Annotated in this window: 47 protein-coding genes and 2 pseudogenes; 33 read left to right on the top strand and 16 right to left on the bottom strand. The window is 48.3% G+C overall.

Translation table 11 applies throughout. The features are described from left to right. Nucleotides 1-40: 40 nt before the first annotated feature. From BTA35_RS07460 to BTA35_RS07425, 8 genes are all read right to left on the bottom strand, one after another. Nucleotides 41-1,636, bottom strand: coding sequence for an isocitrate lyase (locus tag BTA35_RS07460; protein ID WP_078319179.1), 1,596 nt, complete (start codon nt 1,634-1,636; stop codon nt 41-43). Between the two features lie 646 nt (nt 1,637-2,282). Continuing rightward, nucleotides 2,283-3,452 carry a cupin domain-containing protein gene (locus BTA35_RS07455; protein WP_078319178.1) on the bottom strand — a complete coding sequence of 390 codons (1,170 nt, stop codon included), beginning with the start codon at nt 3,450-3,452 and terminating at the stop codon, nt 2,283-2,285. Nucleotides 3,453-3,629: 177 nt separating this feature from the next. After that, nucleotides 3,630-4,997: an adenylosuccinate lyase gene (gene purB / locus BTA35_RS07450; protein WP_078319177.1), complete on the bottom strand. Its 1,368-nt coding sequence runs from the start codon at nt 4,995-4,997 to the stop codon at nt 3,630-3,632. Between the two features lie 178 nt (nt 4,998-5,175). Next, a complete protein-coding gene (locus BTA35_RS07445; protein ID WP_202931207.1) occupies nt 5,176-6,120 on the bottom strand; it encodes an Abi family protein in 945 nt (314 codons plus the stop codon). Nucleotides 6,121-6,266: 146 nt separating this feature from the next. Further along, complete coding sequence (hflD, locus tag BTA35_RS07440; protein WP_078319176.1) at nt 6,267-6,893, bottom strand: high frequency lysogenization protein HflD; 627 nt, start codon at nt 6,891-6,893, stop codon at nt 6,267-6,269. Between the two features lie 56 nt (nt 6,894-6,949). Next, nucleotides 6,950-8,107 carry a tRNA 2-thiouridine(34) synthase MnmA gene (gene mnmA / locus BTA35_RS07435; RefSeq protein ID WP_078319175.1) on the bottom strand — a complete coding sequence of 386 codons (1,158 nt, stop codon included), beginning with the start codon at nt 8,105-8,107 and terminating at the stop codon, nt 6,950-6,952. Nucleotides 8,108-8,282: 175 nt separating this feature from the next. Then, nucleotides 8,283-8,768 carry an NUDIX hydrolase gene (locus tag BTA35_RS07430; RefSeq protein WP_078319174.1) on the bottom strand — a complete coding sequence of 162 codons (486 nt, stop codon included), beginning with the start codon at nt 8,766-8,768 and terminating at the stop codon, nt 8,283-8,285. A 50-nt stretch (nt 8,769-8,818) separates the two neighbouring features. Beyond that, nucleotides 8,819-9,514, bottom strand: a complete 696-nt coding sequence (locus BTA35_RS07425; protein ID WP_078319173.1) for a pseudouridine synthase — start codon at nt 9,512-9,514, stop codon at nt 8,819-8,821. Nucleotides 9,515-10,003: 489 nt separating this feature from the next. On the opposite strand from BTA35_RS07425, the gene clpS reads away from it, so the two are divergent. Together clpS and clpA are read left to right on the top strand one after the other, a co-directional pair. Further along, entirely contained in the window at nt 10,004-10,366 is a 363-nt protein-coding gene (gene clpS, locus BTA35_RS07420) for an ATP-dependent Clp protease adapter ClpS (protein WP_078319172.1), read from the top strand. Nucleotides 10,367-10,444: 78 nt separating this feature from the next. Continuing rightward, entirely contained in the window at nt 10,445-12,721 is a 2,277-nt protein-coding gene (clpA, locus tag BTA35_RS07415) for an ATP-dependent Clp protease ATP-binding subunit ClpA (protein ID WP_078319171.1), read from the top strand. Between the two features lie 189 nt (nt 12,722-12,910). On the opposite strand, the gene infA is transcribed toward clpA, so the two are convergent. From infA to aat, 3 genes are all read right to left on the bottom strand, one after another. Continuing rightward, nucleotides 12,911-13,129: a translation initiation factor IF-1 gene (infA, locus tag BTA35_RS07410; RefSeq protein WP_078319170.1), complete on the bottom strand. Its 219-nt coding sequence runs from the start codon at nt 13,127-13,129 to the stop codon at nt 12,911-12,913. A gap of 319 nt (nt 13,130-13,448) precedes the next feature. Then, on the bottom strand, nt 13,449-14,231 hold the full coding sequence (locus BTA35_RS07405) for an arginyltransferase (protein ID WP_078319169.1): 783 nt from the start codon (nt 14,229-14,231) through the stop codon (nt 13,449-13,451). Beyond that, nucleotides 14,228-14,947, bottom strand: coding sequence for a leucyl/phenylalanyl-tRNA--protein transferase (gene aat, locus BTA35_RS07400; RefSeq protein WP_103989712.1), 720 nt, complete (start codon nt 14,945-14,947; stop codon nt 14,228-14,230). Before aat ends, BTA35_RS07405 begins: the two co-directional genes overlap by 4 nt. A gap of 165 nt (nt 14,948-15,112) precedes the next feature. On the opposite strand from aat, the pseudogene BTA35_RS18920 reads away from it, so the two are divergent. From BTA35_RS18920 to serS, 7 genes and pseudogenes are all read left to right on the top strand, one after another. Next, nucleotides 15,113-15,709 (top strand): annotated as a pseudogene (locus BTA35_RS18920) (DNA translocase FtsK 4TM domain-containing protein); the annotation flags it as partial. Nucleotides 15,710-16,654: 945 nt separating this feature from the next. Further along, nucleotides 16,655-18,091 (top strand): annotated as a pseudogene (locus BTA35_RS18915) (DNA translocase FtsK); the annotation flags it as partial. Nucleotides 18,092-18,132: 41 nt separating this feature from the next. After that, entirely contained in the window at nt 18,133-18,777 is a 645-nt protein-coding gene (lolA, locus tag BTA35_RS07390; protein WP_078319167.1) for an outer membrane lipoprotein periplasmic chaperone LolA, read from the top strand. A 9-nt stretch (nt 18,778-18,786) separates the two neighbouring features. Beyond that, on the top strand, nt 18,787-20,124 hold the full coding sequence (locus BTA35_RS07385) for a replication-associated recombination protein A (RefSeq protein ID WP_078319166.1): 1,338 nt from the start codon (nt 18,787-18,789) through the stop codon (nt 20,122-20,124). A gap of 276 nt (nt 20,125-20,400) precedes the next feature. Then, nucleotides 20,401-20,955, top strand: a complete 555-nt coding sequence (locus tag BTA35_RS07380) for a hemerythrin domain-containing protein (protein WP_078319165.1) — start codon at nt 20,401-20,403, stop codon at nt 20,953-20,955. A gap of 245 nt (nt 20,956-21,200) precedes the next feature. Further along, nucleotides 21,201-21,578, top strand: a complete 378-nt coding sequence (gene crcB, locus BTA35_RS07375; protein WP_078319164.1) for a fluoride efflux transporter CrcB — start codon at nt 21,201-21,203, stop codon at nt 21,576-21,578. A 34-nt stretch (nt 21,579-21,612) separates the two neighbouring features. Next, the gene (gene serS, locus BTA35_RS07370) at nt 21,613-22,887 is read left to right on the top strand and encodes a serine--tRNA ligase (protein WP_078319163.1); all 1,275 of its coding nucleotides are present in this window, start codon (nt 21,613-21,615) and stop codon (nt 22,885-22,887) included. A gap of 62 nt (nt 22,888-22,949) precedes the next feature. On the opposite strand, the gene BTA35_RS07365 is transcribed toward serS, so the two are convergent. Then, nucleotides 22,950-23,897, bottom strand: coding sequence for a LysR family transcriptional regulator (locus BTA35_RS07365; RefSeq protein ID WP_078319162.1), 948 nt, complete (start codon nt 23,895-23,897; stop codon nt 22,950-22,952). Between the two features lie 114 nt (nt 23,898-24,011). On the opposite strand from BTA35_RS07365, the gene BTA35_RS07360 reads away from it, so the two are divergent. The 9 genes from BTA35_RS07360 to BTA35_RS07320 all read left to right on the top strand — a co-directional run bounded on the left by BTA35_RS07360 (nt 24,012) and on the right by BTA35_RS07320 (nt 38,439). Further along, nucleotides 24,012-24,779 carry a class II aldolase/adducin family protein gene (locus BTA35_RS07360; RefSeq protein WP_078319161.1) on the top strand — a complete coding sequence of 256 codons (768 nt, stop codon included), beginning with the start codon at nt 24,012-24,014 and terminating at the stop codon, nt 24,777-24,779. 14 nt (nt 24,780-24,793) lie between these two features. Beyond that, on the top strand, nt 24,794-25,753 hold the full coding sequence (locus BTA35_RS07355; protein WP_078319160.1) for a ketopantoate reductase family protein: 960 nt from the start codon (nt 24,794-24,796) through the stop codon (nt 25,751-25,753). Nucleotides 25,754-25,838: 85 nt separating this feature from the next. Then, nucleotides 25,839-26,846: a TRAP transporter substrate-binding protein gene (locus BTA35_RS07350; protein WP_078319159.1), complete on the top strand. Its 1,008-nt coding sequence runs from the start codon at nt 25,839-25,841 to the stop codon at nt 26,844-26,846. A 260-nt stretch (nt 26,847-27,106) separates the two neighbouring features. Beyond that, nucleotides 27,107-28,555 (top strand): siroheme synthase CysG, encoded by a 1,449-nt coding sequence (gene cysG / locus BTA35_RS07345; RefSeq protein ID WP_078319158.1) that lies wholly within the window; start codon nt 27,107-27,109, stop codon nt 28,553-28,555. Between the two features lie 92 nt (nt 28,556-28,647). Further along, the gene (msrB, locus tag BTA35_RS07340) at nt 28,648-29,133 is read left to right on the top strand and encodes a peptide-methionine (R)-S-oxide reductase MsrB (protein WP_078319157.1); all 486 of its coding nucleotides are present in this window, start codon (nt 28,648-28,650) and stop codon (nt 29,131-29,133) included. A 299-nt stretch (nt 29,134-29,432) separates the two neighbouring features. Further along, on the top strand, nt 29,433-31,103 hold the full coding sequence (locus tag BTA35_RS07335; RefSeq protein ID WP_078319156.1) for a methyl-accepting chemotaxis protein: 1,671 nt from the start codon (nt 29,433-29,435) through the stop codon (nt 31,101-31,103). A 260-nt stretch (nt 31,104-31,363) separates the two neighbouring features. Then, complete coding sequence (locus BTA35_RS07330; protein WP_160055116.1) at nt 31,364-34,243, top strand: PAS domain-containing protein; 2,880 nt, start codon at nt 31,364-31,366, stop codon at nt 34,241-34,243. A 3-nt stretch (nt 34,244-34,246) separates the two neighbouring features. Continuing rightward, the gene (locus tag BTA35_RS07325) at nt 34,247-34,843 is read left to right on the top strand and encodes an Hpt domain-containing protein (RefSeq protein WP_078319154.1); all 597 of its coding nucleotides are present in this window, start codon (nt 34,247-34,249) and stop codon (nt 34,841-34,843) included. Between the two features lie 134 nt (nt 34,844-34,977). Beyond that, entirely contained in the window at nt 34,978-38,439 is a 3,462-nt protein-coding gene (locus tag BTA35_RS07320; RefSeq protein WP_139363636.1) for a response regulator, read from the top strand. 65 nt (nt 38,440-38,504) lie between these two features. Here the strand turns inward: BTA35_RS07320 and BTA35_RS07315 are convergent, their stop codons facing one another. Next, nucleotides 38,505-39,194, bottom strand: coding sequence for a response regulator (locus tag BTA35_RS07315; protein WP_078319301.1), 690 nt, complete (start codon nt 39,192-39,194; stop codon nt 38,505-38,507). A 346-nt stretch (nt 39,195-39,540) separates the two neighbouring features. Next, nucleotides 39,541-40,119, bottom strand: coding sequence for a glutathione S-transferase family protein (locus BTA35_RS07310; RefSeq protein ID WP_078319152.1), 579 nt, complete (start codon nt 40,117-40,119; stop codon nt 39,541-39,543). A gap of 401 nt (nt 40,120-40,520) precedes the next feature. Between BTA35_RS07310 and exaC the strand changes: the two genes are divergently transcribed. Continuing rightward, nucleotides 40,521-42,038, top strand: a complete 1,518-nt coding sequence (gene exaC, locus BTA35_RS07305) for an acetaldehyde dehydrogenase ExaC (protein ID WP_078319151.1) — start codon at nt 40,521-40,523, stop codon at nt 42,036-42,038. A gap of 99 nt (nt 42,039-42,137) precedes the next feature. Here exaC and BTA35_RS07300 read toward each other — a convergent pair whose 3' ends face one another. After that, complete coding sequence (locus tag BTA35_RS07300; RefSeq protein ID WP_078319150.1) at nt 42,138-42,758, bottom strand: TetR/AcrR family transcriptional regulator; 621 nt, start codon at nt 42,756-42,758, stop codon at nt 42,138-42,140. Between the two features lie 266 nt (nt 42,759-43,024). Between BTA35_RS07300 and BTA35_RS07295 the strand changes: the two genes are divergently transcribed. The 12 genes from BTA35_RS07295 (at nt 43,025) to BTA35_RS07245 (ending at nt 54,894) form a co-directional block, all read left to right on the top strand. Beyond that, entirely contained in the window at nt 43,025-44,713 is a 1,689-nt protein-coding gene (locus tag BTA35_RS07295; RefSeq protein WP_238377518.1) for an ABC transporter ATP-binding protein, read from the top strand. Next, nucleotides 44,707-46,476: an ABC transporter ATP-binding protein gene (locus BTA35_RS07290; protein WP_078319149.1), complete on the top strand. Its 1,770-nt coding sequence runs from the start codon at nt 44,707-44,709 to the stop codon at nt 46,474-46,476. Before BTA35_RS07295 ends, BTA35_RS07290 begins: the two co-directional genes overlap by 7 nt. Next, nucleotides 46,476-47,417, top strand: coding sequence for an ABC transporter permease (locus tag BTA35_RS07285; protein WP_078319148.1), 942 nt, complete (start codon nt 46,476-46,478; stop codon nt 47,415-47,417). The genes BTA35_RS07290 and BTA35_RS07285 overlap by 1 nt, the downstream gene beginning before the upstream one ends. Beyond that, on the top strand, nt 47,414-48,376 hold the full coding sequence (locus tag BTA35_RS07280; RefSeq protein WP_078319147.1) for an iron chelate uptake ABC transporter family permease subunit: 963 nt from the start codon (nt 47,414-47,416) through the stop codon (nt 48,374-48,376). The genes BTA35_RS07285 and BTA35_RS07280 overlap by 4 nt, the downstream gene beginning before the upstream one ends. After that, nucleotides 48,373-49,149 (top strand): iron ABC transporter ATP-binding protein, encoded by a 777-nt coding sequence (locus BTA35_RS07275; RefSeq protein ID WP_078319146.1) that lies wholly within the window; start codon nt 48,373-48,375, stop codon nt 49,147-49,149. Before BTA35_RS07280 ends, BTA35_RS07275 begins: the two co-directional genes overlap by 4 nt. Beyond that, nucleotides 49,146-50,150 (top strand): siderophore ABC transporter substrate-binding protein, encoded by a 1,005-nt coding sequence (locus BTA35_RS07270; RefSeq protein ID WP_078319145.1) that lies wholly within the window; start codon nt 49,146-49,148, stop codon nt 50,148-50,150. Before BTA35_RS07275 ends, BTA35_RS07270 begins: the two co-directional genes overlap by 4 nt. Before the next feature lie 123 nt (nt 50,151-50,273). Beyond that, on the top strand, nt 50,274-50,927 hold the full coding sequence (locus BTA35_RS18280; RefSeq protein ID WP_202931206.1) for a TonB-dependent receptor plug domain-containing protein: 654 nt from the start codon (nt 50,274-50,276) through the stop codon (nt 50,925-50,927). A 28-nt stretch (nt 50,928-50,955) separates the two neighbouring features. After that, nucleotides 50,956-52,539 carry a TonB-dependent receptor gene (locus BTA35_RS07265; RefSeq protein WP_238377517.1) on the top strand — a complete coding sequence of 528 codons (1,584 nt, stop codon included), beginning with the start codon at nt 50,956-50,958 and terminating at the stop codon, nt 52,537-52,539. A gap of 149 nt (nt 52,540-52,688) precedes the next feature. Further along, nucleotides 52,689-52,859: a DUF2496 domain-containing protein gene (locus BTA35_RS07260; protein ID WP_078319144.1), complete on the top strand. Its 171-nt coding sequence runs from the start codon at nt 52,689-52,691 to the stop codon at nt 52,857-52,859. Nucleotides 52,860-52,952: 93 nt separating this feature from the next. Continuing rightward, nucleotides 52,953-53,846, top strand: a complete 894-nt coding sequence (locus BTA35_RS07255) for a GGDEF domain-containing protein (RefSeq protein WP_078319143.1) — start codon at nt 52,953-52,955, stop codon at nt 53,844-53,846. Next, nucleotides 53,833-54,105: a nucleotidyl cyclase domain-containing protein gene (locus BTA35_RS07250; RefSeq protein WP_078319142.1), complete on the top strand. Its 273-nt coding sequence runs from the start codon at nt 53,833-53,835 to the stop codon at nt 54,103-54,105. Before BTA35_RS07255 ends, BTA35_RS07250 begins: the two co-directional genes overlap by 14 nt. A gap of 105 nt (nt 54,106-54,210) precedes the next feature. Further along, the gene (locus BTA35_RS07245) at nt 54,211-54,894 is read left to right on the top strand and encodes a YoaK family protein (RefSeq protein ID WP_078319141.1); all 684 of its coding nucleotides are present in this window, start codon (nt 54,211-54,213) and stop codon (nt 54,892-54,894) included. Nucleotides 54,895-54,952: 58 nt separating this feature from the next. Here the strand turns inward: BTA35_RS07245 and BTA35_RS07240 are convergent, their stop codons facing one another. Next, nucleotides 54,953-55,429 (bottom strand): 1-acyl-sn-glycerol-3-phosphate acyltransferase, encoded by a 477-nt coding sequence (locus BTA35_RS07240; RefSeq protein ID WP_202931204.1) that lies wholly within the window; start codon nt 55,427-55,429, stop codon nt 54,953-54,955. 391 nt (nt 55,430-55,820) lie between these two features. Here BTA35_RS07240 and BTA35_RS07235 point away from each other — a divergent pair, with 391 nt between their 5' ends. Both BTA35_RS07235 and BTA35_RS07230 read left to right on the top strand, forming a co-directional pair. Next, a complete protein-coding gene (locus BTA35_RS07235) occupies nt 55,821-57,110 on the top strand; it encodes an NAD(P)/FAD-dependent oxidoreductase (protein ID WP_078319139.1) in 1,290 nt (429 codons plus the stop codon). A 156-nt stretch (nt 57,111-57,266) separates the two neighbouring features. Further along, complete coding sequence (locus tag BTA35_RS07230; protein ID WP_078319138.1) at nt 57,267-57,617, top strand: hypothetical protein; 351 nt, start codon at nt 57,267-57,269, stop codon at nt 57,615-57,617. The last annotated feature ends 54 nt before the right edge of the window (nt 57,618-57,671 follow it).

Genomic DNA, 57,671 nt, shown 5'->3' with positions numbered 1-57,671 from the left:
CTATAACCGGTTAGCTTGAGCTGTTCACTCAAAGCCGGTCTTAGCTGAACTGGTTAGAGGTGTTTTTCGCACCGCCAGCTTTCAGTGCAGCTTCACCTGCGTAGTATTCTTTGTGATCGTCACCAATATCAGACCCTGACATGTTCTGGTGTTTCACACAAGCGATACCCTGACGGATCTCTTTACGCTGTACGCCTTCAACGTAGCCCAGCATACCTGCGTCACCGAAGTACTCTTTAGCCAGGTTGTCTACTGACAGAGCAGTGGTGTGGTATGTCGGCAGTGTGATCAGGTGGTGGAATACGTTTGCTTCACGTGAGCAATCTGCCTGGAAGGTACGAACACGGGCGTCAGCTTCAGCAGACAGCTCAGAGTCATCGTACTTGGCGTTCATCAGATCGGCACGGTCGTAGGCAGAAACATCTTTACCCGCTTCAACCCATGCGTCGTATGCCTGTTGACGGAAGTTCAGTGTCCAGTTGAAAGATGGTGAGTTGTTGTAAACCAGCTTCGCATCCGGGTGTACTTTACGTGCATCGTCCATCATATCTTTGATTTCGTGTACGGTTGGTACTGCAGTTTCAATCCACAGGAGGTCAGCGCCAGCATTAATCGCTTCAATACAGTCAAATACGCAACGCTCGTGCCCTGTGCCCTGACGGAACTGGTACAGACCGGAAGCCAGGCGCTTAGGACGAACCAGCTTACCGTTACGGCTGATCAGTACATCACCTTCAGCGGTGTCTTCCGGAGCAACTTCTTCAACATCCAGGAAGGAGTTGTAAATATCGCCCTGATCACCCGGCTCACGTACAACTGCGATCTCTTTGGTCAGGCCAGCACCTTCGGAGTCAGTACGGGCAACGATAACACCGTCATCTACACCCAGTTCGAGGAAGGCGTAGCGCAGTGCACGGATTTTCGCGTGGAAGTCAGCGTGAGGTACCGTTACTTTACCGTCCTGGTGGCCACACTGCTTCTCATCTGCTACCTGGTTTTCGATCTGCAGTGCACAGGCACCCGCTTCGATCATCTTTTTAGCCAGCAGGTAGGTTGCTTCTGCGTTGCCGAAGCCTGCATCGATATCCGCAATAATTGGGACAACGTGAGTTTCGTGATTGTCGATCTTGCTCTGGATTTCAGCTTCCAGTTTGCTGTCACCAGCTTCACGTGCTTTGTCCAGCTCGCGGAACAGGCCACCCAGTTCACGGGCATCCGCCTGACGCAGGAAGGTGTACAGCTCTTCAACCAGATCTGCTACAACAGTCTTCTCGTGCATAGACTGGTCAGGCAGAGGGCCAAAGTCAGAGCGCAGAGCCGCAACCATCCAGCCGGACAGGTACAGGTATTTACGCTCAGTGGAACCAAAGTGCTTTTTGATAGAGATCAGTTTCTGTTGACCAACAAAACCGTGCCAGCAACCCAGAGACTGAGTGTATTTGGTTTTGTCTTTGTCAAACTCAGCCATGTCGCGACGCATAATGCCAGCAGTGTACTTAGCGATATCCAGACCGGTTTTGAATTTGTTCTGAGCGCGCATACGTGCTGCAGATTCAGGGTTGATGGCATCCCAAGGAGAACCGTTGGTTTCTTTCAGTTTTGCTACTGCATCGATGTCTTGTGTGTAAGTTGACATGCTTTTTCCTCTACAGAGTGTGCCTGTTAGGTTATTCCCCGGAACCTGCCTGTTGATCCGTATTATTGGGGTATCAACGTTGTGCTGCAGGCTTAGGGTATCCTTCCGTTCCGCTTTGATGTGCCGTCAAAGCAGATCATTTTGTGTGCCTGTGATTTTAAGAAACAGTGAAATGTTTCGCTGCTCTATCACCTTTGGCAAGTTCGTTCTTAAGTGCCGGAATTAATTTATCCAGCGCTTAAAACGAGTGTTTGTCGTTTTGTGTGTTTTTACTATGCCCTAAGCAGTGAACCCTTTGCAAACGCTACTTTGGGCTATATAACTTGTTGTAACTACACTACAAATTGTTTCCTGTAGTCTGACTACCGTTTGAATGAATTTTCCTTGTTGCAGCGCAATAGTGTTGTAGTTTTACTTTCAGAAGTGACTGCACCATAGGGAGGCTTTTCGCTCAATCTCTGGTAGATTGTCGACAATCTTGTGTGGGCGGCGATAGCTGTTGCTGGCTTTCAGGCGCTTAAAAGAGGCCCTTCGCTGAGCGGGGCTAATGATGAGGTGTAGCGAGAGGTTATAAAGAGCAGTGACATTAAAAGAGGGCTCAGGATGCAGACAGCCATGGTGATAAACCGTGACTGTCTACAATGGTTTAGTCACTAAGATAGAGAGTGCCGCGATTTACCAGATCCAATACTATTGCTTTAAAATCTTCAGAAGATGAGGATAATTCATGATCGGTCAGATGTTTCTGCTCCGTAAGAAAGAGTACTACCTCACGATCTGCTGCAGAAACTTCAAAGCCATCGCCATCGGCAAAGAGTAAAAGACCATTTTCGGCTTCTGAAAAGGCCATTCGGCTACCTTCACTCAGGCAGATTGCCATCCCTTGTGTGATTTCCTGCTCCATTTTTGCCTGTGTCAGGGCTGTTTCAGCCGGAATTAGCTGGTCGAGATACTTGGGCTGGGTCATATAGCGGCCAAACCAGGCTTTGATGGTCGCTTTATCTGCCAGTTTCTCCTGAATGATCGCCTGTACGCGGTTGATCGCATCAGCACCGATTTCGCTGGTATGGCTTTGTAGTTCCAGATCAGGGTCCTGGTAGCGGTCATCTTCGCAGAGGGATTCTCCAATAAAGTCGGCAAGAGAGGTTACAATCTCATCGGCAGAGGGAGCCCGGAAGCCTACAGACCAGGTCATGCAGTCATCAGATTGCGAAACTCCGTAGTGGGCAAGTTGTGGCGGCAGGTAGAGGAGGTCGCCGGGTTCGCAGATGAAGGTCTCTGTGGCATCGAATTCCTGCAGAATACGCAGCTGTACATCCGGAATAAACGGCGTTTTATCATCAGCGAAACCGCCGATCTGCCAACGACGTGAGCCCTGGGTTTGCAGTAGGAAGACATCGTAGTAATCCAGGTGAGGACCAACACTACCTTCTTTGGGGGCGTAGCTGATCATGATGTCATCGACCCGCCAGCTGGGGATGAAATCGAAGGCTTCTATCAGGGCTGCGACTTCAGGAACGTAGTGATCGACAGCCTGAACGAGCAGTGTCCAATGGCTCTCTGGTAGCTCATTGAAGCGCTCCGCTTTAAAAGGGCCATTTTCAAGATGCCATTTTTCACCCTTAGGGCCGGTTTCCATAACAAGTCGTGACTCGACCTGCTCTTCAAGGGCCAGGCCCGCCAGCTCATGTTCATCAATGGGGGATTCAAAGTCGGGAATCGCATTTTTGATAAACAGGGGTTTCTTCTGCCAGTAATCCCGCAGAAACTCTTCGTAGCTGATATGACCCAGCAGGCTTTCAGGGAGTTGTAACATAGTTTTTTCCAGTCTTTTTCAGAAATCTGTTGGTCTTATGCAGATCGTTTATTTTTCAGATAGAAAACATAAGCCAAAGAAAAAGGCCCTGACAAATATCAGAGCCTTCTTGGGTAGGTAAAACGTTGAGCATGAATGTTCTTAGCACAGATGAGGGCTAGGAACAGTTGTCATGGCTCAGATCGCTTTAGCCTGATCGATAGCGTTGCCGATGTAGTTATGCGGCGTTAGCTGCATCAGCTCATCTTTCGCTTCCTGAGGCATGTCCAGTGTCTGAACAAATTCCTGCAGAGTTTCTTTTGTGATCGCTTTACCTCGGGTCAGCTCTTTCAGCTTCTCGTATGGCTTTTCGATGTTGTAGCGACGCATAACGGTCTGGATCGGTTCAGCTAACACTTCCCAGCTGTTTTCCAGATCTGCATTCAGGCGTTCTGCGTTGGTTTGCAGCTTGCTGATGCCTTTCAGGGACGCCTGATATGCAATCAGAGACTGCCCAAAGCCCACGCCCAGATTACGCAGAACAGTGGAGTCGGTCAGGTCACGCTGCCAGCGGGAGATCGGCAATTTCGCGGCCAGGTGCTGCATGATAGCGTTGGCGATACCCAGGTTACCTTCGGAGTTTTCGAAGTCGATTGGGTTAACCTTGTGCGGCATAGTGGATGAACCCACTTCACCGGCGATGGTGCGCTGCTTGAAATAACCCAGGGAGATATAACCCCAAACGTCACGGTCAAAGTCGATCAGGATGGTGTTGAAGCGGGCAATAGCATCAAACAGCTCAGCGATATAATCGTGTGGCTCAATCTGAGTTGTGTACGGGTTAAAGGTCAGGCCCAGGCTTTCAACGAAAACTTTTGCGTTCTCAGCCCAGTCGATGCTTGGGTAGGCGGACAGGTGTGCGTTGTAGTTACCAACGGCACCATTGATTTTACCCAGCAGCTCAACCGCTTCAACCTGCTTCACCTGGCGCTGCAGGCGAGCCGCAACATTGGCCATCTCTTTTCCCAGTGTCGTAGGAGATGCGGTCTGACCATGGGTGCGGGACAGCATAGGCTGCTCGGCGTTGTTAATTGCCAGCTGACGAATCGCCTCTACCACTTCTTTCATGGTTGGCAGAACGACACTGTCCAGTGCGCCTTTCAGCATCAGGGCGTGAGACAGGTTATTGATATCTTCAGAGGTGCAGGCGAAGTGAACAAACTCAGTAACAGCCTGCAGTTCGCTGTTGCCTTCGATACGCTCTTTGATGAAGTACTCAACCGCTTTTACATCGTGATTGGTGGTACGTTCGATCTCTTTGATGCGCTGGGCATCATCTTCGCTGAAGTTGGCGACCAGTTGATCAAGAACCTGATTGGCTTCTGCGCTCAGGGCAGGAACTTCAGTAATTTGATCGTGATCGGCCAGGCGCTGTAACCAGCGGATTTCAACTTCTACGCGGGCACGGATCAGACCAAATTCACTCACCCAAGGGCGCAGGTCAGCGGTCTTAGAGCCATAACGGCCATCAACGGGGGATATTGCGGTAAGGCTGGAAAGCTGCATTTTGTTACTGCTCTCTATAAGCTGATTATATGAAAGGGCGCATCATACCTGAATTTAGGCTGGGATTACACATGACCACGACTATAAGGGGGCAGTACAATAATTTAGAATAAAACCTGTGTAAAAGCGCTGCCGTAGCAGATCTTCTATCAGGTCGATGAGTATGGTTGTGATGATGCTAAGTAGGTTGCTTTTGTTGCCAAATCAGCCGCATTTTCCAGTCAGCCGGAAAGCCCATGCGGTCGATGTCGATTTTATGGCTATCGATCAGTTGGATGAGTCGTTGCTTCCAATGGTGCTCACCGCTGATCAGATCCATGATATAACCCAGCATCACCAAGGTGTTATAAATTTTTCGTAACCGCCGGTCGCTATCGGGCAAGTGTTGTAAGCTTCGAATCAGTGCCGGGTCGCCATGGCGTGGCAGTACGGTTGTTTTGGTAAAGTCACGGTTCCACAGTCTGGCATGATGCGCACTTAAATTGCGCACTAGCGACAAATGCTCACAAAATGAGGAAAGGGTTTTTTCATCTAGGCCGTAGTTTTTGCTTATGATTTGGCGGTCGGCACGCAGCTTGATATTGCTATACCAGCGGGAAAGCTGGCCCATGGTTAACAGCTCAACACAAGCCCAAATAGGCGGTAGTGGCTCCTGGTATTTTTGCGTGAGATGTTTAATAAACTCCTCGCGACTGCGCTTCACTTCGCCTGTAAGCTTGCCAAGGCTGTTGGCGTACTCTAATAAATCACCAAATAATTCTGGTTTTAAATGAGGATGTGCCGTTTGGTATTTTTGGCTCAACTGATAAGCAATTTGCGTGCGTAATGACACTTCAAAGCGTTCTATGGCATCTAGCACCAATAAGCGTAATTCTCGGTCGAACACATATAGATTTAGGATTTGCTCAAACTGCGTGCCAGCAATAAAGGTATGACTCACATGATCTTGCTCGTAGGGCAAACAATAGGCGGCAAAGCGATAGTAGTTTAGCTGTCTTAGATAGAACTCGGCATTTGTGATATCACGAATCACTAAGCCTCGTTGTTGGAGTAGACGTATTTGCTCAGCAAAGCTTGCAGAGGGTTTGGTAAAAGCGATTTTGGGAGGTGATTTGCGGCTCATTTGGCTTCCAATGCTGTAGAGAGTCTTTACCAGCCCCAGAAACGAGTAACCCCTCACAGGGCGCTGATCTTACGGGTAGCGGGAGGGGTGTTGTTGCGGTAATCATAGCTTCAAACTAAAAAAAGTCAATGATGGCCGTCTTGGTTTTATGGCTGGGACAGGTCATCCAGGGCACGAAGTATCTTCTTGCGCCCCAAAAGCAGCCTCCAACGACGACCACCTAACTGATGCCAAAGAATGGCCGAGCGAATACCGGCAAAGAGCAGGGCTCGTACTTTTTCGGCGTTGTTGGCCTGGCGCAGAATATTGGGTTCGCCCTGCACCTGAATCCGGAAAGAAAAGGTGCTGATGGTGTCCTGGTAGAGACTGGCAATATTGGCGATCACATTTTCGTGGGTGTTCGAGAAGTGATGGCTCTGCATTTTTACCTGTTCAAGACGCTGCCCGATGGCCTGAAGCATTTGATCATCTTTGCGCAGGCGTTTTTCCAGATAGAGAATGGACATTGCATAACGTAAGACATGGGCTGAGGTATCTGCGTCTTTGTTAATAAAGCCACGCAGCGTTTTAACCCCTAACGCCAGGCCCTGAGGTGACCCACCGTAGACTGCCAGGGTGTTTACCGGGTCTGTTTCCAGAATGCTGCTGATGCTGGTTTCAAAGCTATCCTGTGCCACCATGCCTTTATTGGCCAGTTGGTGCACTAGGGCTGCGGCCTGAAATACACCTGCAAGAGCCAAAGCCTGTTCCTGATCTTGTCGGTTTGAACTCATAATTGTCCCTGTATTCCTGTCGTCAGATGGTTCGGGTGTTACGTCGGGGGGTTAGTTCAGTCGTTATCGCGCCAGGTTTTCTCAATGACGGCACCACCCAGGCAGATGTCATCAAGATAGAAGACCACGGATTGACCCGGTGTAACCGCGCGTTGCGGCTCATCGAAGATCACTTCGAACTCATTGTTGCCTAAAGGTTTTACGGTGCAGGCCTGATCGTCCTGGCGGTAGCGGGTTTTGGCCCGACATTTAAATTCGCCATCAACCGGTGGCTGGTGTGCAACCCAGTCAACGTTTTCTGTTTTAAGGCCGCGGCTGAACAGCAAAGGATGGTCTGTGCCCTGAACCGCGATCAGAATATTGTTATCCAGATCTTTCTCGGCCACAAACCAAGGATCTTCTGAATACTCTTTCAGACCGCCAATGCCCAGTCCCTGACGCTGTCCGATGGTGTAGTACATCAGGCCGCTGTGTTTGCCGATCACATCACCATCCGGAGTAGTGATGGTTCCGGGTTGTGCCGGCAGATATTGCTGAAGAAAGTCTTTAAAGCGCCGTTCTCCGATAAAACAGATACCGGTGCTGTCTTTCTTGCGGGCGGTGATCAGATCGTGTTCTTCCGCAATGCGACGGACTTCCGGTTTTTCGATCTCTCCTACCGGGAACAGGGTTTTACCGATCTCGTTGTGGCCAACAGCATGCAGGAAGTAGCTCTGGTCTTTGTTGTTATCCAGACCTTTGAGCAAGGTTGCTTTACCACCCTGAATTCCGCGGCGTACGTAGTGTCCAGTGGCGATCAGGTCAGCGCCGAGAGCTTCTGCATACTCCAGAAAGGCTTTGAATTTGATCTCTTTGTTACACAGAATGTCCGGGTTTGGTGTGCGTCCGGCTTTATATTCTGCCAGAAAATGCTCAAATACGTTGTCCCAGTATTCTGCGGCAAAATTGGCTTTATGCAGTTTGATACCGATGCGGTCGCACACGGCCTGGGCATCTGCCAGATCCTCTTTCGCGGTGCAGTATTCGGTGCCGTCGTCTTCATCCCAGTTTTTCATAAACAGGCCTTCGACCTGATACCCCTGTTGCATCAGAAGCACAGCTGATACGGATGAATCAACACCCCCTGACATGCCGACAATAACTTTGGTCTGACTGTTGTCGGTTGTGCTGTTAGGTGTTGGCTGAGTTTCTGAAGCGTTTTGACTGTTTGGCATGATGTTTCGCTAATCGGTTTACAGTATTTAGGTGATCTGGTGTATCGTGAAATTAAGCCAAATCCCCTGAAGCAGGTCCGCTGGGATTATAACGGATGTTGTCAGCCCATGCAGTTAAAGTGATGGGCTTTGGGTTATCTTTCTTTACCGGTGCATTAAGCGCCTGGGCTTAGGTTTAGCCTGGGTGATCAAGATCGGTAATCAGCTCAAGGGGGTAGCGCTTACCTTTGCGGTAGTCTTTAAAGCAGATCATCACGGCTTGGCTACGCATTTTTTCCTGCTGTTGCAGGAGTTCTTCCCAGCTAAGCCAGTGGGCTTGTTCAATGCCCTTATCCAGTAGCGCTTCAGGGTGATGCTTGGTTGGTTCAGCGATAAAGCAGTGCCGGTGATAGGTCAGGCGTTCGGATGCTTTATTGATGTAAAGCCCCATATAACCAGTGATTCTGACCTCCCAGCGGGTCTCTTCCAATGTTTCCCGGATGGCGGCGTTGATCAGGCTTTCATCTTTTTCGACATGGCCTGCCGGTTGATTCAGTACCCGGCGACCCTGGCTCCACTCTTCCACCAGCAGATAGCGGTCTTCGCCGCTCTCAATGTCCTTCTTCACCACCACAGTGGCAACGGTACAGTTGGGTTTCCAGACATCATCACGTGACAGCATGGTAATCCTTAAAGTTCTCTCTGCGGTAATCAGCAGTTAATGAAACGGGTTCAGCGCTTAGGTTTGCCGGTATGACGTTTATTGCCTGCACTGTTATGGGATTTAGAGTGGGGGCGATTGCTGTTTTTTCCACTGTTGCTGCGTGTATTTCTTGCTCGGGAGCCATTTTTTGATGCACCTGACGTTGGTTTTGTCACGACAGGCAGGTTAACGTCGATCTCTTTGTGCTCGCCGATTTTCAGATTGTCCAACTTCCAGCTGCCGATGCAGGTGCGAATCAGCCTTAATGTTGGAAAGCCTACCGCAGCACTCATACGGCGTACCTGTCGGTTGCGGCCTTCACTGATGATCAGCTCTACCCAGGAGGTTGGTATATTCTTCCGCTCCCGTACCGGTGGGTTTCGGGGTGGGAATTCGGGATTGTCAATTTTTCGGGCCTTGGCGGGGCGGGTCTGGCCGTCTTTTAAGCTTACTCCTCTGCGAAGTTGTTGCAGTGCTTCTTCGGTAATATCGCCTTCCACCTGAATGATGTAGGTTTTAGGTAATTTCATATCCGGTGATGCAATTCGGTGCTGTAGCTTGCCGTCGTTGGTCAGAAGCAACAGACCCTCGGAGTCGTAGTCCAGTCTGCCTGCCGGATATATACCGGGCTCGGTAATGAAATCTGCCAAGGTATTACGCCCTTCAGAGTCTGTGAATTGCGACAGTACCTGAAAGGGCTTGTTAAACAGAATAAGTCGGCTCATGGCGGAGTGATCCTTTTGGTGTTTGGCAGAGTAAAAGACCAATACGAGTGTTGTATCAGATGGTTTTGGGGCGGGCTGATTAAAAGTCCGGCATGATATACCAGAGATACCCTGTGGTAACAGGTCGTATAGGGGGTTTTATGTTCATCGTAATAGGTAAAGCCTTGATAAAATAAGGCGTTAACTCGCTTTTGTGCATTGTGTTTCCGAATTTTTTAATTATTCTTAGTTTATAAGTAGGTTATTAACCCCATATCTGTATCAGGTGAGTGATTTAAGTATTTTCAGTTCGGGCTGATAAATGTTTGCCCTAAAACTGAACTCCTTAAACCTCAATGGACTCTGAGACATAATGTTAATGGCCCTGAAAGCTGTGACATTTGTCTCTTTGATCGATTTATAAACTTGAGTTTGACCTAATCTGTGCTTATTTTTTAGCTAAAGCATGTTTTAAACAAAACTCAAAAATAGAGGATTAGCGGTACCGCCATGGCAAACCCTTATTTCACCATCGTTAATCAGGATGACTCTTCAGATCCTTATCAGGACGACGGTGACAGCGGAGTGGCCGTCGCTCCGTCAAAACCAGAGCTTCAGCGTCCCCCAATGTATAAAGTTGTGATGTTGAATGATGACTACACACCGATGGAGTTTGTTGTTGAAGTGCTCTCCGTGTTTTTTAACATGGATGAGGAGAAGGCCACGCAAGTCATGCTGGCAGTACACACCCAAGGCAAGGGTGTGTGCGGAATATTTACCAGGGATATTGCTGAAACCAAGTGTGCCCAGGTAAATCAGTGCTCAAGAGAACATGAACACCCACTGATGTGTGATATTGAGCAGGCTGATTGAAGCTGTAAGGGCTGATACCGGAATCGATCCCGGAACAAAAAGGGCCGATATAAAAAAGCGGCAAGAGAGGGTAGTCCCATGTTAAGCAAAGACCTCGAATCAACGTTAAATGCTGCATTCACCGTAGCCCGTAGCAGGCGCCATGAGTTTATGACAGTTGAACACCTGTTACTGGCGCTATTGGACAATGAATCTGCCGCACGTGTACTCCACGCCTGCGGAGCCAATATGAATAAACTACGTATCGAGTTGCAGGATTTTATTAACTCGACAACGCCTTTGATTCCGGATGATCAGCTGGAGCGTGAGACTCAGCCGACACTGGGTTTTCAGCGAGTGCTTCAGCGCGCTGTTTTCCATGTTCAGTCTTCCGGTAAAAGTGAGGTAACCGGTGCTAATGTGCTGGTGGCGATTTTTAGTGAGCAGGAAAGTCAGGCTGTTTACTTCCTGCGCCAGCAGAATGTTGCCCGGGTAGATGCTGTTAACTATATCTCCCATGGTATCTCCAAGGTTGCCGGCCATGAGGCGCCGGTAGAGCATGAGCAGCATGAAGAAACGGAAGATGGTACTCAGGAGGGGGCTGCCAATAATCCACTGACTGGTTACTCCACGAACCTGAACGAACAGGCACGTCTTGGTCGTATCGATCCTCTGGTAGGCCGTGATCATGAAGTGGAGCGGGTGATTCAGATTCTGGCCCGTCGTCGCAAGAATAACCCTCTGTTGGTAGGCGAGGCAGGTGTTGGTAAAACGGCTATTGCTGAAGGTTTGGCTAAGCGCATCATTGATGGTGAGGTGCCGGACGTTATTGGCGATAGCATCGTCTATTCACTGGATATGGGTGCGCTTCTGGCGGGTACCAAGTATCGGGGTGACTTCGAAAAGCGCCTGAAAGCTCTGCTTGGGGAGTTGAAAAAGCAACCCCATGCTATTCTGTTTATTGATGAAATTCATACGATTATCGGTGCTGGCGCGGCATCCGGTGGTGTGATGGATGCTTCCAATCTTTTGAAACCTTTGCTCAGTTCCGGCGAGATCCGTTGTATCGGTTCGACCACTTTCCAGGAGTTCCGCGGCATTTTTGAGAAAGACCGTGCCCTGGCTCGTCGCTTCCAGAAGGTAGATGTGATGGAGCCGAGCGTAGATGACACCATTGAGATTCTCAAAGGTTTGCGCAGCCGCTTTGAGAAGCACCATGAGCTGAAATATACCAATGAGGCTCTGGAAGCTGCAGCGACCTTAGCGGATCGCTATATTAATGACCGTCATATGCCGGATAAAGCGATTGATGTGGTGGACGAGGCAGGTGCCTATCAGCGCTTGCTAAAAGAAGAGGATCGCGTTGATACGATAGGTGTCGAGCAGGTCGAGGCTGTTGTAGCCAAGATCGCCCGTATACCACCGAAAAGCGTAACAACATCCGATAAGAAAGTGCTCAAGGATCTTGAGAAAAACCTGCAGATGCTGGTGTTTGGTCAGGATGATGCGATCACGTCGATGTCTAATGCGATAAAACTGTCCCGGGCGGGTCTGAAAGCACCTGAGAAGCCGATCGGTTCCTTCCTGTTTGCCGGGCCGACCGGTGTTGGTAAAACAGAAGTCAGCAAGCAGCTTGCTCATATTATGGGTATTGAGCTGATTCGCTTTGATATGTCTGAGTATATGGAGCGTCATACTGTTTCACGATTGATCGGCGCACCTCCGGGTTATGTCGGTTACGACCAGGGTGGCCTGTTAACGGAAGCTGTTACCAAGAACCCGCATTGTGTCTTGTTGCTTGATGAAATTGAGAAAGCGCATCCGGAAGTTTTCAACCTGCTGTTGCAGGTGATGGATCACGGTACGCTGACGGACAATAATGGTCGCAAAGCAGATTTTCGTAACGTGGTACTGATTATGACCACAAATGCTGGTGCTGAGGCGATCAGTCGTCGTTCCATAGGCTTTTCTCATCAGGATCACAGTACGGATGGTATGGAGGTGATCCGCAAGACCTTTACGCCGGAGTTCCGTAATCGTCTGGATGGCATTATTCAGTTCTCTGCACTGAACTTTGAGATGATCCGTAATGTGGTTGATAAGTTCCTGGTGGAGTTGCAGGCGCAGCTGGATGAGAAAAAGGTACAGTTGGTACTGGATGATGATGCTAAGAACTGGTTAGCGGAGAATGGTTATGATCCTGAGATGGGGGCCAGACCGATGGCTCGCCTGATTCAGGAGAAAATCAAGAAGCCACTGGCGGAGATAATCCTTTTTGGCGATCTTGCTGAGACAGGTGGCGGTGAGGTGCATGTTTCGTTGGATGATAATGGCGAAATAGTACTTGAGGCTGAAAAAGCTGGCGAGGTTGCCTGAGTTTTAGGTAACTTTGTGCTGCCATAATAAGACCCTGCTTCGGCAGGGTTTTTTATTTCTGCCGGGTTCGCAGGGTTATCCGTTTGATAGTAGCCAAACAAAAAAGCCCGATACCTATTCTGGTTATTCAGAATAGGTATCGGGCTTTTCAGAAACTATATCGCTACCTCCTGACGGGAGGCTCCGTGATTAACGGGCGCGGTATACGATACGGCCTTTGGACAGGTCGTATGGCGTCAGTTCCACTTTTACTTTGTCGCCAGTCAGAATGCGGATGTAGTTTTTACGCATCTTTCCAGAGATATGAGCAGTAACGATATGGCCGTTTTCCAGCTCAACGCGGAACATTGTGTTGGGCAGCGTGTCGACCACGGTGCCTTCCATTTCAATAGAATCTTCTTTTGCCATGCAGGAATTACCTCGGGTTCTTCTGCGGTCTATAAACTGCACTCCAGTTGACCAGATTGGTCTCTCAGGCGGAGTACAGGTACGAATCATTTGGTGCTACACGCTGCCTGAGAGGTGAGAGCATACACGCTTCAGGACTCAGGTTCTGTGTTTATGGGCTTGGTGTAAAATCAGATGACGCCACACACAAAATAAGCGCGCGTATTTTGCCTTATTTTCCTCTGCTAATCAAAAATTCCCGAAAAAAAGCCTGAAATCTTTCTGTTTGGTGCATTGGGGCGGGTCAATCCTTGAGTCTTTGGCGCAAAATATAAGCGTTTTATGCGGGTTTGTCTGTGTCGGATTGCTTAGCTGCCGTCTTTGCTGAGGGTGGTGATAGTTCCAGAGGGTGCCAGTGATTGTCCCGGAGTTGCTCCAGTGGTTGGTAGTCCGTTTTATAATTCATTTTCTGACAGTTTTCGATCCAGTAACCCAGATAAACATAGGGCAGGTGGTGGTATCGGGCATGCAGGATCAGCCAGAGAACCACGTAGACGCCAAGGGAGCGTTGGGGCTGTTCTGGGTCGAAAAACGTATAGATAGCGGATATGCCGTGGCTCAGGGTATCCATGGCAGATACTGCCACAAGCTTATTGTCTCTGTCCCGAAACTCCACTAAATGGGAGAAATGCTTATCCAACGTCAGAAAGGATTTATATTGCTCCTCCGAGGGAGGGAACATACCCCCATCAGCATGACGTTCATTTATGTAGTGCTCATACAGATCGTAGTGCTCCTGAACATAAGCTGCAGGCATGATGGTGGCGGTCAGGTCTTTGTTCCGGTTCAGCGTCTTGCGATGTTTGCGCTTCAGCAGAAACTCTTCCGTTGGTACGCGGACTGAGATGCAGGCATTGCAGCCTTTGCAGTTAGGGCGATATAGGTGTTTGCCGCTGCGCCGAAAGCCAACCAGGGTCAATAAGTCGTACACCTGCTGGTTAACAGGCTGCTCCGGGTCGAGAAGCAGGGTTGTTGCTGTATGATTCGCCAGATAGCTACAGTCGTGGGGGACTGTCATGTAAAAGCGCAGCTGAGGTTCAATAAAAGGTGCGTCGCTACTCAAAGCACAGTTTCCTTAATGCGTTGTTCCAGTGACCAGTGTCCCACCGGCATAGCGGCGGTTGCGTATTGTTTAAGATAGTCAAGAAAGCACGTTCTATCGATCTCTTCGGCGCCGAAGCTTGCCAGGTGATCAGAATAAACCTGGCAATCAATCAGCTCAAACTGCCAGGCCTTGAGTTGCTGTACCAGATGAACAAAGGCGACTTTGGATGCATCAGTGGTGCGGGCGAACATCGATTCGCCGCAAAAAATCCGACCGATAGCAACGCCATAGAGTCCGCCAACTAATTTACCCTCCTGCCAGGCCTCGACTGAATGAGCATGACCCATCTGGTGGAGTTCCTGGTAAGCACTGCGCATCTCATCTGTGATCCAGGTTTCATCTGTGTAGTTGCGTGCTGCTGCACAGCCGTCCAGCACCTCTGCGAATGCCCTGTCGAAGGTGATCTCAAATGGCTGTTTGCGCAGTGTTTTTTTCAGGCTGCGGCGTATTTTAAAATGTTCCGGAAAAATCACCATTCGAGGGTCAGGTGACCACCACAGAATGGGTTCCCCCGGATTAAACCAGGGGAAAATACCCTGCTGGTAGGATGTTAATAGCCACTGAGCGTTCAGTTGGCCGCCGAAGGCAAGAAGCCCCTGTGGGTCTGCTAAAGCTTCGGTTACCGGTGGGAAATATGGTGGTTGTTCAGGATTCAGCCAGGGCAGCTCTATCATAAAAAAAACAGCTCATTTATCGATTCTGAAAGTGATCTCGTATTTTACATGTCTTTTGTTCAGAAAGGAGGTATCAGAAAGTTGCTCAGGAAATCGACCGCCTTCGTTTTGCTTATCTCTTTGCTCAGGTATTATAAGGGCACAATCCAATAGGGTAATAGTTTCATGACAACAGACCAACAGTCTGAACCGAATCAGTCGCTTGATAACGATGTACAGCCTGAGTTTGGACAGGATCTTGCTGACCGGATTCGCAGAGGCGCCCGCGAAGGGGTTGTTATTCTGATTCTGGCGCTCTGCAGTTTCCTGCTTTTGGCGTTGATCAGCTTTAATGCGGATGATGGCGGCTGGTCACGGAGCCAGAGTGCAGGGGTTACAGGTAATCTGATGGGACGTTTTGGGGCCTACACATCAGACCTGTTATTGAGCTTGACAGGTTATTCAGCGTATCTGTTTCCCCTAGCTATGGTTTATTATGCCGCCCACCGTATTTATCTTGGCCGACAACAATTGGATGGCGTAGCCTTGGGGTTGCGGCTGTTAGGCTTTGTCGTTTGGATTTGTGCCAATGCGACCCTTGCCAGTCTGCATTTTTACCATGCAGAGAGTGCACTGCCCAGCGGGCCGGGCGGCATTATCGGTGAAGCATTTACCAGTTTGTTTCTGGCGAGCCTCGGGCTGATGGGGGCGACGCTTCTGATGCTGGCACTCTGGATGGTTGGCTTCTCTCTGCTTACAGGCTGGTCATGGTTGCTGATAATGGATGCCGTAGGTTTTTACGCCGAATCCGGTGCTCAGCGGGTATATACCTGGCTAAAGCAGGAAGCGAAGGACTCCAGTGCAGGGTTGCCTGAGCAGTTTTCAGCACCTTCAGGTGATCAGCTTTATAGTGACCGTTACCAGGGGCAGGCCCGGACACGGTCTCCATCAGATACGCCCCCATCAGGCACTGCGTTAGAAAGCGATGCTTTTTTTGCCCCGGTCCGGGACGCCTATTCCGGAGGGCAACCTCAGCAAGAGCCCTCGGCACCAGGGGTATTTGAGCAGAACGTAGCTGTTGGACAGAAAGAACCTGAGTTTCAGAATGCATATTATGAGAGTCCACCGGAGTCAGTTTCGGAGTATGATGACGGGCGTTCAAAACTTTCTGCCTGGCGTAAACGCTTGCTGCAGAGCCTTCCTGCTTTGCCTCCTCTGTTTCGTACGAATGATGGTCAGGTGGATCGCCGAAGCCCGATACAGGAACGGGTTGAGCCGGGCTTGTCTTTTGACCACCCTCTGATTGCAGATGACTCGCTGAATGCCTCTGAACCAACGCTGAATATGTCATCCTCGTTACAACAGGCCTTCAGCCATTCGCCAGAGCCGGCTCCAGCTCCAGAAACATCGTTCTCCGCTGAACCGGATGCAGCTGTGGCAGCCAATGGCACCCACTCTGCCGGGGAAGCCGAAGAGATTCCGTTATCCGCTACAGAGCAGGGAGAGGAGAAGCAGCCGCTTCCGCCAGTGACCAACCATGGCGTGGTTCAGGATGACGAGCCATCAATGGATGAGCGCCTGGCCGCCGTAACGCAAACCACTGAAGATGGTGAGATCTGGAGCGTTGCTCGCTTTCAGAAGCCGGATACGACGCCTGTCGGTGAAATTACGGGTAATAAGCCCAGTATTGAACTGCTGACCCAGGGTGATAGTGTTAGTAAGCCAAGCTATACACCGGAGCAGTTGCAGACTATGTCTGAGCTGCTTGAAGTACGACTGAAAGAGTTCAATGTGGTCGCTCAGGTGGTGGATGTACATCCCGGGCCTGTGATCACCCGTTTTGAGATCCAGCCGGCCGCTGGGGTCAAGGCCAGTAAAATTACCAATCTGGCCACGGACCTTGCCCGGGCGCTGGCGGTGACCAGTGTACGGGTGGTGGAGGTGATCGCGGGTAAGTCCTCCGTGGGGATTGAGATTCCGAATCAGAATCGGGCGATGATACGCCTGCATAAGGTGCTGAATCATGTCTCCTACTCCAGATCTGATTCGCCGTTGACGTTGGCCCTGGGGGACGATATTGCCGGGCAGCCGGTTGTTGCTAACCTTGCTAAAATGCCGCACTTACTGGTGGCAGGCACCACAGGTTCCGGTAAATCTGTGGGTGTGAACGCTATGCTGCTGAGTATGCTGTTTAAGGCGACACCGGAAGAGCTTCGCCTGATCATGGTTGATCCCAAGATGCTGGAGTTGTCGGTCTACGACGGTATTCCGCATCTGTTGACTCCGGTGGTAACGGATATGAAGGATGCGGCTAATGCTCTTCGCTGGTGTGTTGCCGAGATGGAGCGCCGTTATAAACTAATGGCCGCCATGGGTGTGCGTAATATTGCAGGCTTTAACAGCAAGCTGGATGAAGCGGCGGCTCAGGGTGCCCGGGTTGCTGACCCAACGGCTAAACCAGAACAGGGAGAGGCGCCTCCAACGCTGGAGAAGCTGCCTTTTATTGTGGTCGTGATTGATGAATTTGCCGACATGATGATGATCGTTGGCAAAAAAGTGGAAGAGTTAATCGCCCGCCTTGCGCAAAAAGCCCGTGCGGCGGGTATTCACCTGATTCTGGCGACTCAGCGTCCATCGGTGGATGTGATTACCGGTCTGATTAAGGCGAATATTCCAACCCGTATTGCATTTCAGGTTTCCTCTAAAATTGATTCCAGAACCATTCTGGATCAGGGCGGAGCAGAGCAGCTGCTGGGGCATGGTGATATGCTTTATCTACCACCGGGCACCGCAATGCCAGTCCGTGTGCATGGTGCCTTTGTTGATGATGACGAGGTGCACCGGGTCGTAGAGAACTGGAAGCGCCGGGGAGCGCCGGACTATGTCGACAGTATTTTGAACGGATGGGAGGAGAACGGTGTCCCATCTGAAGGTGGCGGTGCAGATTCCGGTGATGAAGACCGGGATGCACTTTACGATGAGGTGGTGGAGTTTATCACCGAGACCCGCCGGGTTTCTGCATCAGGAATACAACGGCGTTTTAAAATCGGTTATAACCGTGCTGCTCGAATGGTGGAGTCACTGGAGGCCGCGGGCGTGGTTTCCGGTATGGGGAGCAACGGTCAGCGCGAAGTGCTGGCACCACCCAGTCAACCGCAGGAGTAACTTTGCCCGATTAGGGTTGAGTGCTTAATTTAAGGAATTCTATGCAACGCTTTATTACTTTGTTTCTGGTTTTGGCCAGTGTGTGTGTCTTTCAGGTGTCACGTGTTCAGGCTGCCGCTTCTGAAGTCTCAGCCACCGAGCAGCTGAGTCAGTTATTGACTCAAATGCAGAGCCTGGATGCGGACTTTCAGCAACGTATTCTTGATGCTAAAGGCAGCCGTTTACAGGAAGTATCCGGCCATTTGAGCCTTGCCCGGCCAGGTAAGTTTTATTGGTCCACGGAGACGCCTTTCCCTCAAACTGTAGTTTCCGATGGTGAAACCCTATGGTTATATGACCCGGATCTTGAGCAGGTCACGGTGCAACAGGTTACTCAGGCTCAGAACCAGACTCCGGCCATGTTACTCAGCGGGGATATCACCTCGATCGAAGAGCGTTTTTCGATCAGGCTGACCCGCGATTCAGCTCAGTTTAAAGAGTTTCTTCTTATTCCTACGGGTCAGGAGTCCTTGTTTGAAGAGTTACGGCTGAGCTTTTCTCAGGGACAACTGGCGTCCTTACTGCTTGCTGACAGCCTGGGGCAGCGCACTTCTATTGAGCTGTTTGCCACCCGTTTTAACCCTGAGCTTCCTGATGATCGTTTCACCTTTGCGATACCGGACGGTATCGATGTCATTATGCATTAAGCCGATCTGATGGATCTTTTTGCAGAGCAGCCAAAATGGCAGCCTTTAGCGGCGCGCATGCGGCCCAAGACACTGGATGAATACTCTGGCCAGCAGCACCTGCTGGCGCTGGATAAGCCGTTGCGGCAGGCTATTGAGCGGGATCAGCTGCACTCAATGATTTTCTGGGGGCCGCCCGGGGTAGGTAAAACGACACTGGCACGCCTTATAGCTGAGCTGACTAAGGCGCGCTTTGAAAGCATTTCTGCTGTTCTGTCCGGGGTGAAAGAGATTCGGGCCGCTGTGGAGCGTGCGCAACAAACCCGTGCCCATGGCGGTAAAACCCTACTGTTTGTTGACGAAGTGCATCGCTTTAATAAATCCCAGCAAGACGCTTTCCTGCCTTTTGTTGAGGATGGCACCTTTATCTTTGTGGGTGCCACCACAGAGAACCCTTCTTTCGAACTGAATAATGCACTGCTCTCCCGTGCCCGGGTTTATGTGCTGCGCAGTCTTGAGTCTGAAGATTTGATGCAGGTTTTGCATCATGCGATAACAGATGTTGAGCGTGGTCTTGGCAAGCAAAAACTTCAGGTTGATGATCTGCATCTTGAACTATTAGCCAAGGCTGCAGATGGCGACGCTCGCCGGGCTTTGAATCTGTTGGAGGTGGCTTCTGATTTAGCGGAAGACACCCCTGATGGTCGCCGGATTGATGGCCAGGTGATGTCTGAAGTCCTGGCGGAAAGCACCCGTCGTATGGATAAAGGCGGCGATCTGTTTTACGAGCAGATCTCAGCGCTGCATAAGTCCGTTCGTGGTTCTGCGCCGGATGCTGCTCTGTACTGGTTTTGCCGTATGCTTGACGGCGGCTGTGATCCGCTCTATATCGCCCGGCGTGTGGTGCGCATGGCCAGCGAAGAGATCGGGAATGCTGATCCCCGTGCCCTTCAACTATGCCTTAACGCCTGGGATGTGCAGGAACGTCTTGGTAGTCCGGAAGGTGAGCTGGCGGTAGCGCAGGCGATTCTCTATCTGGCATCAGCGCCAAAAAGTAATGCTGCCTATAAAGCCTATAATAAAGCTCGGGCCCATGTGGTCGAGACCGGCCATTATGATGTGCCGGTACATCTGAGAAATGCTCCGACCAAGCTGATGAAAGAGATGGGCTTTGGTCAGGAGTATCGTTACGCCCACGATGAGCCGGATGCTTATGCGGCGGGTGAAAACTACTTCCCGGAAGAGCTCGCGGAAACGCGTTACTACTACCCTGAAAATCGTGGTTTGGAGCAGAAAATTGCTCAGAAAATGCAGTGGTTGGCGCAGAAAGATGCAGAGAGTGAGCTGAAGCGTTATCCCGGTAAGTAATGAAGCCTTTTTTCTCTCTTTGTTACTTTTCTCAGCTCAGCCCGAGTTACAGTAAGTCTGATATGCGACAAATAGCGCTGTTTTTTTATTCGGTGTTTTTGATACAGGTCATGCGCAGTTTTCCTGAGGCTGACTATATTCGATGGGACGTTTTGGAAAAGAGTTGCCGCCAAGCCTGATGGCCAATAAGAGAAAATGAATAAGGTGGTGAGGGCGACAAGCAAGCTAAGCCGCTTGGGCGGTGTATTTACCTATCAAAAATAGAGGAGGTGTGAGATGAGTACGATCATGTCACAACTGCATCTGGATCACCTGAGTCTCAGTCGACTATTAGATGTTCTAAAAGATAAGCTGGTAAGTCTCAAAGCGGGAGAGAATCCTGATTATCAGCTGATTCTCGACGTTATCACCTACATTGTTGATTACGCCGATGCCCACCACCACCCTCTTGAAGATCAGATCTATGATTACGCCATTCAGCAGTATCCATCCAGTAAGCAGGCGCTTGCTGAGGTAGCGGCGGAGCATAAGCAGATCCGTGATGATACCCGTGAGTTTCAGCAACTTATTGAAAGTATCCTGATGGATTCAGTTGTCTCAATGGATATCTTTAATCGGCGCCTGGAAGATTTCATCTGCCGCCAGTATGACCATCTCAATCATGAAGAGGGTAAGATCTTCCCTATGCTGGAAAAACTGCTGCAAGGTAAAGACTGGCTCAATCTGCAGGTCAAACTGCAAACCCGTGAGGATCCGCTTTTTGGTGACAACGTTGCAGAGGAGTATAAGCGGTTGTACAAATCGCTGATTCAGGAAAATGCGGTTGCCTGATCCACTGAGTTCTCAAAGGCAACGATAAATGCCTAAACCTGTGAGTTGTTACAAGCTGCCCGCCCTATTTGGCGGGCTTTTTCGTCTCAAGAGACACCCGCATCAATTTATCCGTGATTATTCACTGGCTAGGGCTTTGGAAATGCTGCTCTTTTCTCTACAATGATGCCCCTTGGATTTCAGTGATGTGACTGCCAGAGCTCTGTCTTTAATTCAGAGCCTCAGGAACCGGAAGAGGATAACCCATGAATCAGATGTTAGCCGTAGCTATTGGCGGGGCTTTCGGGGCGATGGGCCGTTATTGGGTTGTTGGGGCTGTCACGCAATGGTTTGGCAGAAGTTTCCCCTACGGAACGCTAACCGTTAATGTTGTCGGGTCTGTGCTGATCGGCTTTTTGTACACGGTTCTTGTCCAGCAACTCAGGCTGGAGCCTCATGGCCAGGCGATTCTGATGGCGGGTTTCACCGGTGCATTTACCACCTTTTCCACTTTCGCACTGGAATCACTGAATCTTTTTCAAAGCGGACGGGTATCTGCAGCAATTCTGTACATCATTTTGAGTGTCGTTTGCTGTTTGGCTGCGGTAGCTGTTGGCATGTGGTTGGGCAAGCAGCTTGCCTGACCGGGAATATGACTGAAACTAATGGGTAATCATAATGCTTGATCCAAAGCTGATCCGTACGGATCTGGAAACTGTTGCGGAAAAACTGAAAATTCGCGGTTTTGAACTGGATGCTGCTCGCCTGCAAGAGCTGGAGTCCCAACGTAAAGGTCTGCAGACCGAAACCGAGCAGTTACAGAACGAGCGCAATACCCGGTCAAAAGCGATTGGTAAAGCCAAAGCCTCCGGTGAAGATATCGCACCATTACTGGCTGAAGTCAGTGACCTCGGGGATCGGCTGGATGCCGGCAAACAGAAGCTGGCGGATCTGCAGGAAGAGCTGAATGATCTGTTGCTGACTTTACCGAATATTCCCCATGAATCGGTACCGGCGGGCAACAGTGAAGACGATAATGTTGAGGTACGTCGTTGGGGTACGCCGAAAGAATTGGCTTTTGAAGCGAAAGATCACGTTGATCTGGGGTCTCCCAATGGGCTGCTGGATTTTGAAACTGGCGTTAAGATCACAGGTTCCCGTTTTACCGCCATGCGTGGACCGTTGGCCCGGATGCACCGTGCCCTGACCCAGTTTATGCTGAATACACATACTGGTGAGCATGGTTACACTGAAGTTTATGTACCTTACATGGTGAATAAAGACTCACTTCGTGGTACCGGTCAGCTGCCTAAATTTGAAGAAGATCTTTTCAAATTACAGGGTGAAAGTGAGTATTACCTGATCCCGACTGCGGAAGTACCGGTCACCAACATGGTGCGGGATGAGATTCTGGCAGCAAAAGAGCTACCATTGAAGATGACGGCTCACACGCCTTGTTTCCGTAGTGAAGCGGGCTCCTATGGTCGGGATACACGGGGCATGATTCGTCAGCACCAGTTTGAAAAGGTGGAAATGGTTCAGCTGGTTGAGCCTTCAAAGTCTTACGAAGCGCTGGAAGAGCTGACAGGTCACGCTGAGAAAATCCTGCAGGCACTAAATCTGCCATACCGCGTAGTGACGCTATGTGGCGGTGACCTGGGCTTCTCCGCTGCAAAAACCTATGACATCGAAGTTTGGCTGCCGGGTCAGCAGAAGTACCGGGAGATCTCTTCCTGCTCTAACTTTGAAGACTTCCAGGCACGCCGTCTGCAGGCCCGTTTCCGTAACCCGGAAACCAACAAACCTGAACTGCTGCACACCCTGAACGGCTCAGGACTGGCCGTTGGTCGTACTCTGGTCGCTGTAATGGAAAACTATCAGGATGCCGAAGGTCGTATTCACGTGCCTGAAGTTCTGCAGCCTTATATGGGTGGTGTTACCGTTATTGGTTAATCTGCTGCTTATATATCTGCTATAAGAAACGGCCTGTGCTGAAAAGCACAGGCTTTTTTTTGTTATCCTCTAAGTGTTCCTTGCCACAAGCCTTCTTGGTGAACTTTGTTAATCACAGTTAATAACTGCCTTCTGACTGCTGTCATAAGGTTTGTTTTAGGGCGATCCGCATGGGTTGCAAGCATGACATCGCGTTGGAGCTTTGGCTCAATAATTTCAACATCATCAATCAGGCCTATTTTTTTGATATGAAAATAAGCGGATGAAGGCGCAAGTAGCAGACCATGCCCGTCGGTGACATATTGCAGAGTGGTCATCAGCTGCCCGTAAGGTGGGCGGTGTTTAAGGGTTATCCCCGTTTTCTGCTCATATTGGCGCAGCATATAACCTAAAGAGTCACGCTGATCGGTGACAAACACTTCATGTTCTGCAAGTTCCTGAAAAGTGATAAATGGACGACCCAGCAAAGCCTGAAATGTCTTGTTCTGTGTTGCCCTGCCAATGGCGATAAATATTTTCTCGCAAAAGATCTTTTCCTGTTGGATACCGGTCATATCAGAGCTGTCAGGAGACGTTAAAATCATATCAACATCGCCTGCTTTTAGCAGTTCGACCAGCCGGTAAGACAGGCCTGCAGAAAGATCCAGCTCAACGTTTGGGTAGAGCTTTTCAATGGACGTTAACAGTGGGACCGCAAGAATATTACCAATGGGTTGTGTCATACCGATGGCAAGGCGGCCAGCAGGCTCTGCTTCAGATTGCTGAATATCGAGTTTGGCCTGCTCCATTTGACGGACAATAGACTCTGCGTGTCTGCGAAACCGTTCACCGTTTTCAGTTAAACACACACCTCTAAAATCTCGGATAAAGAGTTGAGACCCCAGTTGGTGCTCTAAATTTGCGATCTGCTGGCTAATACTGGGCTGTGCCACATTCAATGCCCGTGAGGCGGCAGCAATGCTGCGCAGTTCAGCTGTCTTGAGGAAATAGATCAGTTGTTTTTTATTCATCGAGTGATGGTATAGGAAAAATATAGAACCTATCAATATTCTTAGTATTATTTGTCGAGCTAAAAAATAGTTAACATGTTATTGATTCAAGAATAAATAAAAGAGGATCTAAGCATGTCTCACAACCGTTATTACGAGCGCCCATCACGTTACAGCGAAGAGGAATGGAATGCCCGGGTTAAGCTTGCGGGTATGTATCGCATTTTTGCCTACTTAGGCTGGGATGAGTCTATCTATAATCACATCTCCTTGCGTGTTCCCGGCGAAGATGACCACTTTTTAATTAATCCCTTTGGTTTACATTACACTGAAGTTTGCGCTTCAAACCTCGTCAAAGTAGATATTAACGGTAAAATTATTGGCCACTCAGATTGGCCGATCAACCCTGCGGGCTTTACCTTTCATGGTGCCATTCATCAGCATGTGGCCGATGGTCACTGTGTTATGCATGTGCATACAACACCTACGCTGTCGGTATGCTGCTTAGAGGAAGGTTTATCCTATAGCAATTTTTACTCTGCCCAGCTGTACGGTAAAGTGGCTTATCACGACTTTGAAGGCATCACGGTACACATGGATGAAGGCAAACGGATTCTTGATAGTGCCGGTGGCAAGCCTGTCTTACTGCTTAAAAATCATGGTCCTGTAGTCATTGGTGCTACGCTGGCTCAAGCATTTTCTTTGATGTGGTTAGTCAATCGCGCCTGCGAGGTACAGGTTTCTTCTATGGCAATGGGGCCTGTCATTGAGATTCCAGCGCCTGTACTTGAGAAGTGTGTGGCAGACTCACTGAACTTTGACCCTAAGTATGGTGCCGGTGAAGATGCTTTCGCGGCGCTATTCAGGTTGGTTGAGAAACAAGACCCTTCTTTTAAATACTAAATCTGGTTACGGCAATGAAAATATGTGTTTATGGCGCAGGTGCCATTGGCGGGCTTCTTGCCGCTAAGCTCAGTGCCTCTGGGCAAACCGTTACAGTGATTGCCCGGGGCCACACGCTGTCTGAGCTTAAGCGTAATGGCATAGGCTTAAAATCAGGTACAGATTGTCAGTTTTATCCTGTGCAAGTAGCAGATAATGCTGGTGAGGTGGGGGTGCAGGATTTAATTATTATTTCTGTGAAACAGCCTGATTTGAATGTCATATTGCATCAAATTGCGCCCATGTTAGGCCCACAGACCAAAGTACTGCTGGCGATGAATGGCGTCCCTTGGTGGTTCTTGGATGGGCTGGTGGAGGATAGCAGATTAAAAACCTTAGACCCGGATAACCGTTTATCAGACCTGCTGCCGACTCAACACATATTAGGCTGCGTTGTTCATCTGGCCTGCACTAACCCCTCTCCTGGGGTCTGTGAGCTTAAAGGTGGCAATCATCTGATTATCGGCCAGCCCGATGGGCAACTGAGTCCCGCTCAGCATGCGGTCGCTAAGCATTTATCAAATGCAGGCTTCGAGGTTACTCAAACAGAAAACATTCGTGCTGATATTTGGTACAAGCTTTGGGGTAATATGACGATGAACCCTGTCTCTGCTTTAACCCGAACCACAACAGATAAAATTCTGGATGACAGCTTAGTCAATGCATTTTGCTGCCAGGTGATGAATGAAGCGGCACAAATCGGCAATAAAGTGGGTTGTGCGCTTGATCAGACGCCGGAGCAGCGTAATAAAACAACACGCGAACTGGGGCCTATCAGAACATCTATGCTGCAGGATGCCGAGAAAGGCAAGCCGCTGGAATATGAAGCTTTAGTTGGTGCTGTTTATGAAATGGCGGAAAAACTGGGTGTTGAAGCACCTAATCTTTCCGTTTTATACGGGCTTATTCGCCTTTATGCGGGTAACAATGCGTGAAAAGCTGTTTTGAATAACAATAAAACAAAAATACCTAGGCCATAGCCCTACGGTTATAGCGCTTAGTCTTATTCGGAGAAATAAAATGATAAAAATAACAAAGAAACTCATTTTTCTGGTATTGGCGACCTGCCTGTCGGTTAACGCCTTTGCTCAGACCTTAAAGGTGGCAACCTGGCTGCCACCATCCAGCCCTCAGAACGATATTGTTTGGCCCACTTGGGCTAAATGGGTGGAAGAAGCAACAGAAGGTCGTGTGAAAGTTGATCTTGAGTATGGCCTTGGTCATCCAAAGTCATTTTTTAATTTGGTTGAAGACGGTGTTGCTGATGTTGCCTTCACCGTAGATGGCTATGTTCCAGGGCGCTTTGTGTTATCGCAGATGGCAGAAATACCGGGAGAAACTTACGAGCCGGAAATTGCATCGGTAGCTCTGTGGCGGGTTTATAAAAAACACTTTGAGGCGGCTAATGAGTTTGAGGGTTTAAAAGTGCTGGCAAAATTTGTCCATGGGCCAGGTCAGCTGCACACTAAATTTCCGGTTACGTCATTGGAGGCACTTAAAGGGAAAAAAATTCGAGTGGGTGGTGGCGTTGTTAATGACTTGGCTGAAAGACTTGAACTGACCACTATTGGCGCACCCGCACCCAAGGTCTATGAGATGATGCAACAGGGTGTTGTTGACGGCGTACTGTTTCCTGTGTCAGAGCAAAAATATTTGCGCCTAAATGAAGTTAGCAGTCATATAACCGTCTTCCCCGAAGGTATGTTTTCAACATCATTCACTATTTTTATGAACCCTGAGGTTTTTGAAGGGCTGAGTGATAAAGACCAAAAAGCGGTTATGAGCGTCTCCGGTGAAAAACTGTCTCGCCTGGCCGGAAAAGCATGGGGGGATGCCGATAAAGTTGGGTATGCACATGCTAAAGAAAAAGGCATTGTTATTACTCGACTTGATGCTAACGATCCAATGAATACCGGATTGAAGGCCGTTGCGAAAGGTATGGATGAAGAATGGATTCAGCGGGCAGCCAAAACTGGCGTGGATACACGGGCAGCGCTGGATATGTATCGGAATCTGGTTGCGAAATAATCGGTTTCTGATTCAAGCTATAATGAGTTGCTATCAGGCTGTGACAGTGGATAGCAACTCGTTACGCTGCAGTATAAGCTAAACGAAAGAACGCCTTCTTTTTCATCTTTCATCAGAGTTATTTTGTTATATCTGTACAGTATTCCCACTCTTTTCTTACCTGTTGTCATTAAAAGTCTTGTTTCTTCTTTTTAGTTATATAAAGATACCATCTTATTCCTTTTTTCTGATGTTTTGCCTCTTAATATGAGACTGCCCTAATGAAAATGCTTCCCCTGATGGCTAATATCGATGAGTTCGGTGCTGTTGTGATTGGTCATGATGATACCGCTCGCCGAAAATTACAGGCACTCCTTCGTGCCGGAGCCAAAGTGGCGGTGGCTACATCTCAGCCTATGAGTGCAGGACTGACTCAGTTGATGCAGGCCCATCAGGTTAAAGAAATCTCTGTGGATCAGGCGCTGGCTATGTCTGATCTGTACCCCTTAATTATTCTGACGGAGGGGACATCGGAGCAGCTCCGACAGCAGGCAAGAGAATTGAAGAAGCAAGGGCGTCTGGTAAACGTTGCCTCTTATCCTGAGTGGTCGAATGTTTCTCTGCCCTATCTGATTGATCGTCACCCGGTTCTTATTGCTGTGGGCTCTACCGGTGAAGCTCCGGTGTTGGCCCGTATTATGAAGGCTCGACTGGAAGCTCTTATTCCACGCTCTTTTGGCCATCTGGCAAAGCTGGTTCATCAGGGAGCGGATCAGGTTAAAAGACTGTTCCCGACTCTGAAACTGCGCGAGCGCTTCTGGTCTCAGCAGCTTGAAGGTGCCGCCGGTGAGCTGATGATCTCCGGCCGTGAAGCTCAGTCTCAACAGTTGCTTGCTGACAATATTGCAGCCGCTGAAGAGGTGTCTGCCAAAGAGGGTGGACTTGTTCGGGGTGAGGTCTATCTGGTGGGGGGAGGGCCCGGTGACCCGGAGCTGCTGACCCTGAGAGCTGTTCGCCTGATTCAGCAGGCTGATGTGGTGCTGTATGACCGCTTGGTTGCCCCTGAAATTGTAGACCTGTGCCGGCCAGATGCTGAACGTATCTATGTGGGCAAAGCCCGTTCAGATCATGCTGTACCTCAAGGGGATATCAACCAGCTGCTCGTTGACCTTGCCTTACAGGGTAAGCGAGTACTGCGTCTGAAAGGTGGCGATCCTTTTATCTTTGGCCGGGGCGGTGAAGAGATTGAAACTCTGAGTCAGCACCGGGTTCCGTTTCAGGTGGTACCCGGTATTACTGCGGCATCAGGCTGTGCTGCCTATGCCGGTATTCCCCTGACCCACAGAGATCATGCTCAGTCGGTACGCTTTGTTACGGGGCATTTAAAAGATGGCAGCACTAACCTGCCATGGGATGAACTGGCGACACCGGCGCAAACACTGGTTTTCTATATGGGGTTGGTAGGTTTACCGGAGATTACCCGTCAGCTGGTCGCCCATGGGCGCGATGCGGATACGCCTGCGGCTCTGATTCAGCAGGGGACTACCCGGAATCAGAAAAACTATATCGCAACCCTTGGCACATTGGCGGAACACATTGCTGATAAAGAGGTCGAGCCACCATCATTGATTATTGTAGGAGAGGTTGTTTCTCTACACGAAACGCTTAATTGGTTTGATCCTGACCAGGCCGGTGGCAGTCAGGGGTTTTGGAAAAAAACGGCATCTTAAAATGTTCGGGCGTGCCATTGAATCCACTGAGGGTTCGCTTTACGTATAGTGAGTAAAGCATTTATGTTCGCCCAAGCGTCAGGAGCCCCCCGATGAAACGTCGTACTTTTTTACAGGCATTGATTGGATTTCCCGCAGCACTTAGCTTTGTACCTGCGGTTGAGGCCAGTAATAAGCCAAATCAAGATATTGCCCCCCTTAATTTGAGTCCTGAAGAGTGGAAGCAACGTCTTAATGATCAGCAGTTTTATGTGTTGCGGGAGGAAGGGACGGAGCGGGCGTTTACCAGTCCGCTGAATGATGAAAAACGTAAGGGTGAATATCATTGTGCGGGTTGTGATTTGTTGCTATTCACCTCTGAGATGAAATATGACAGCGGTACCGGGTGGCCAAGTTTTTTCACTGTGGTGGATGGTCATATTGAAACAAAAACCGACTTTAAGCTGATCTACCCGCGAACGGAGTATCATTGCGTCCGATGTGGTGGTCATCAGGGGCATGTGTTTAATGATGGACCTAAGCCTACAGGTCAGCGCTGGTGTAATAATGGCGTCGCATTACGATTTGTGCCGGCCTGATTTTGATAGTGAGATACCGTCCTTTCTGTAAACCGTCTGATCCAGGCGGTTTTTTTGTTTCTTAATGTTGTAAACCAGGTGGTAACCCTAGTAGGCACCATAAATATTGTGCGTTGCAGCTAGGAAAAATAGCAGATATTGCTGCTATCTAGCGTTATCTGGTCGTTTCTTTGGACTAAAGTAGGGCGTGTAGGTGAAGCTCTAGGCATTATTATGGAGTGCTAAAAAATAATAAAAACAGCAAAAACAATTAAAACAACAACAAGTTCCTGTGCAGGCAGGGTGGAGCTGATTTTCGTATGAGTCCAACAGCTAATTATAAAATAAGACAGGTTATTACGGGTGTTCCGGTTTTTGGTGGTGTTTTGTTCGGTTTGGCAACAGAGCTTTTACCTACCGGCTTAGGGGTAGGGTTGCTGGCTGCATCAGCCTTACCCATTTTATTACCTCTGCTGGCTAAAAATGGTGTGGGTGGCTCACACTCTGTCCTGGATGAGCTCCTGAGAAAGGAGAGTGTCACAACGGATGATTTGCTGAAAGCACGGGAAACACTGCATCAGCAGAATATGTTGGGGACCTCTGTTGGTCGCTTTATTGATGGGTTTGCCAGATTACGTCAAATGGCGGATGGTCTGGATGGCACGGCAAGTAAAACAGCCATCGCTACGGCAGAAGTTTCTCATTTGGCGGACCAGATGGACCGGCGTCTCGATGTTCAGCAGGAAGAGGTGGAAAAAGTTGCGGCCCGTGTTGAATCTATCACGGTAACCATGCAACAGGTCTCAGTCAATGCCAGCAGCGTAACGGATCTGGCGACACAGGCGAAGGAGTATAGCTTTACCGGTCGTGATGAATTGCAGGAAGCAATTAGCCAGATGCGTGATATCAGCTCACGAACGGATCATACTCTCGGTCTGATCAACCAGCTGAATGAAAAGTCCGATATGATTCAGGATGTCACCCGGGTGATTGAAGGTATCGCAGAACAGACGAATCTCTTGGCGCTGAATGCTGCCATTGAAGCAGCCCGTGCCGGTGAGCATGGACGAGGCTTCGCTGTGGTGGCTGATGAGGTTCGCAATTTGGCCAGCCGTACGTCTGACTCGACGCAACAGGTTGCGGATATTGTGCAGGAGATTCAGAGCAGTACTCAGGAAGTCGTGACAACAATTGAAGATCTGGTATCGCGTATCAACTTTGGTTCAGAGACGGTTGAAACGGTGGGCAATCGGCTGGGAGATATGGCAAATCAGTTTGATGAAGTTGAGCATCAGATCAGTAGTATTGCTGAGGCTGTTGTACATAGCCATGAGCATATTGAAGATATCTCCCACTCTATCTCGTCATTGAAAGAGGAAGTGACGGAAGGTAATGACCAGATGCATGACCTTTCTGTGCAGGCGGAAAGTCTGATGCAGGGAGCTGAAACAATCACCGCTGAGCTGGCGCGTCAGGCTGCTACCGGCAAGCACCGTGAATCCTATGCCGCATGCCGACAGGCTGCGGAGCGCGTTCAGCAGGCCTTTGAAAAGGCTGTGGCGGATGGAACACTTTCTATGGATGACCTGTTTGACCGTAATTATCAGCCTATTCCCGGAACCAATCCTCAGAAATACAGTACCCGGTTTGATCAGTTTACCGACAGGGTGCTGCCTGCGATTCAGGAAGATGTACTGAACAGCAATGGCTTCGCATACTCCATTATGATTGATGATCATGGTTATGTATCAACCCATAACAACCAGTATGCTCATAAGGAGAGTGGTGACCCTGAGATTGATCTGGTGAAAAGTCGCAGCAAACGCATTTTCAATGATAAAACCGGCTTGCGTGGAGGACAGCATCAGGAAAAGCTACTGCTGCAAACCTACAAGCGGGACACCGGAGAAGTATTGCATGACCTTTCTGTGCCTGTTTTTGTTAATGGGCGGCACTGGGGTGGGTTCCGCGTTGGCTATCTTCCCGATTAAGCTGCTAAACACCGCGTCGTTGAGCTATAAGACAAAGTGAGAGACTGATTTTATTGGCATAAACGGCGCAGCACATATAGGCTATTTTAAAAGCTGGGATGTTATATCCCGGCTTTTTTTGATTTTAAGTAAGATACTGGTTTATCTGATAAGCCCTAAGTCTGAGGATTATCTGGACTTATTTAAATGGTGTGTATAATTACTTGGTGTTTGGTGCAGTTTAGCCAATGTTGGTTTTGAGCCAGCCTGTAAGGATTGAGATGTTTTTCACCCCCGTATCCGAAATTGCTAATACTGAAGTTGCGCTTCTTGATGATGCTCACTCAGTGGATGATGGCCTTGAGCTGATGACCCGGGAGGCCAAGCACGCCCTTGTTATTATGGGGGAAGCAGGGCTGAGGGTGATGAGCACACATATTCTGATCAGTTTGCGCTTTGCCGGGCTGGATTTTACCACGCCGCTTCGTGATATTGGCTTGCCAATGGCTGAGTGTCTGCAACGAAATCAGGTGCTTGCAGAAGGGGCTGTGACATATAGTCGTGCCCGGTCTGAACTTTTATGTGTGGTTGATGGAGACTCTCTGTTGGGGGTTATTACCAGTGCCAACATTATTCGTTATATGAAACGGTATGCCCCTGATATTAAAAGCCCGGTCAGGGAACTGTCGGCCAGTAATGATTATGTGCAGGTCGACGTTGGCACCACACTTAAACAGGCTGTTTTGAAAATGCAGACAGCAGGCCATAGCTCAGTTTTGGTCTGTCGGCAGATGAACGTTGTGGGTATTGTTAGCCACAGTGATATTCTTCCTGTTCTTAGCCTTGGTGACGACCAGTGGCATCGGCCTGTCAGCGATTTTATGACATCTCCCGTGACCCATATTTCCGGGGACTGCCTGATCCAGGATGTACTGGTTTCCTTCTGTGATTCACACCTGAAACGTTTGGCAATTTCTGACCAGGAACACCGAATAACCGGATTGATTCATCAGCGGGAGATCATCGCTCAGGTTTACGATGTTATGAAGGAAGAGCGGCATCAGCAGGTCATGTTGCAGGAGCTGAGTGACAATGAGCAGCGCTGGCGGGCTGTTCTTGAAGGGACAGGGCAGGGCGTTTGGGATTGGAACGCCCAGACGGGCAAGGTTTATTATTCACCGGTCTGGAAGTCGATGCTGGGTTTTGAAGAGCATGAAATTGGTGACAGCATTGACGAATGGCAAACCCGTATCCACCCGGATGACCTTGAACGTACACATCGCGATGTGGATGCCCACCTGAAAGGTGAAACCTCAATATATGACAACACTCACCGGGTCTTGTGCAAGGGTGGTTGCTATAAATGGATTCGGGATATCGGAAAAGTATTCAGTCGTGATGCTCAGGGAGATCCGCTTCGGGTTATCGGTAGTCATACCGATATTACGGAGGAGATTGAACTAAAAGAGAAGCTCAGCCTTCTGGCCGATAACGCACCAGGCATGCTTTACCAATATCGCATTGATGCTGAAGGTGGTATTAGTTTTCCTTTTGCTACCCGGGGCTGTAAAGATGTCTATGGTTTCAGTTCGCAAGAGCTTAAAAGTAATGTGTCAGCCATACTGGATCGTATACATCGTGAGGATATTGAACGTATCAGCACCAGTATCGAAGCCTCCAAGGAAAGTCTGGCGGTCTGGGAGGAGCAATACCGCTATGATCACCCTATAAAGGGCCTGCGTTGGATAGAGGGCCGTGCCATTCCCAGTCTTATGAGTGATGGATCCGTTATCTGGAATGGCTACATTTATGATATTACCGAGCGTAAGACTCAGGAGTTCGCTCTGGAAGCAGCCAGAAAGATGGCCGATGATGCCAGCCGTGCTAAGTCAGAGTTTCTGGCAAATATGAGCCATGAGATCCGAACACCTATGAGCGGTATTATCGGCTTAAGTCAGATCAGTATTGGTGAACATAGGCTTGAAGTACTGCATGAGCGTCTCCACAAAATTCACCACTCAGGCAGATTGCTGTTGGGTATTCTCAACGATATTCTGGATTACTCCAAAATCGAATCCGGCAAGTTGGGCATTGAGTGCCAGCCTTTTTTTATTGACGGCCTGCTGGATAATCTGCGCAGCCTGTTTGCTCTGGAGGCAGACAAAAAGCAGTTAGAGCTTATTTTTGATAGCGCCCCGGAGCTGGCTCTTGTCTATATGGGAGATGAGTTGCGTATTCGTCAGGTACTGACGAACCTGCTGGGCAATGCGATTAAATTTACTGAAAAAGGGCAGGTGCGTTTAACCGTTGCTCTTTGTAAGGACAGGCCGCAGGATAAAGAGGGCCTGCAGTGGCTGCGCTTCGATATTCAGGATACAGGTATAGGTATTACTGCGGCGCAAAAGGAGAAACTGTTCAACGCCTTCAGTCAGGCAGATACCTCAATAGCTCGCAAGCATGGTGGTTCAGGATTGGGGCTGGTGATCAGTCAGCGTTTGGTTGAGGCTATGCAGGGGCAGGGAATTACACTTGAAAGTGAGCTTGGAAAAGGGGCTCGCTTTAGCTTTGAGCTGCCGCTTTCCCCTTGTTCATCCGCACAGGAAAAAGAGTTTCTGGCTCTTCAGCCGCAGGATGAAGATGTTATTGGTAGCCTGACAGGGCGTATTCTCCTGGTAGAAGATAACCTGATTAACCAGGAAATTACTCAGTCCCAGCTTAAACAGCTGGGTCTGGATGTGACTCTTGCGGAAAATGGCCAGCAGGCACTGGATTTGCTCGAAAAACAAACATTTGATCTGGTATTGATGGATATACAAATGCCGGTCATGGATGGTTATACAGCAACCCGCAGGCTACGTGCGCAGGGCAATAAACTACCTGTTATTGCTCTGACCGCCGCAGCAATGGCTGAGGATCAGCAGCGGGCGGCAGATGCAGGTATGAATGGTCACCTGACGAAACCGATTGAAACCTATGCCCTTTTCCATACGCTGAGTCACTGGCTTCAGGCTCTGGAGCATCATTCCGGTGATCTGTCAGAGATGCTTTTATCTCAGGTGTCTGCTTCCGTTCCTACAGAAGGAGGATCATTACCTCCAGCTGTTTCTGGCGATATTGCTTTATTTGATCCGGCGGAAGGGATTGCGATGGTGGGTGGGTAATACTTGATCTATCAGAAAATTCTACAGGAATTTATCCGTCAGCTTTCAGATGAGCATATGAAGGATGTATCCCTGATGGAGCAACTATCGGAAAAAAGCTCCTCTGAGGAATTTCTGGCAGCTCATCGTGTGACCCACAGTATTAAAGGTGTCGCGGGCAACCTTTGTATGCGACCTCTGGCTGAAGCGGCCGCTAATCTTGATCGGAAACTAAAGCTCAACCACCCTCCTGAGCCGGAGCAATTGCAGATGTTCCGAAAGCTTCTGGAACAGTCCTATACAGAAGTGCACACCTGGTTACTCGCTCAGCATTCAGCCCCACCTCTTTCGGTAACCGTCTCAGGAGAAGGGGGTGCTGGTGCATCAGACGTTAGCATTCTTGCCCGTTTACGGGGTTTGATGGCAGAGATTCGTAATAGCCAGTATATCGATGAAAGTGAGCTTGAAGAAATTACAGATACGCTGAAAAATTATTATCATGAAGGGATCGATGCTGAAGTACTCTGGAAAACGGTTACACAAGCGTTGGATCAGTTTGACTTTGAGCAGGCAGCATCTGCCCTGCAGCGACTGCTTAACAAACTTGAATCAGCGTCTTAAGGAAAACTGTTTTGAATCCAAGTGCTTTTAAAAAGCTCAAGACCGGCCTCTCCTGTTATCTGAAGAAAGTTTCTGGCCTATATGCCTCTGTCTTTTTGTGTGGGATATTCTGGTTACCTCAGACTACATTCGCTGTGAGTTTTGATCATGTTTTTGAAACTCAGGATATTCCTCTGCTGTGGATTAAACCCTTCAGTGGTGAGATTGTTGAGGTGAACCAAGCTGCAGCTGATTTTTATGGTTATAGCCGTAAAGTGCTACAGGAAATGAGTATTCAGGATATTAACACCTTTGATCCTGAGCAGGTGTTTGAAGAACGTCGTGCGGCTTCTGCTGAGGGCAGAAACTATTTTATCTTTCGTCATCAACTGGCAAGTGGTGAGATTCGTACTGTTGAAGTCTACTCCCACCCCTATGAAAGGAATGGGCAGCAGCTGTTGCTGTCAGTGATTCACGATATAACCCCAGGACGCAACCTTGATCAGGGAATGTGGCACTATCAGCAGCGACTTGAAGAGTTGGTGGCGATAAAAACCAAAGAATCTATAGATCAGAGCCATCGTATTATCACGCTTTTGGTTGTTGGTCTGGTCATGGCTGGCGGGGCCGTTCTGATTCTGATTTTTGTGATGCGTAAGCGCCGTAGTGCAGAGCAGGAAAGTCAGCGCTTTCAGGCGATTGCAGATAATGCAATCTATGGAAATATTATCTCAGACTTTGATGGTAAAGTGATCTATGTGAACCCTTTCTTCGCCGAGGTTCATGGCTATAAGGCTGAGGATGTAGTTGGGCAGCTTACCTGTCAGTTTCATACTGAAGAACAGATGGAGCAAGTCAATGAATTGATGGCCGACCTGAAAGAATATGGCCATATATCACCCAGAGAAATTTGGCATCAGCACCGTGATGGTTACACCTTTCCTATGCTGATGAGCAGTACGGTAATGGAGGGTCGGGATGGCGAACCGGTGTATATTGCTACCGCAGCACTTGATCTTACAGAGCAGTACCGGGAGCGGCAGCAAACCGAAAAGATCCTGATTGAAGCCCGGGAAAATGCGGAACAGGCTAATCAGGCTAAGTCAGATTTTCTGGCGAATATGAGTCACGAAATTCGTACGCCGCTCAATGCTATTATCGGCCTGAGTGAGTCCCAGCTGACCTCACCTGATCTTTCGGAAGAGGTGTACCGTCATCTGCAGCAGATACATAGCTCCGGTCAGTTATTACTTGGTATTGTGAATGATCTTCTGGATTTTTCTGAGATTGAAGCTGGCAAAGTGAGCATACTTTCTGAGCCGTTTAATTTACAGCAAATCCTTGAACAACTATCCACCCTATTTGGCCTTGCCAGCAGTAAGAAAGGGTTGGAGCTTGTTCTGAATCTACCGGCTAATATACCTCATTGCTATCAGGGTGATGCTCTGAGATTAACCCAGGTTCTGACGAATCTGATGGCTAATGCGGTCAAGTTTACAGACAAGGGTTTGGTTGAGCTTGAAGTCACTGCCCTCGATGAAAAAATTGATTCGGCATTGCTAAGATTCAGTCTGAAGGACACGGGTATTGGCTTAACCCAAGAGCAACAGGCACACTTATTTCAGGCTTTTTCTCAGGCTGATAACTCCATCACCCGTCGTCATGGCGGAACGGGTTTGGGGCTGATTATCAGCCAGAAATTAGTTTCTTTGATGGGGAGTGAGCAGGGTATTGAGTTGGAAAGTACCCCAGGAGAAGGGAGTTGTTTCTATTTCGACTTAGAGCTGCCTTTTTCCCCGGTGACCGAAGATCAGCGCTTGCCGATGCCATGCACTACGCATCCATGTCAGGCTTTAATTGTAGATGACCAACCCATTGCCCGGCAGGTATTACGGGAAATTCTGCAATCCTGGGGTTTCGACGTCACTGAAGCAGAGGATGGAGATATTGCAGTACAGAGAGTAGAGCAGGCTCTTTCTGATAACTGTCTCTACGATCTGATTCTGATGGATTGGGATATGCCCCGAATGAATGGATTGGTTGTTCTGCAATCTATTCAGGATTTGCTACACCAAAATGGCCATAGTGAGAATTTACCCGCTATGTTGATGGTGTCAGCTTATGAGCGGTCTGAGATTGACCTGGAATGTGTTGAGAATGTTCTGTATCTGCCGAAGCCTGTGCATCAATCCAGCTTGTACGAGGCTCTTGGAGCTTTACAGGCCAGGCTTGCCCCTGATCTTAATATCAGCGATACCCAGCGCTTTCGACAACAGAAAATTCTGGTGGTGGAGGACAACCTGATTAACCAGCAGGTTGTTCAGGCGCAGCTGGAACAGATGAACCTTCAGGTTGTCCTGGCAGAAAATGGTCTTTTGGGTATCGAGGCGGTTCGTCGGGAGGTGTTTGATTTAATTCTGATGGACATTCAGATGCCCGTAATGGATGGCTACCAGACAACCCAGGAGATTCGATGCTTTAATCAAGAGGTGCCGATTATTGCACTAACAGCTGCTGCATTGATAGAGGATCGTGAAAAGGCGTTGCAGGCTGGGATGAATGACCATCTGGGTAAACCCTTTACCAAACACCAGCTATTTGATCATCTTAAGCCCTGGCTGGAAACAGAAGAAACTGGGGGAGCTGCCCGGTCTGGTGGGTATGTACAAAAAGCGGCGACGCCTGATCAAAGTTCTGATCCTGCTATCTTAGCAGAGCTGAACCAGAAACAAACAGTGTTGATTGTTGATGACGTTCCGGCCAATGTTAAAGTTCTTGCCAGCTTGCTGAAAGATGAATATGTCGTTCAGGTCGCAAACAGTGGTCAGAAAGCGCTGTCGATTACCCAGGGCGATCATCCGCCGGATCTGGTGTTACTGGATATTATGATGCCTGATATTGATGGCTATGATGTCTGTCGGCAGCTGAAAGCGAATCCGCGAACCAGCCGTATTCCGATTATTTTTATCAGTGCCCTGGATGAGGTGAGTGATGAAGCAAAAGGTTTGCAGTTGGGAGCCGTAGACTATATTGCAAAGCCCTATCACCCCGATATTGTGAAAGCCCGGGTACGCAGCCATATGATATTGAAACAGAAATCAGACATGTTGGAGGAGATGTCCAACATTGATGGGCTGACCCAAGTGGCAAACCGGCGCTATCTTGATACAAAGCTAAGCACTGAAGTCCGGCGTTTACAGAGAAGCCATAAACCCTTAGGGCTCGTGATGCTGGATATTGATCATTTTAAATCTTTCAACGATAACTACGGTCATGGCAAAGGTGATGAGTGTCTGGTTAAGGTGGCGTCTGCTCTGCGGCGAGTGGTTAATCGTCCAGGGGATATTTTTGCCCGGTATGGCGGTGAAGAGTTTATCGCTATTTTGCCAGAGACTGATCCGGCGGGAGTAAGGCAAATTGCCGAGGAGATGCGTAAGGCTGTTGAGTCGATGGCTGTAACCCATGAGTTTTCTCCCGTGGCTGACGTTGTGACGGTTAGCTTGGGTGGTTTTTCTAAGTGTATTACCAATGAGTCTGCCGAGATGCTGCTGGCGCAGGTCGACCAGGCCCTTTACCGTGCTAAAAAACAGGGGCGTAACCAGGTTGTGATGGTTTGATCTCAGAATGTTCGAGTGACCGCTTTATGAGTGTTATCCGGAGTCTTTACTTTTTCGGTGAGGCATTAACACCGGGATAGCTCCGAGAAGTCGATATCCCGGGCGGCAATAACAGCCTGAATTCGATTTTTTACGCCCAGTTTGCGCAAAATTGCCGAGACATGGGCCTTGACGGTTGTTTCTGCAATAGAGAGCGTGTAAGCGATCTGTTTATTCGACTCGCCCTCTGCCATATGCTGCAGAACAATGATCTGGCGCCGGGTTAAAGAAGAAAGCAGTGCAGGGTTAATTGACTCTGTCTGGCGTTGCTGGCGTAGTGCCTGAGCCCCTGACAGCTTTTTATCGATACAGCTATTGCCCCGGATAATATCGGATGGCAGATAAACATTACCACTGAGAATGTGCTCTAGTGCCTTGTGCATCTGCTGGCGAGGTGATGATTTGGTAATAAAGCCTACCGCTCCAAAAGTAATAGCCTGTAGCACGACCTTCTTGTTATCTTCCGCTGAGACAATGGCAATTGGTGTTGATGGTGCTGCTTCCCGTAAACGCATTAACCCCTGGAAGCCATCCATGCCATCCATATTAAGATCAAGCAGAACAAGATCTATGTCAGGCTCATGGGTGACCAGTGTAAAGGCCTCATCCAGGTTGCAGGCTTCCATAATTTCACTATCCGGATAGCTGTTACGTACAACGCTGGCGATGGCCTCCCTAAACATGGGATGGTCGTCAGCCGTTACAATTTTGTACATGGTTAACCTTTTTATCTGCTGGTTGCCTGGTGTGATGGCCGGGCCCATAAACGTTTTTAGCCGGACATTTCAGGCATTTCAATCGGATTAATACTGGCTAATAATGACCTTTGCGCTAGGTTTTGTGCATACTACAAAAGTAAGGCGTGCTTATGTTCATGACTGTATGGCGGAATATTCTTGAGCGATGACACAAATGTGGTCTACATTTGATGTACGTGTGATGTTTGTCTCCCGAACAAGCAGTGTGCTTGTTGTTCTGGGGTTCCCACCCTTTTTGTTGGCCGGCGTTTGCCGGCCTTTTTTTGTTCTCTGTTTTGTCTCAGTAGATTGGCTCTGCTATGGATTAGCTGGTTGCCCTTGGGTCTGTTTCCTGCACAAGATCCTTATCCAACTGCGCGGTATAAAAAGATGCCAGAGCCGGATACTCATCAAGGGTGAACAGCTCACGGAACAAAATCCAATCCAGCAGGGTAAACAGGCAGATAGCAGGGTAGCGCCACTCACTGAAATCCCCATCTTTGGCGGCTTGCTCCAATACAGGCATAGTGCGGGCGATACGCTCTTTCTGCAGATTAAGAATCAGGCGGTCATCTGCGGTATCTATTCCTGAGCGTTTGCACATAAGAATAATAATGAAGGACTCCTGCATGCTGTCGACCAGAGTCATCAGGTTTTCATCTTCCCAGCTAAGGCTCTCTTTCTTTAGCTTTTCATTCAGATAGCGGTGGATGATGCGGGAGTCATAAACAGAATGTTCATTGTCGACCAGCATGGGAACTTTCATGGCCGGAGTGTAGGTTTCCAGTTCAGCCCGACCAGCTTCGCTATAGATATCCAAAGGTAAAAAATCGTACTGATGGCCTTCAAGCCAGAGACGAAGGCGTCGAACATAGGGGGATGGGTGGGATCCTACCAGTTTCATCGGGGTTAGCTCCTAACATTGTCGGGGCGCATTAATGCTCGAAAGCGCCATGAATGATCTTTTTGATAAGCCCTTTAGACATCCTTTAAGAACAGGCTGCTGGTTGTTCCATTCACCGGTTTATCTGTTTTGTAGAAAAGCACTTTAGTCTTGTTTTCCTGTAGTGGCAAATGATGCGTTACTTTTAAAATTAGTACTAAAGTACTAATTTTTAGCCTCTAAAGTGTCATTTTGAGACTCGTTGTGATCAACCATGATGTACTCATAGTGAGTCGGAGCAGGTAGCTCATCAGGTTGGATGTGTTTCACTTGGCTCCACCATCTTCATTGTTTGATATGCCTAAGGGTGTTCTTTGATCCGAAAGTTCCCCTTAACGACAACAACAAAAGAGGCGATTAATATGATCTATGCACAACCTGGAACAGCGGGTGCTGTTGTTAATTTCAGAGCGCGTTACGGTAACTTTATCGGCGGTGAGTGGGTTGACCCTGTGAAGGGGGAGTATTTTAAAAATACATCACCGGTTAATGGTGAAGTTATCTGTGAAATTCCACGATCTACTGCTGAAGATGTTGATCTGGCACTGGATGCAGCCCATGCAGCGAAGGATGCCTGGGGTAAAACGTCAGTAACAGAGCGCTCAAACCTGTTGCTGAAAATTGCGGACCGGATTGAAGCTAATCTGGAAAAAATTGCCGTGGCAGAAACCTACGATAATGGTAAAGCGGTGCGTGAAACCTTGGCGGCAGATGTTCCTCTGGCTGTTGACCATTTCCGCTACTTTGCAGGTTGTATTCGTGCCCAGGAAGGCTCCATCGGAGAGATAGATCAAAATACCGTGGCCTACCATTTCCATGAGCCTTTGGGCGTTGTGGGGCAGATCATTCCCTGGAACTTTCCACTGCTGATGGCGGCCTGGAAAATTGCCCCGGCCCTGGCCGCCGGTAACTGTATTGTTCTGAAGCCTGCTGAGCAGACACCGGCATCTATTCTGGTTCTGATGGAGACCATACAGGATCTGTTACCCGCCGGGATTCTGAATATTGTTAACGGCTTTGGCGCTGAAGCCGGTCAGGCACTGGCAACCTCGACGCTTATCGCAAAGATCGCGTTTACCGGCTCTACCCCAGTGGGCGCTCATATCCTGAAGTGTGCCGCTGACAATATTATTCCATCCACCGTTGAGCTGGGAGGGAAGTCTCCGAATATTTTCTTTAATGATGTGCTGGACCAGGAAGACGAGTTTGTCAGCAAATGTGTGGAGGGCAGTGTACTGGCGTTTTTCAATCAGGGCGAGGTGTGCACCTGTCCATCCCGTATGCTGATTCAGGAAGATATCTACGAAGCCTTTATCGGTAAAGTGATCGAGCGGATCGGTCAGATCAAACGGGGTAACCCACTGGATACCGAGGTAATGGTGGGGGCTCAGGCTTCCCAGGAGCAGTATGATAAAATTCTGAGCTATCTGGATATCGGTCGCCAGGAGGGGGCTGAAGTACTGGTCGGTGGTGATAAAGAAGCTCTCAGCGATGAGATCGGAGGCTACTATATTCAGCCGACCCTGCTGAAAGGCACCAACGATATGCGGGTATTCCAGGAGGAGATTTTTGGCCCGGTGGTTTCGGTCACAACCTTTAAAGATGAAGCCGAAGCGCTGGCGATCGCCAATGACTCCGAGTTTGGTTTGGGAGCCGGTGTCTGGACCCGGGATATGAATCTCTCCTATCGCATGGGGCGTGGCATTGAAGCAGGACGTGTATGGACTAACTGCTATCACCACTACCCAGCCCATGCCGCCTTTGGTGGTTATAAAAAATCCGGTGTCGGCCGTGAGAACCATAAGATGATGCTGGATCACTACCAGCAGACCAAGAATCTGCTGGTCAGTTACGATATCAACCCTATGGGTTTCTTCTAAGCCTGAAGCTGACCTTAGCCTATAGGATTCTTTCCTATGGGCTAAGGTCCTGGATGTTAGTTTTGCTGACGCTTTTTTGTCGCAATTTCTGGCTTTTTTTCACCGCTTCTCCGGTGGTTCATTACTTTTGATCATGTCGAGAGCTCCAATAATGAGAGCCTTCATACCTCTGCTCAGCTCTTTCTCCATTTCTGTTTCTTCCTCTGTCCTATTCGCATCAATAGTGAGTTCTTGCTCAGCTACGGAGTAGACCGTATCGGCTACAGCCAGCCCATGAAAGGCAACAGTGGCCAGTAGCCAGCGCGCTTGCTCCATTGAAATTTGATACGTTTTGGCTATGTGCTGTTGATGATTATTGATTTTATCGAGCATGGATGGTGTTGCTGCTAGCCTGCGGATGACATAAGGCGTGACCCCAGGGTGTGTTTTAACAAATTGCTGCACCGATGTGGCAAATGCTGTCAGGTAATCCTGCAGCTCCAGATAGTTGGGGGTTTGAGGGATATCCCAACGTTGGAATATCTCTTCTGCAATTAGTTGTTTTAGCTCCTCAATGCTGGGTACATGTTTGTAGAGGGCCATATGGCTCACTCCTAAGGCCGCTGCTACTCCTGTAAAGGTTATGTTTTTCAACCCTATTTTAATGCCTGTCTCAGTAATGCGATCAAGCGTAATTGTCGGTGGACGCCCTCGCTTGGGGCGGCTTTCTTGTTGTTTCATTCATAGCTCCTAGTTTACTGGTTTCAGGTTTGATTATCTCTACTGTGCATTATTTAGTTTATATGTTGCAACTAATCATGGTTTTAGTTTATGGTAATGCAAATAATTTGTATTACCATATTTTCACCTGGTTGTATTTTGAGGTTAATTTCGTGAGCAATAGTAGCGCAGTTGTCGTTGAGGGAAAAAAAAGAGGCATTGGCCGAATATTAAGGCCAATACGCGGGCAGCTAACTGCTGCCGCGCTCCTGTCAGCGGTAGGTGCTATGTTGACATTGGTGCCGTTGGCAGGTTTTGCACATATCGCAACAAAGATCACTCTTGATACCGCTATGGGTATCTCTCTAACAGGTGAGATTTGGAGGGTGGTTGCGATCAGTCTGGGGAGCTTGTTTGCTGGTGTGATTATGGTTTCGGCGGGAGAGCTGGTGGCGCATTTGGCTGATAACCGAATTACCTATCACTTGCGGCAGGCGGTTGCTCAGCGACTGGCTCGGGTGCCGCTAGGTTGGTTTACTGCTCAGAGCTCTGGTGATGTAAAGCAAGCGATGCAGGATGATATTGCCATACTGCATAGTTTGACTGCTCATTTTTATACCGCAGTAGGCCGGGCGTTGGGTGCTATTTGTATATCTGTTGTTTATATGTTCGCACTGGATTGGCGTATGGCTATTGCTACGTTGCTACCATTTATTGGCTTTATTCTGTTTCTGCGTCGTGCCATGAAAACTGGCGATGCGAGCATGACGGCTTTAGCTGCACGGATGGGGCAAATTAATAGCGCAACAGTTGAGTTTATTGGTGGTATTGCCGAGGTTAAAGCGTTTGGTGCTGCTGGTCGGGCTCACAAAGGGTTTCATGAAGCTGTGGATGGCTTTGCTAGGGCCTTTGTTAGTGCGACTCGACCACTGGTAACCTCAATGGCTCATGCTCATGCGATGGTTGCGCCAGTTACAGTGCTTGGCGTTGTGTTGGTTTTTGGTGTGCTTTTTATAAATTTAGGCTGGATTGAACCGCTGGATATATTGCCGTTTGTTTTGGTGGCACCGAGTATATGTGCGCCACTGTTGTTGCTGCACACATTGCTGCACGACTTAAGTGGAGCTACCGATGCAGCTAAACGTGTCTTGGCGCTGATGGAAACCCCTGTCCTAGAGTCTGTGCCTTCAAGCCAATATCAGCACCCCCGAAGCTATGATGTTCGCTTTAATGATGTCAGCTATGGATATAGTGATGGTCATGCTGTGCTGTCAAATATCAGTTTTACACTAAAGCCTGGCACCGTTACAGCTATTGTAGGGGCTTCAGGTGCCGGTAAGTCGACACTAGCAAGGATGCTGCTGCGTTTCTTTGATCCGGATGAAGGCCATATTACCCTTGGTGGTGTCGATCTACGCTGTATCGAAACGGAGAAACTGTACCGATATATCGGGTTTGTACTTCAGGAGGTGCAACTGATTCATGCCAGTGTGAGGGATAATCTGGCTCTTGGATGTCCATCGGCGAGTCAGCAGGAAATCGAAAATGCCACCCGTATTGCCAATATCCACGAGCGAATTCTTGCTCTTCCGCGGGGTTATGATTCTGTTATTGGGGAAGATGCACAGCTCTCTGGTGGTGAGCGGCAGCGCCTCTGTATCGCGAGGGCTATACTGCTTGATCCGCCAGTTTTGGTGCTGGATGAGGCTACTGCTTCGGCTGATGCGGGTAATGAACTGGCAATTCAGAAGGCCCTTTCACATTTTGCTGAAGGCCGTAGCTTAATGGTTATTGCTCATCGGCTTGACACTATAAAACACGCTGATCGTATTCTTGTACTTGAAGACGGGAGGATTGCTGAGGAAGGGACACATCCGCAACTACTGGATTTAAAAGGGCGTTACGCGGATCTTTGGCTTAAGGGTAATTATGAGTGCTGCCAGTCTTCTACCCCCTTGGAGGGTGCCTCATGTTGAAAACCTTTATCCGTGTCTTAGGCGAAGATGTATCTGTTTTTTATCGCTATATCTGGCTGGTAATTATCTATGGCGTGCTTTGTGGAATCAGTATGACGCTTCTGGTGCCGGTCATCACTTATTTGTTTTCAGGGGAGACAGGGCAGGCTTTACGCTGGCTGGCGGCCTTGCTGCTTGGATTGTTTTTATGTTGGGGGCTGCGTAATGCTGTAGAGCAGGCGGGGGTGCGGGTTGGGTGCGCTATCCTTCAGGGTGCGCGCCACCGTCTTGGTGATCATGTTTCTCGGTTACCAGTCGGATGGTTTACACCTCAGAATACTGCTCTACTCAACCACCTTGTTACGCAAGGTACTATGGTTGTGGCCCAGCTTCCGGCGCATGTGCTTACTCCTGTGATTGCGGGCATTGTGACGCCAATGGTGCTCACAGTCGTATTACTGGTACTACATTGGCCATTAGGCATTATTGCACTACTGTCACTACCTCTTTTAACCGGTGTTATCGCGCTGACTAATAAGTTATCGCAACGTGCAGATGATGCGTTCCAGTCGCATTTTGCTGAGGCGAGCCAGCGAGTAGTGGAGTTTTCTAAAAACCAGTCTGTATTACGGGCTTTTAATGGCAGTGGCGGCAGTACATTGTGGTTGAAGAGGACGTTCGAGCTGCAACGCCAATCGGGTTCACGGCTGATTTGGTTATCAGCTGGTTCTGCTGTACTTAATCTTTGGGCTGTACAGGCAGTATTTTCCGGTTTGTTAATTACTTCCGTCTTGTGGCTCACGGGCCAGCTGGATAGTGGCCTGGATACAAGTGCAATAATTGCTGTCATCGTTTCATTTTTGCTTGCAAGCCGTTTTATTGACTCATTACTTGACGTGGTGGGTTATGGAGAGGTGCTGGGAAGTGGGCTTAGTCAGCTTGATGCTATACGTAAGTTGTTTGAGGTTGAGGTACTGCCTGAAGCTGAGACGGGACTAAAGCCCAGGGATGCATCTGTTGAGCTTCATGGCGTAACGTTTTGCTATGAGAGCGGTGAAGCGGATGTGTTGCGCAATATAAACCTGACCGCTAAGCCTGGAAGTATGATCGCGTTGATTGGTGCATCTGGGTCTGGAAAAACTACACTTTTACGCTTGATTGCTCGTTTCTTTGACGTTGACCAGGGGAGTGTGTCTATTGGTGGCGTGGATGTCAGGAATTTGACGGGAGAGGTGCTCGCAGGTCAGGTTAGTCAGATTTTTCAGGAGAGTTATCTGTTTTCGGGCAGTATTGCTGACAACATACGCATTGGAAAACCGGGTGCCAGTGACCTTGACGTCATGGACATCATACGGCAGGCCGGGCTAGCTGACATTGTTGAGCGCTTACCTCAGGGGGTGGATACCCAGGTCGGTGAAGGTGGTGCTTGCCTATCAGGTGGTGAACGGCAACGTATTGCCATTGCTAGAGCATTGATTAAGGATGCACCGATTCTGTTAGTTGATGAAGCAACTGCGGCGTTGGATGCTGAAAGTCAGGCTGTTATTGCGAGTACTCTGGCTAATTTGAAAGGGCGGTGCACTTTAATTGTGATTGCTCACCAGCTTTCAACAGTCGCAATGGCCGATCAGATTGTCGTGCTTGAAAATGGAGAGGTTGCTGAGCAAGGGCCAGTTGATGAGCTACGTGAAAGTGGTGGTAAATATACACAGCTTTTAGATGAACAGCGGGCCACCAAAGGATGGCATATCACCTCGTTTGAAGATGAGGCACAAGAAGACTGATGCCTCTCAATCTGTTTGCCATGTTTATTGTGCTGTGTGCCGCCTCTCTGATGGTTGGGGCTCAATCGCTGGCATGGTATGAGATCTTTTCTTTATCCGGTGATGCCTGGCTTATTCTGACTGTCAGTCGCTTGCCTCGGTTGGTGACCTTGGTTTTAGCCGGTGTCGGACTGTCAGTTTGTGGCGTAATTCTGCAACATATCACTCGTAACAAGTTTGTTGAGCCTGCTACTTCAGGTGGGCTGGATGCAGCTAAGCTAGGTATTTTAATTGCGCTGACAATGATGCCTGCTATAGGAGCAGTTGGTCAGATGCTATTTGCTTTGGTCTTTTGTTTAGCCTCTAGTTTGGTGTTCGTGGCAATTGTGCGTCGTATCCAGTTCAGTAATACGGTTCTCGTACCGGTTATCGGGCTGATGTACGGCGGGGTGCTGAGTGCAATTGCTGAATTCTATGCTTATCACAACAATATTCTGCAAAGTATGCAGGGTTGGCTGTTAGGTGATTTCTCGAAGGTCATTGAAGGGCGCTATGAAATCATTTATCTGATCGTTCCTGCTGTCGGTTTGAGTTACTTGTATGCGCACCGTTTTACTGTGCTAGGTATGGGGGAAAGTATGGCGGCAAGCCTTGGCTTAAGCTATGCCGCAACGGCAGCTCTGGGCCTAATATTGGTGGCTGTTACTGTATCTGCAACAGTTATTACTGTTGGAGCCGTTCCTTTCATTGGATTAGTTATTCCCAGCCTGGTAGCGCTGCGTTACGGCGATAACCTTGGGCGGACTTTGCCCATTATTGCATTGAGCGGGGCTTCCATGCTGCTTATCTGCGATATTTTTGGTCGATTAATTATGTATCCATTTGAGGTGCCTGTTGGTTTGACCGCTGGCGGGATCGGTGGGGTGTTATTCCTTGTACTCATTTTCAAGGGAGGGCGATGATGCGCCTAATCGGATCTGCAGTAGCAAAATATATGATTTGGGTTGCGGCTATTGCGCTGGCTCTGACCTTTTTGTTTTTACATTCAGGCCTGGATTTTGACTACATTATTCCTAAGAGATTTAGCCGCCTGATTGCAATGATCATTGGAGGTGTCTGCATTGCTTGGTCTGCCATTATCTTTCAGACGCTTACAGGTAACCGAATTCTGACACCCGCTATCATGGGGTATGAGGCCGTTTATCTGCTGTTCCAATCTTTACTGATATTACTAATGGGTACGAAGAGCCTGACTGTACTTGGGGAAAACAGCAATTTTGTACTCTCTATTATTCTAATGCTCAGTTACTCATGGTCTGTACACCGTTGGCTGTTTTTTGATGGGCGAAATAATGTGTATTTTCTGCTGCTGACAGGATTAGTACTGACTGTAGTGATTAGTACTTTTACACAGTTTATCCAGTTTAGGGTTAGTCCCGGTGAATTTTCTGTACTACTTGGATATAGCCAAGCCTCCTTTGCAACAGTCGGAGCTGTACAGCTGCTGATCTCAGCTGCTGCGGTCATTATGGTTTGTCTTTTGGGATACAGAAGTTTTCCGGAATTGGATGTAATTTCACTTGGACGGGAGCACGCCATATCTCTGGGGATTGATTATCAACATACAGTGCGCCTGCACTTTGCTCTGATCGCCATTCTTGTTGCGGTTTCTACCAGTTTGCTTGGGCCAACGGCTTTTATGGGGGTCTTCGTTGCGAATATGGCCTACGCATTAGCTCGGAACTACCGGCATCGAGCTGTTTTACCGACAGGCTGCGCTATTGCGGTTGTTATCTTTATTCTCGCACAGCTCGCCGTTGAGCATATTTTTAACTACAGAACTACCGTCGGTATTCTGGTTAATCTGGTATGTGGTGTCTGGTTTCTGATTCTGATGGTTCGCACCCGAGGCACGGTATGATCAGTGTTAATAAACTCTTTAAAACGTATGGCAAGAAAACAGTTGTTTCGGATGTTGGTGCCCATTTTCCAGCTCATAAGCTGACATCACTTATTGGCCCTAATGGTGCTGGGAAAACCTCATTATTAATGATGATTGCACGACTACTAGAGCCGACTCATGGTGACATTTTTCTGAACGGAAACAGCATATTTAATATCCGTCCTGCAGATTACGCTAAAAAAGTGGCAACGCTGCGTCAGGCCCCCGGTTTTAACTTGCGCCTCACTGTAAGTGAATTAGTAGCTTTTGGACGTTTCCCCTACAGTCGTGGAGTGCTCACCACTGAAGACTATCGAGTGATTGATGAGGCGATTGAGTTCCTGTCACTTGGGACGTTGCGTGACGCTTATCTGGATGAAATTAGTGGAGGACAGAGGCAGATGGCATTTCTGGCGATGACCATTGCTCAGCAAACAGACTGTTTATTGCTGGATGAGCCGTTAAATAACCTCGATATCAAACATGCTGTGCAGATTATGAGTGCATTGCGCCGATTGTGCGATGAGCAAGGCCGTACGGTGATCCTTGTGGTGCATGACCTTAACTTTGCAGCTAACTATTCAGACCATATTGTGGCCATGAAGGAGGGAAGGGTTCATTACTCCGGGAGTGTCGAAAATGTTGTGAAGAAAAACTGTCTGCAGGATTTATATGAGCTGAATTTTCGGATTGCTCGCAGTGAGCAAGGGTATCTATGTAACTATTTCAAACCATCAGGAGAATTGAAATGACGTGTAATATCAAGCTTAGGGCTTGGGGCTTGCCTGTGTTGTTGGTTGTTTTTGCTGTACTACAGGGCTGTGACCAGAAGGCTATTGAAGCAACACAGGAGCCTTTGTCCCTGGGCGGCACTCAGGTTGAGTCTGCATCCTATGAAACCGTCACAGTAAAGCACAAGTTAGGAACTACAGTAATTGATAAGTTACCTCAACGGGTTGTTGCTCTTGACATGAATGATGTCGATTTTCTTGATCAGTTGGGGATACCGGTTGCCGGTATGCCTAAGGATTTTGTTCCGCACTTTCTTTCACAATATAAAGAGGCGCCTCAGGTCGAAGATACCGGGGCTATAGTGGCACCAAATCTTGAGCGGGTGCATATGGCTAAGCCTGATCTTATTCTGATTACGTCACTCCAGGCTAAATACTATAAGGAATTGAGCGAAATCGCGCCGACAATTCACTTTGATGTGGACTATCGTAACAGCGAAACCAGCCATATTGAGGTTATTAAAGAGCACCTGATAACACTGGGGCAGATTTTTAATAAAGAGAAGCTGGCGCATAAGAAGGCAGCTGAGCTGGATGCGAGGGTTGCGGAAGCTAAGAGAGTCACGCTTTCTCGCCCTGAGAAAGCACTTATCGTGCTTCATAACAATGGTGCCTTCAATTCATTCGGGGTGCGGTCCCGTTATGGCTTTGTTTTTAATGCGTTGGGGGTGATGCCAGCGAGCCCAGTTAATGAGGCTGGTTTACATGGTCAGCCAGTATCCAGTGAGTTTATCAGGCAGGCAAACCCCGATGTGATTTACATCATCGATCGGACTGCCGTAATGGAGCATCGCCAGCCTCTTAATGCAGATACTCTGAGTAATCCTCTACTGCGACAAACGACAGCGTGGAAAAATAATCGTGTGATCTTCGCAGACCCTGAAGCTTGGTACATTACCGCCGCCAGTTTGAATTCAATGAAGCTGATTATTAACGATGTTATTAAAGGCTATGACCAATAAGGATTACTTTATATTTTTTTGGGTTTTTTATTGATAATACTTACTACTATCATTTGCTTTAGCTTTTATTTTCAATATTTTGTGATACGAAAAACAGCCATCCTATATTTAAAGGAGTTTGAAATGATTCGACCTTTCCGTCCTGTAGCTTCGCCTCTTGATGACGTAGCCTTATCCTCAAAGGGGTGTGGTAAAACAGTTACAAAGAAAGCACTGCTGCTGGGGGCTTTTCTTAGTGCTTTGACAATTACTAATTCTCAGGCCGTTGCTCAGACAGAGTCTACGGATACTCAGGGCATACAGGATTCCCCTGATACATCTGATGCATCTGGTTCAACGGTATTGTCCCCGGTTAAGGTATTTGGGGATGAGAATGGATCCAAGGTTAATTACGCCGGAGGACAAGTATCTTCTGAGGGGCATATGGGGTTTCTTGGCGATAGTGACTTTATGGAAACACCATTCTCCACAATTACTTATACTGATAAGTTTATTGCAGATCAGCAAGCTATGGATATTCAGGATGTGATCTCTAAGACTGACCCTACTGTGTTCAAGAGTGGTATTTCAGGAGAAAGTAATGAGAGCTATACAATCCGAGGTTTACCTTCCAGCGTAGGTGATGTGACGGTTAACGGTTTGGCTGGAATGGCAGGTTATTATCGCAGTTCACCTGAAATGTTTGAGCGTGTTGAGGTGCTTAGAGGGCCATCAGCCTTGTTAAGTGGTATGCCGCCGAAGGGATCGGCAGGGGGGGGCTATCAATCTTGTCACTAAGCGTGCAGGAGAGGAGGCGCTAACCCGTTTGACAGGAAGCTATACGTCAGACTCGAATTTTGGTGGACATATAGATCTTGGTCGGCGCTTTGGTGAAAATCAGCAGTTTGGTATGCGCTTTAATGGCTCATACCGTGATGGTGAAGTCGCGGTAAATAAACAAGATAAAACTGCGAAGCAGGTCGCTTTGGGGCTTGATTGGCACGACGAGCGGACACGGATATCTGTTGATTTATACCAAAGCCAGGATCGTATGTACGGCATGACCCGAGGTATTACTCTTGCACCGGGTGTATCTCTGCCGAAGACTCCTGACCCCGATGTGTCATTCAATCCGCCTTGGGCATTTTATGATACTAACGATACAGGCGCGATGCTACAAGGCGAGTATGACTTAACCGCTCGGCTGATGGCTTATGCCTCAGTGGGTATTAGCAGAACGGAATTTGATTCCAATATGGGGACACTTAATGTCGTTAATGAAGAAGGCGATTTTACGACCAATTTCAGCGGTGTTTCAGATGAAATGGAGCGACAGTCTGCTGAAGTTGGTTTAAAAGGTAAGCTGAAAACAGGTTCAGTCGGTCATCAGTTTGCCATTAATGCCACAAGCTACAGTGAAGACTATGATCTCAGTGGTTTTAGAAACCTGCTACCGGAGGCTTGGGAGTCTAATATTTATAACCCTGTTTGGGGGGCGGAGCCTATGCTTCCTTCACCTATACCTGAGATTACTCATACGGAAACCCGTTTGAGTAGTTTTGGAGCTGCCGATACTTTAGCTTTTGCCGATAACTCAGTGCTATTAACTGTGGGAGTACGACATCAGAAAGTTATCAATGAAAGCTTTTTGTCCGCAACAGGGGCACGGTTAGGCACTCGTTATGACGAGAGTGCTACAACTCCAGCTGCAGCAGTTTTGTTTAAAGCTAATGATTATCTCTCTTTCTATGCTAACTATATTGAAGGTTTAAGTCAGGGGTCTACAGCACCTAATACGGCAGAGAATGCAGGTGAGGTTTTTGAGCCCTATAAAACGAAACAGAAAGAGATCGGCTTGAAGTTAGACATGGGTTCATTTGCTCATACACTGAGTGCTTATGATATCAAGCGACCAAGTGGTTACACTGACCCTGTTACCAATATATTTTCTTTTGGCGGCGAACAACGAAATAAAGGCGTGGAGTGGGGCTTCTTCGGCTCACCAGTGCGTGATATTCGTTTAATGGGCGGTATTGTTTTTTCGGAGGCTGAAGTAACAAAATCCTCTGATACGAATCTTGAGGGTAAGCAAGCTACAGGTGTGCCAAAATGGCAAGCCAAGCTGGGAGTGGAGTGGGATATCCCTAAATCAAGCGGGTTAACACTGACCGGCAATGCATCGTCAGCCTCAAAGCAGTATATTAATGCAGATAACTCTTTGTCTGTTCCTGAGCGCACCGTGTTTGATATCGGTTCTCGATATGTGACCAAGGTTTCAGGGCGACCGCTGATTGTACGGGCAGCTGTAACTAATGTGACGAATAAGTCCTATTGGGCCAAGCCTCATTTCACAAGTTTAGCCATAGGAGCTCCGCGTACTTTTCAGCTTTCGGCGACAGTAGATTTCTGAATACATAAGTCAACTTCTGGCTGATTGATTGCAATGCCTTCCGGTTTCGGGAGGCATTTTTTTTGCCGGAAATTTTGTGGAAATAGCCACTTTTCAGAAGAGGCAAAGGGACTGTATGATACCTCTGTTTTTACTAAGCAGGAAAAATTATGCCTCTTGAAACAGCACCGGACCACATTAAGCTGGCGGTGGACCTGATTGAAATTCTGGAAACGAATGGTATTGATAATCGCACCGCTGAGTTGGCGCTGGAAGTTGTTTTAAAGGATCTCAGGGCTAAGGCCGCGGTGCAACAGTTACCGGATTCTGACAAATTCTGACATCAGGAATTGATTGACTACTAACCTTATTCTCAGCAGGTTAGACTCTTTCGGTTAATACAAGGCCCCTCCCTTGAAATACAGGTTTAATCCATGCCAACAGAAAAACGCCTGAACCGCCTCTTGTTCTTTCTACTGGGTAGTAAGCTCTCTCCTTACCAGCATATTCATCATGGTGTTCTTCTTATTGGCGGTTTTGGTTACCTGGCTTGTAGTATCTTTAATGCAGTGTTTCAGACGGCAGATGTGATTCTGTCTTATGTTCAGTTCAGCCTGTTTGTTCTGATTATATTGGTTTGGTACCGGTCTCGTTTCCATAATCAGTATCGCCGAATGGCCATAGTTTTTATGTTTATTATGGTACTTGTTGCTTTGCCCGTTAACTGGATCTATAACGCTGGTTTGGCGGGGCCAACCTACTTCCTTAACCTTTGTACTCTAGCCTATATAGGCGTGGCATTTCGTGATTTCGGCGTCTATCGGAAAATAGGAATTGCCCTGGTTATTACAATTCCATTACTTATGGTGTGGTTTGATTTAACTCAGCCGGAGATGATCTATAGCTATCCCAGTGAGCTTGCAAGGGCTTTGGACTTAAGTTTCAGCTTTGTTGTTACAGCTATTTTATTGTTACTGATGATGGGCAGCTATTCCCGGCGCTACCGGTTAGAGCGTGATAAAGCAGAGCACTTGGCTAAACGGCTTCGTGTTTTGTCCGAGCAGGATCCTCTGACAGGTTTATATAACAGGCGTGCGATGGATCGTTATCTGGATAATCTGGCGAGTACCGGTTCAGTTTTTACTTTAGCGATGCTTGATCTTGACCGTTTTAAGAAATTAAATGACCTGCATGGCCATAGCTATGGGGATGAAGTGCTTTGTTTGTATTCAGAAGAGTTAAGCCGTTTAGCGATGGATAACAACGGGATTGCGGTAAGGTTGGGGGGGGGAGGAGTTTGTCCTAGTTCTTCCATTGCCGGAGGCTGAGGCCACAGATGAAGTTCTGGCTTTATCAACTCGTTTGCAGGCGTTGTCGTTGAAGCACGGTGTTGTAACCTTTAGCGCTGGTGTTGCCGAACGTTATGAGAATGAAAAGCGGGATCATCTGTTGAGACGTGTTGACCATCTTTTATACGCGGCAAAAGAGGCTGGACGGGATCGGGTCTTTGCTGCGCAATCCTACCCGGAGCATAAAGAGCCGGTCGCTTGCTCTGAGGTTGATTTTCAGTGTAAACCCATTGAATAATTCTCTTTAAAACGCCTACCACTTTGTCTTAATGTGACTCGCGAAGCCTATCTGTTAGGCTAAGTATTTTGTTATACGTTTTCTGGCTTTTTCAGGTGAAATGCTTTGATCTCTCGATTACCTAAATGGGTAGAAGCTGGTGCTTTTGTGCTGGCTTTTATTGCTGGTTCGGTTAATGCGGTTGGCCTACTGGGCTTTAAGCATCAGGCCGTGTCCCATGTGTCGGGGACAGCAACTCTGCTGGGCACCTTGTTGGCAGACTCTCCTCTGGATGCTTTACATTTGGCCGGAGTGATTGTTAGTTTTCTTTTGGGAGCAATGCTTTCCGGCTTGCTGCTGAATGGTAACTCCCTGAAGCTGGGCCGACACTATGATTCTCTTCTGTTGATCGAAGCTTTATTTCTGATAGCAACACTTTGGTTTCTGAATGAAGGGCAGCTTTATGGTCATTATCTGGCGTCTGCTGCCTGTGGTTTACAGAATGCCCTTGCTACCACCTATAGCGGCGCTGTTGTGCGCACAACTCACATGTCAGGGATTGTTACTGATCTTGGGATCATGCTGGGGCAGGGGCTTAAAAGGCGAGGGTTTGATAAACGTAAGGCGATACTGTTTTTACTTTTGATTGCAGGATTTATATCCGGCGGTACTGCCGGAGGATTGCTGTTTGAACGCGTTCACTTTTTTGCCCTGTTGTTACCTGTATCGCTTTGCCTGATACTGGCACTTATCTATCGCCTGTATCGCTTTAAACGGCGTTTAATTCTTAATCATCAGCGTAGCGCCTGATTTTCCGACTGTACCTGCTTATCTTTAAAGCTGTACCTACTTATCTTTGAAGCTGTACCTACTTGCCTTTGAAAGGAGCGTAAAAAGCTTTGATCTCTTTCAGGTCTTTGTCATAGTCGCCGGATGCCTGAAAAACCAGGCCAATGCCTCCTCGTTTATTAGGGTAGTCGATAAAGCCCAGTAGCAGAGGAACGTTGGCTCCACAGGCGATATGATAAAAGCCACTTTTCCATTCACTGACCTTTTTCCGGGTGCCCTCTGGTGCGATAACGATCAATAGCTGTTTTTCAGCTTTAAAACGATCAATCATTGTATCCACCAGGTTGGTTGAGCGTGTTCGTTCGACGGGAATGCCCCCAAGCCAACGCATCAGTCCGCCAAAAGGAAATCTGAAAATAGATGTTTTCCCCATCCAATAGATTGGGAGCTTCAACTTAAAAGCCAGCATCAGAGCGTAAGGCAAATCCCAGTTGGTGGTGTGGGGTGCTGCAACAAATACGGCTTTTTCCGGGGTTTTGTGTGTGTTTGTAACCACTTGCCAGCCTGTTAACTTCAGAACAAGCACTGATATCCCGTATAGCAGATGAGAGATAATGGGAGTGGTGAATATCGTTTTGGGCATAGGGCTATGAAAATCCGGTTAAGGGTGTCTATTGCAGAGTATATAACCCCGTTATTATAACGACTTACCCAATTGTTTTAAGAGGATAAATAGAAAACAGATCCATCACTCTGGCGAATGAATATTGATGGATTTCGAATGACAACTTAAGTTCAGTTTTTGATTGATTTTGTCTGTGCAATTTTTTCATCGCACTGATGACATGGGACTCAATAGCCGCAAGGTTCTGGCCTGTAAACAGACTCCAAAGTATGACCAGGGTTGTTTCAGGGGTGAGTCCCATATCATTAGTAAGGAAAATACCATGGAACAGATAGTTATTATCGGCGGCGGTGCCGGAGGGCTTGAGTTAGCGACGCAATTAGGTCACCGTTTAGGGCGTAAAGGCAAAGCGAATATTACCCTGGTTGATAAGAATCGTACCCATATTTGGAAGCCGCTTTTACATGAGGTTGCTACAGGCTCCCTGGATACCAGTGTCGATGGTGTGGTTTACCATGCTCATGCGGCCAGACACGGATATATTTTTCAGCTGGGGGAGTTCTGTGACCTGGATGCGGAAAATAAAACGATCACCCTGGCACCCTCTTTTGATAGTGAAGGCGATCAGGTCCTGCCTGAGCGAAAGCTTAACTACGATAAACTTGTGTTAGCCGTTGGTAGTGTCAGCAATGACTTTGGCACGCCGGGAGTAGCAGAGCACTGTTATTTTTTAGACTCTCACACTCAGGCTGAGCGCTTTCATCATGGCCTGATCAATAACTTCCTGCGTATTAACCAGAAGGGGACGGCAGATAATCTTGAGATCGCTATCGTTGGAGGTGGGGCGACTGGTGTTGAGCTTTCAGCTGAGCTGTATCATGTTGCCGATCTTCTGAAGTCCTATGGTTTGCCAAAAATGACGACTCAACAACTGAAAATCAGCCTGATTGAAGCGGGTCCACGTATTTTGCCGGCTTTACCTGAGCGTATCTCCCTGGCTGCCCGAAAAGAGCTCATGCGTCTCGGTGTGAACGTCCGTGAGTCTGTAAGGGTTGCTTCTGCTGTTGCGGACGGTTTTATGACATCGGAGGGCGAGATGATTCAAGCAGATATGATGATCTGGGCTGCTGGCGTCAAGGCACCGGACTTTATCCGGCGTTTGAGTGTTTTTCAGACTAATCGCAGTAATCAGATATTGGTGCAGCCGACACTTGAGGCGAAAGGGGTTGATGATATATGGGTCATTGGTGATTGTTGCGCATGTGAGCAGCCTGATGGTTCCTGGGTGCCGCCCCGGGCTCAATCGGCACACCAGATGGCAGCATGTGTTCTGGATAATCTTATTGCCCTTACAAAAGGTCATACTCTGAAGCCATATGTTTATCAGGATCATGGCTCTCTGGTGAATCTCAGCCGCTATAGTACTGTAGGAAGCCTGATGGGAAACCTCATGGGTAACAGTATGTTTATTGAGGGGCGTATTGCGCGTTTTGTCTATATTTCTCTTTATCGCATGCATCAGATTGCGATTCATGGTTGGCCAAAAGCAATTCTGGTGATTCTGGCTGAGAAACTGGGTAAGGTAGTAAGGCCTAAGATGAAATTGCACTGAGTGCCATACCGCTATTTATACAGAAAAGCGCTGATCTTCAGCGCTTTTTTCTGATGGCCTGTTAACGCAATTAAAATATCAGGATAGGATCACCTTTACTGAAATATACATTCAGACAAGTTTATTGTGGCTCTTAAGAGGTTAGGAGTAGTGGTGATGCGACAGTGGATTGTTTTGTTTCTGATGGCTCTAATGGTTACTGAGTTACATGCTGAAGACTTAGAGCAAAAGTTGGATGCGTTGTGCCTGCGAGTAGAGCGGTGTGCCTGGCAGCAGTTGGATGCGGATAACCTGCCGGTAGAAAATCAGAGAGAACTAAAAGCCCGTCTTAAAACGGTCTGTGACTCCATTCATCGGGATACGGTATTAACCCAGGAGTCTCAATTTAAATACCGTATTGAAGCATGTGTCGAAAGTATGCTGGCGCAAAGCTGCGATGAACTCATCCTGACACCCTCCCCAACTCAGGCCTGTCAACAGCTAGCGGAAGAGTCTGCTAATCGCTGATGGGGGCTGTCTTTAATATAACAGTTGCTTGATCTGGAAATCCGGGCCAGAAAT

The organism is Oceanospirillum linum (assembly GCF_001995095.2).
In the GTDB taxonomy this organism is placed as follows: Bacteria; Pseudomonadota; Gammaproteobacteria; order Pseudomonadales; family Halomonadaceae; genus Oceanospirillum; species Oceanospirillum linum.
Note: the sequence above shows the minus strand (reverse complement) of the source record. Positions and strands in the feature narration are given on the sequence as shown.

What these genes read in the sequence shown, in the direction of transcription:
- BTA35_RS07460 (WP_078319179.1), bottom strand. Translation starts at nt 1,636, where the DNA reads ATGTCAACTTACACACAAGACATCGATGCAGTAGCAAAACTGAAAGAA.
- BTA35_RS07455 (WP_078319178.1), bottom strand. Translation starts at nt 3,452, where the DNA reads ATGTTACAACTCCCTGAAAGCCTGCTGGGTCATATCAGCTACGAAGAG.
- purB (WP_078319177.1), bottom strand. Translation starts at nt 4,997, where the DNA reads ATGCAGCTTTCCAGCCTTACCGCAATATCCCCCGTTGATGGCCGTTAT.
- BTA35_RS07445 (WP_202931207.1), bottom strand. Translation starts at nt 6,120, where the DNA reads ATGAGCCGCAAATCACCTCCCAAAATCGCTTTTACCAAACCCTCTGCA.
- hflD (WP_078319176.1), bottom strand. Translation starts at nt 6,893, where the DNA reads ATGAGTTCAAACCGACAAGATCAGGAACAGGCTTTGGCTCTTGCAGGT.
- mnmA (WP_078319175.1), bottom strand. Translation starts at nt 8,107, where the DNA reads ATGCCAAACAGTCAAAACGCTTCAGAAACTCAGCCAACACCTAACAGC.
- BTA35_RS07430 (WP_078319174.1), bottom strand. Translation starts at nt 8,768, where the DNA reads ATGCTGTCACGTGATGATGTCTGGAAACCCAACTGTACCGTTGCCACT.
- BTA35_RS07425 (WP_078319173.1), bottom strand. Translation starts at nt 9,514, where the DNA reads ATGAGCCGACTTATTCTGTTTAACAAGCCCTTTCAGGTACTGTCGCAA.
- clpS (WP_078319172.1), top strand. Translation starts at nt 10,004, where the DNA reads ATGGCAAACCCTTATTTCACCATCGTTAATCAGGATGACTCTTCAGAT.
- clpA (WP_078319171.1), top strand. Translation starts at nt 10,445, where the DNA reads ATGTTAAGCAAAGACCTCGAATCAACGTTAAATGCTGCATTCACCGTA.
- infA (WP_078319170.1), bottom strand. Translation starts at nt 13,129, where the DNA reads ATGGCAAAAGAAGATTCTATTGAAATGGAAGGCACCGTGGTCGACACG.
- aat (WP_103989712.1), bottom strand. Translation starts at nt 14,947, where the DNA reads ATGATAGAGCTGCCCTGGCTGAATCCTGAACAACCACCATATTTCCCA.
- lolA (WP_078319167.1), top strand. Translation starts at nt 18,133, where the DNA reads ATGCAACGCTTTATTACTTTGTTTCTGGTTTTGGCCAGTGTGTGTGTC.
- BTA35_RS07385 (WP_078319166.1), top strand. Translation starts at nt 18,787, where the DNA reads ATGGATCTTTTTGCAGAGCAGCCAAAATGGCAGCCTTTAGCGGCGCGC.
- BTA35_RS07380 (WP_078319165.1), top strand. Translation starts at nt 20,401, where the DNA reads ATGAGTACGATCATGTCACAACTGCATCTGGATCACCTGAGTCTCAGT.
- crcB (WP_078319164.1), top strand. Translation starts at nt 21,201, where the DNA reads ATGAATCAGATGTTAGCCGTAGCTATTGGCGGGGCTTTCGGGGCGATG.
- serS (WP_078319163.1), top strand. Translation starts at nt 21,613, where the DNA reads ATGCTTGATCCAAAGCTGATCCGTACGGATCTGGAAACTGTTGCGGAA.
- BTA35_RS07365 (WP_078319162.1), bottom strand. Translation starts at nt 23,897, where the DNA reads ATGAATAAAAAACAACTGATCTATTTCCTCAAGACAGCTGAACTGCGC.
- BTA35_RS07360 (WP_078319161.1), top strand. Translation starts at nt 24,012, where the DNA reads ATGTCTCACAACCGTTATTACGAGCGCCCATCACGTTACAGCGAAGAG.
- BTA35_RS07355 (WP_078319160.1), top strand. Translation starts at nt 24,794, where the DNA reads ATGAAAATATGTGTTTATGGCGCAGGTGCCATTGGCGGGCTTCTTGCC.
- BTA35_RS07350 (WP_078319159.1), top strand. Translation starts at nt 25,839, where the DNA reads ATGATAAAAATAACAAAGAAACTCATTTTTCTGGTATTGGCGACCTGC.
- cysG (WP_078319158.1), top strand. Translation starts at nt 27,107, where the DNA reads ATGAAAATGCTTCCCCTGATGGCTAATATCGATGAGTTCGGTGCTGTT.
- msrB (WP_078319157.1), top strand. Translation starts at nt 28,648, where the DNA reads ATGAAACGTCGTACTTTTTTACAGGCATTGATTGGATTTCCCGCAGCA.
- BTA35_RS07335 (WP_078319156.1), top strand. Translation starts at nt 29,433, where the DNA reads ATGAGTCCAACAGCTAATTATAAAATAAGACAGGTTATTACGGGTGTT.
- BTA35_RS07330 (WP_160055116.1), top strand. Translation starts at nt 31,364, where the DNA reads ATGTTTTTCACCCCCGTATCCGAAATTGCTAATACTGAAGTTGCGCTT.
- BTA35_RS07315 (WP_078319301.1), bottom strand. Translation starts at nt 39,194, where the DNA reads ATGTACAAAATTGTAACGGCTGACGACCATCCCATGTTTAGGGAGGCC.
- BTA35_RS07310 (WP_078319152.1), bottom strand. Translation starts at nt 40,119, where the DNA reads ATGAAACTGGTAGGATCCCACCCATCCCCCTATGTTCGACGCCTTCGT.
- exaC (WP_078319151.1), top strand. Translation starts at nt 40,521, where the DNA reads ATGATCTATGCACAACCTGGAACAGCGGGTGCTGTTGTTAATTTCAGA.
- BTA35_RS07300 (WP_078319150.1), bottom strand. Translation starts at nt 42,758, where the DNA reads ATGAAACAACAAGAAAGCCGCCCCAAGCGAGGGCGTCCACCGACAATT.
- BTA35_RS07295 (WP_238377518.1), top strand. Translation starts at nt 43,025, where the DNA reads ATGTTGACATTGGTGCCGTTGGCAGGTTTTGCACATATCGCAACAAAG.
- BTA35_RS07290 (WP_078319149.1), top strand. Translation starts at nt 44,707, where the DNA reads ATGTTGAAAACCTTTATCCGTGTCTTAGGCGAAGATGTATCTGTTTTT.
- BTA35_RS07285 (WP_078319148.1), top strand. Translation starts at nt 46,476, where the DNA reads ATGCCTCTCAATCTGTTTGCCATGTTTATTGTGCTGTGTGCCGCCTCT.
- BTA35_RS07280 (WP_078319147.1), top strand. Translation starts at nt 47,414, where the DNA reads ATGATGCGCCTAATCGGATCTGCAGTAGCAAAATATATGATTTGGGTT.
- BTA35_RS07275 (WP_078319146.1), top strand. Translation starts at nt 48,373, where the DNA reads ATGATCAGTGTTAATAAACTCTTTAAAACGTATGGCAAGAAAACAGTT.
- BTA35_RS07270 (WP_078319145.1), top strand. Translation starts at nt 49,146, where the DNA reads ATGACGTGTAATATCAAGCTTAGGGCTTGGGGCTTGCCTGTGTTGTTG.
- BTA35_RS18280 (WP_202931206.1), top strand. Translation starts at nt 50,274, where the DNA reads ATGATTCGACCTTTCCGTCCTGTAGCTTCGCCTCTTGATGACGTAGCC.
- BTA35_RS07260 (WP_078319144.1), top strand. Translation starts at nt 52,689, where the DNA reads ATGCCTCTTGAAACAGCACCGGACCACATTAAGCTGGCGGTGGACCTG.
- BTA35_RS07255 (WP_078319143.1), top strand. Translation starts at nt 52,953, where the DNA reads ATGCCAACAGAAAAACGCCTGAACCGCCTCTTGTTCTTTCTACTGGGT.
- BTA35_RS07235 (WP_078319139.1), top strand. Translation starts at nt 55,821, where the DNA reads ATGGAACAGATAGTTATTATCGGCGGCGGTGCCGGAGGGCTTGAGTTA.
- BTA35_RS07230 (WP_078319138.1), top strand. Translation starts at nt 57,267, where the DNA reads ATGCGACAGTGGATTGTTTTGTTTCTGATGGCTCTAATGGTTACTGAG.